This window comes from Mycolicibacterium phocaicum (genome assembly GCF_010731115.1).
Classification (GTDB): Bacteria; Actinomycetota; Actinomycetes; order Mycobacteriales; family Mycobacteriaceae; genus Mycobacterium; species Mycobacterium phocaicum.
The window spans coordinates 914,347-972,017 of the sequence record NZ_AP022616.1; the positions used below are offsets into that span (position 1 = coordinate 914,347).

General features: G+C 67.5%; 52 protein-coding genes (2 of these 52 only partly in view). 14 read left to right on the plus strand and 38 right to left on the minus strand.

Annotation, left to right across the window (positions count from 1 at the left end; all coding sequences use genetic code 11):
* The 5 genes from pks2 to mutA form a co-directional block, all read right to left on the minus strand.
* Positions 1-3,765: the 5' portion of a sulfolipid-1 biosynthesis phthioceranic/hydroxyphthioceranic acid synthase gene (gene pks2, locus G6N46_RS04415; RefSeq protein WP_234880646.1), read on the minus strand. It extends 2,484 nt beyond the left edge of the window; the window shows 3,765 of its 6,249 coding nt (coding positions 1-3,765); its start codon is at positions 3,763-3,765; its stop codon lies off the left edge, out of view.
* A 663-nt stretch (positions 3,766-4,428) separates the two neighbouring features.
* Entirely contained in the window at positions 4,429-5,721 is a 1,293-nt protein-coding gene (lipL, locus tag G6N46_RS04420; RefSeq protein WP_138249204.1) for an esterase/beta-lactamase LipL, read from the minus strand.
* A gap of 357 nt (positions 5,722-6,078) precedes the next feature.
* Complete coding sequence (gene meaB / locus G6N46_RS04425) at positions 6,079-7,053, minus strand: methylmalonyl Co-A mutase-associated GTPase MeaB (RefSeq protein WP_138249203.1); 975 nt, start codon at positions 7,051-7,053, stop codon at positions 6,079-6,081.
* Between the two features lie 10 nt (positions 7,054-7,063).
* A complete protein-coding gene (gene scpA, locus G6N46_RS04430; protein WP_138249231.1) occupies positions 7,064-9,313 on the minus strand; it encodes a methylmalonyl-CoA mutase in 2,250 nt (749 codons plus the stop codon).
* A gap of 2 nt (positions 9,314-9,315) precedes the next feature.
* Positions 9,316-11,154: a methylmalonyl-CoA mutase small subunit gene (gene mutA / locus G6N46_RS04435; RefSeq protein ID WP_138249202.1), complete on the minus strand. Its 1,839-nt coding sequence runs from the start codon at positions 11,152-11,154 to the stop codon at positions 9,316-9,318.
* 223 nt (positions 11,155-11,377) lie between these two features.
* On the opposite strand from mutA, the gene G6N46_RS04440 reads away from it, so the two are divergent.
* Together G6N46_RS04440 and G6N46_RS04445 are read left to right on the plus strand one after the other, a co-directional pair.
* Positions 11,378-12,097: a TVP38/TMEM64 family protein gene (locus G6N46_RS04440; RefSeq protein WP_138249201.1), complete on the plus strand. Its 720-nt coding sequence runs from the start codon at positions 11,378-11,380 to the stop codon at positions 12,095-12,097.
* Complete coding sequence (locus tag G6N46_RS04445; protein ID WP_138249200.1) at positions 12,094-12,564, plus strand: nitroreductase family deazaflavin-dependent oxidoreductase; 471 nt, start codon at positions 12,094-12,096, stop codon at positions 12,562-12,564. The genes G6N46_RS04440 and G6N46_RS04445 overlap by 4 nt, the downstream gene beginning before the upstream one ends.
* Here G6N46_RS04445 and G6N46_RS04450 read toward each other — a convergent pair.
* Genes G6N46_RS04450 through G6N46_RS04460 form a run of 3 tightly spaced genes read right to left on the minus strand, consistent with a single transcriptional unit; the run spans position 12,561 to position 14,563 of the window.
* Positions 12,561-12,923: a DoxX family protein gene (locus tag G6N46_RS04450; protein WP_133427686.1), complete on the minus strand. Its 363-nt coding sequence runs from the start codon at positions 12,921-12,923 to the stop codon at positions 12,561-12,563. The two genes, G6N46_RS04445 and G6N46_RS04450, sit on opposite strands and share 4 nt — an antisense overlap.
* 2 nt (positions 12,924-12,925) lie before the next feature.
* The gene (locus G6N46_RS04455) at positions 12,926-14,113 is read right to left on the minus strand and encodes an SPFH domain-containing protein (RefSeq protein ID WP_061000845.1); all 1,188 of its coding nucleotides are present in this window, start codon (positions 14,111-14,113) and stop codon (positions 12,926-12,928) included.
* Positions 14,114-14,131: 18 nt separating this feature from the next.
* Complete coding sequence (locus G6N46_RS04460) at positions 14,132-14,563, minus strand: NfeD family protein (protein WP_061000847.1); 432 nt, start codon at positions 14,561-14,563, stop codon at positions 14,132-14,134.
* 59 nt (positions 14,564-14,622) lie between these two features.
* Here G6N46_RS04460 and G6N46_RS04465 point away from each other — a divergent pair, with 59 nt between their 5' ends.
* The gene (locus G6N46_RS04465; RefSeq protein WP_138249199.1) at positions 14,623-15,459 is read left to right on the plus strand and encodes an Rv1486c family protein; all 837 of its coding nucleotides are present in this window, start codon (positions 14,623-14,625) and stop codon (positions 15,457-15,459) included.
* A 182-nt stretch (positions 15,460-15,641) separates the two neighbouring features.
* Here G6N46_RS04465 and G6N46_RS04470 read toward each other — a convergent pair whose 3' ends face one another.
* The 8 genes from G6N46_RS04470 to G6N46_RS04505 all read right to left on the minus strand — a co-directional run bounded on the left by G6N46_RS04470 (position 15,642) and on the right by G6N46_RS04505 (position 23,720).
* Complete coding sequence (locus G6N46_RS04470) at positions 15,642-16,643, minus strand: ferrochelatase (RefSeq protein ID WP_138249198.1); 1,002 nt, start codon at positions 16,641-16,643, stop codon at positions 15,642-15,644.
* A gap of 84 nt (positions 16,644-16,727) precedes the next feature.
* A complete protein-coding gene (gene inhA / locus G6N46_RS04475; RefSeq protein WP_138249197.1) occupies positions 16,728-17,537 on the minus strand; it encodes an NADH-dependent enoyl-ACP reductase InhA in 810 nt (269 codons plus the stop codon).
* 50 nt (positions 17,538-17,587) lie between these two features.
* Complete coding sequence (fabG1, locus tag G6N46_RS04480) at positions 17,588-18,340, minus strand: 3-oxoacyl-ACP reductase FabG1 (RefSeq protein ID WP_061000855.1); 753 nt, start codon at positions 18,338-18,340, stop codon at positions 17,588-17,590.
* 63 nt (positions 18,341-18,403) lie between these two features.
* Entirely contained in the window at positions 18,404-19,378 is a 975-nt protein-coding gene (locus G6N46_RS04485; RefSeq protein WP_064858070.1) for a DUF58 domain-containing protein, read from the minus strand.
* The gene (gene moxR1 / locus G6N46_RS04490) at positions 19,375-20,523 is read right to left on the minus strand and encodes a chaperone MoxR1 (RefSeq protein WP_064858071.1); all 1,149 of its coding nucleotides are present in this window, start codon (positions 20,521-20,523) and stop codon (positions 19,375-19,377) included. The genes G6N46_RS04485 and moxR1 overlap by 4 nt, the downstream gene beginning before the upstream one ends.
* A gap of 149 nt (positions 20,524-20,672) precedes the next feature.
* Complete coding sequence (gene ripB / locus G6N46_RS04495; RefSeq protein WP_407665077.1) at positions 20,673-21,407, minus strand: NlpC/P60 family peptidoglycan endopeptidase RipB; 735 nt, start codon at positions 21,405-21,407, stop codon at positions 20,673-20,675.
* The gene (gene ripA / locus G6N46_RS04500) at positions 21,408-22,850 is read right to left on the minus strand and encodes an NlpC/P60 family peptidoglycan endopeptidase RipA (RefSeq protein ID WP_064858072.1); all 1,443 of its coding nucleotides are present in this window, start codon (positions 22,848-22,850) and stop codon (positions 21,408-21,410) included. It lies immediately after the preceding gene.
* A 237-nt stretch (positions 22,851-23,087) separates the two neighbouring features.
* Entirely contained in the window at positions 23,088-23,720 is a 633-nt protein-coding gene (locus tag G6N46_RS04505) for an Rv1476 family membrane protein (protein ID WP_064858073.1), read from the minus strand.
* A 179-nt stretch (positions 23,721-23,899) separates the two neighbouring features.
* Here G6N46_RS04505 and acnA point away from each other — a divergent pair, with 179 nt between their 5' ends.
* Positions 23,900-26,722, plus strand: a complete 2,823-nt coding sequence (gene acnA / locus G6N46_RS04510; RefSeq protein ID WP_138249196.1) for an aconitate hydratase AcnA — start codon at positions 23,900-23,902, stop codon at positions 26,720-26,722.
* A gap of 62 nt (positions 26,723-26,784) precedes the next feature.
* Positions 26,785-27,351, plus strand: coding sequence for a TetR/AcrR family transcriptional regulator (locus G6N46_RS04515; protein WP_061000866.1), 567 nt, complete (start codon positions 26,785-26,787; stop codon positions 27,349-27,351).
* A gap of 13 nt (positions 27,352-27,364) precedes the next feature.
* On the opposite strand, the gene speB is transcribed toward G6N46_RS04515, so the two are convergent.
* Positions 27,365-28,345 (minus strand): agmatinase, encoded by a 981-nt coding sequence (gene speB / locus G6N46_RS04520; RefSeq protein WP_138249195.1) that lies wholly within the window; start codon positions 28,343-28,345, stop codon positions 27,365-27,367.
* 88 nt (positions 28,346-28,433) lie between these two features.
* Between speB and G6N46_RS04525 the strand changes: the two genes are divergently transcribed.
* Positions 28,434-29,033: a helix-turn-helix domain-containing protein gene (locus tag G6N46_RS04525; protein WP_064858075.1), complete on the plus strand. Its 600-nt coding sequence runs from the start codon at positions 28,434-28,436 to the stop codon at positions 29,031-29,033.
* Here the strand turns inward: G6N46_RS04525 and G6N46_RS04530 are convergent, their stop codons facing one another.
* Complete coding sequence (locus tag G6N46_RS04530) at positions 29,034-30,437, minus strand: purine-cytosine permease family protein (RefSeq protein ID WP_138249194.1); 1,404 nt, start codon at positions 30,435-30,437, stop codon at positions 29,034-29,036.
* Between the two features lie 217 nt (positions 30,438-30,654).
* On the opposite strand from G6N46_RS04530, the gene G6N46_RS04535 reads away from it, so the two are divergent.
* The 3 genes from G6N46_RS04535 to G6N46_RS04545 are packed head-to-tail and all read left to right on the plus strand — an operon-like array spanning position 30,655 to position 34,565.
* Positions 30,655-32,052 carry an amino acid permease gene (locus tag G6N46_RS04535; protein ID WP_234880641.1) on the plus strand — a complete coding sequence of 466 codons (1,398 nt, stop codon included), beginning with the start codon at positions 30,655-30,657 and terminating at the stop codon, positions 32,050-32,052.
* Positions 32,053-32,847, plus strand: a complete 795-nt coding sequence (locus G6N46_RS04540) for a carbon-nitrogen hydrolase family protein (RefSeq protein WP_064858076.1) — start codon at positions 32,053-32,055, stop codon at positions 32,845-32,847.
* Entirely contained in the window at positions 32,844-34,565 is a 1,722-nt protein-coding gene (locus tag G6N46_RS04545) for a flavin monoamine oxidase family protein (protein WP_110767044.1), read from the plus strand. The genes G6N46_RS04540 and G6N46_RS04545 overlap by 4 nt, the downstream gene beginning before the upstream one ends.
* A 65-nt stretch (positions 34,566-34,630) precedes the next feature.
* Here G6N46_RS04545 and G6N46_RS04550 read toward each other — a convergent pair whose 3' ends face one another.
* From G6N46_RS04550 to G6N46_RS04615, 14 genes are all read right to left on the minus strand, one after another.
* Positions 34,631-34,825 (minus strand): helix-turn-helix domain-containing protein, encoded by a 195-nt coding sequence (locus G6N46_RS04550; protein ID WP_029105025.1) that lies wholly within the window; start codon positions 34,823-34,825, stop codon positions 34,631-34,633.
* A 96-nt stretch (positions 34,826-34,921) separates the two neighbouring features.
* Positions 34,922-36,547 (minus strand): ABC-F family ATP-binding cassette domain-containing protein, encoded by a 1,626-nt coding sequence (locus tag G6N46_RS04555; RefSeq protein ID WP_061000875.1) that lies wholly within the window; start codon positions 36,545-36,547, stop codon positions 34,922-34,924.
* A 40-nt stretch (positions 36,548-36,587) separates the two neighbouring features.
* Positions 36,588-37,418, minus strand: coding sequence for an enoyl-CoA hydratase (locus G6N46_RS04560; protein ID WP_163692595.1), 831 nt, complete (start codon positions 37,416-37,418; stop codon positions 36,588-36,590).
* Positions 37,419-37,465: 47 nt separating this feature from the next.
* Positions 37,466-37,831 (minus strand): thioredoxin, encoded by a 366-nt coding sequence (gene trxA / locus G6N46_RS04565; RefSeq protein ID WP_138249191.1) that lies wholly within the window; start codon positions 37,829-37,831, stop codon positions 37,466-37,468.
* 45 nt (positions 37,832-37,876) lie between these two features.
* The gene (locus G6N46_RS04570) at positions 37,877-38,977 is read right to left on the minus strand and encodes an NADH:flavin oxidoreductase (RefSeq protein ID WP_138249190.1); all 1,101 of its coding nucleotides are present in this window, start codon (positions 38,975-38,977) and stop codon (positions 37,877-37,879) included.
* A 69-nt stretch (positions 38,978-39,046) separates the two neighbouring features.
* Positions 39,047-39,733 (minus strand): DUF8548 family protein, encoded by a 687-nt coding sequence (locus G6N46_RS04575; protein WP_138249189.1) that lies wholly within the window; start codon positions 39,731-39,733, stop codon positions 39,047-39,049.
* A gap of 141 nt (positions 39,734-39,874) precedes the next feature.
* Positions 39,875-42,031, minus strand: a complete 2,157-nt coding sequence (locus G6N46_RS04580; protein ID WP_234880640.1) for an acyltransferase family protein — start codon at positions 42,029-42,031, stop codon at positions 39,875-39,877.
* A gap of 367 nt (positions 42,032-42,398) precedes the next feature.
* A complete protein-coding gene (locus G6N46_RS04585; protein ID WP_138249188.1) occupies positions 42,399-42,773 on the minus strand; it encodes a metal-sulfur cluster assembly factor in 375 nt (124 codons plus the stop codon).
* Complete coding sequence (sufU, locus tag G6N46_RS04590) at positions 42,770-43,258, minus strand: Fe-S cluster assembly sulfur transfer protein SufU (protein WP_138249187.1); 489 nt, start codon at positions 43,256-43,258, stop codon at positions 42,770-42,772. Before sufU ends, G6N46_RS04585 begins: the two co-directional genes overlap by 4 nt.
* Positions 43,255-44,511 (minus strand): cysteine desulfurase, encoded by a 1,257-nt coding sequence (locus G6N46_RS04595; protein ID WP_138249186.1) that lies wholly within the window; start codon positions 44,509-44,511, stop codon positions 43,255-43,257. Before G6N46_RS04595 ends, sufU begins: the two co-directional genes overlap by 4 nt.
* 2 nt (positions 44,512-44,513) lie before the next feature.
* Entirely contained in the window at positions 44,514-45,281 is a 768-nt protein-coding gene (sufC, locus tag G6N46_RS04600; RefSeq protein ID WP_138249185.1) for a Fe-S cluster assembly ATPase SufC, read from the minus strand.
* Positions 45,278-46,483 (minus strand): Fe-S cluster assembly protein SufD, encoded by a 1,206-nt coding sequence (gene sufD / locus G6N46_RS04605; RefSeq protein WP_138249184.1) that lies wholly within the window; start codon positions 46,481-46,483, stop codon positions 45,278-45,280. The genes sufC and sufD overlap by 4 nt, the downstream gene beginning before the upstream one ends.
* Positions 46,483-47,910, minus strand: coding sequence for a Fe-S cluster assembly protein SufB (gene sufB / locus G6N46_RS04610; RefSeq protein ID WP_138249183.1), 1,428 nt, complete (start codon positions 47,908-47,910; stop codon positions 46,483-46,485). Before sufB ends, sufD begins: the two co-directional genes overlap by 1 nt.
* Entirely contained in the window at positions 47,907-48,728 is an 822-nt protein-coding gene (locus G6N46_RS04615; protein WP_174814109.1) for a helix-turn-helix transcriptional regulator, read from the minus strand. Before G6N46_RS04615 ends, sufB begins: the two co-directional genes overlap by 4 nt.
* A gap of 34 nt (positions 48,729-48,762) precedes the next feature.
* On the opposite strand from G6N46_RS04615, the gene mptB reads away from it, so the two are divergent.
* The 3 genes from mptB to G6N46_RS04630 are packed head-to-tail and all read left to right on the plus strand — an operon-like array spanning position 48,763 to position 52,147.
* On the plus strand, positions 48,763-50,442 hold the full coding sequence (mptB, locus tag G6N46_RS04620) for a polyprenol phosphomannose-dependent alpha 1,6 mannosyltransferase MptB (RefSeq protein WP_138249182.1): 1,680 nt from the start codon (positions 48,763-48,765) through the stop codon (positions 50,440-50,442).
* Positions 50,439-51,368: an ABC transporter ATP-binding protein gene (locus tag G6N46_RS04625; RefSeq protein WP_163692597.1), complete on the plus strand. Its 930-nt coding sequence runs from the start codon at positions 50,439-50,441 to the stop codon at positions 51,366-51,368. The genes mptB and G6N46_RS04625 overlap by 4 nt, the downstream gene beginning before the upstream one ends.
* Complete coding sequence (locus tag G6N46_RS04630; RefSeq protein WP_138249180.1) at positions 51,365-52,147, plus strand: ABC transporter permease; 783 nt, start codon at positions 51,365-51,367, stop codon at positions 52,145-52,147. Before G6N46_RS04625 ends, G6N46_RS04630 begins: the two co-directional genes overlap by 4 nt.
* Here the strand turns inward: G6N46_RS04630 and G6N46_RS04635 are convergent.
* Positions 52,140-52,748 (minus strand): hypothetical protein, encoded by a 609-nt coding sequence (locus G6N46_RS04635; RefSeq protein ID WP_138249179.1) that lies wholly within the window; start codon positions 52,746-52,748, stop codon positions 52,140-52,142. The two genes, G6N46_RS04630 and G6N46_RS04635, sit on opposite strands and share 8 nt — an antisense overlap.
* Positions 52,749-52,831: 83 nt before the next feature.
* Between G6N46_RS04635 and G6N46_RS04640 the strand changes: the two genes are divergently transcribed.
* Positions 52,832-53,413 carry a TetR/AcrR family transcriptional regulator gene (locus G6N46_RS04640; RefSeq protein WP_138249178.1) on the plus strand — a complete coding sequence of 194 codons (582 nt, stop codon included), beginning with the start codon at positions 52,832-52,834 and terminating at the stop codon, positions 53,411-53,413.
* A 20-nt stretch (positions 53,414-53,433) separates the two neighbouring features.
* Positions 53,434-54,363, plus strand: coding sequence for a COX15/CtaA family protein (locus G6N46_RS04645; RefSeq protein WP_174814017.1), 930 nt, complete (start codon positions 53,434-53,436; stop codon positions 54,361-54,363).
* Here the strand turns inward: G6N46_RS04645 and G6N46_RS04650 are convergent.
* The 5 genes from G6N46_RS04650 to G6N46_RS04670 form a co-directional block, all read right to left on the minus strand.
* Complete coding sequence (locus G6N46_RS04650) at positions 54,353-54,895, minus strand: Uma2 family endonuclease (protein ID WP_138249176.1); 543 nt, start codon at positions 54,893-54,895, stop codon at positions 54,353-54,355. The genes G6N46_RS04645 and G6N46_RS04650 overlap by 11 nt on opposite strands.
* 142 nt (positions 54,896-55,037) lie before the next feature.
* A complete protein-coding gene (locus G6N46_RS04655) occupies positions 55,038-55,673 on the minus strand; it encodes an HD domain-containing protein (protein ID WP_234880639.1) in 636 nt (211 codons plus the stop codon).
* A 328-nt stretch (positions 55,674-56,001) separates the two neighbouring features.
* Positions 56,002-56,547, minus strand: a complete 546-nt coding sequence (locus G6N46_RS04660; RefSeq protein ID WP_138249175.1) for a hypothetical protein — start codon at positions 56,545-56,547, stop codon at positions 56,002-56,004.
* On the minus strand, positions 56,544-57,029 hold the full coding sequence (locus G6N46_RS04665) for a hypothetical protein (RefSeq protein WP_234880638.1): 486 nt from the start codon (positions 57,027-57,029) through the stop codon (positions 56,544-56,546). The genes G6N46_RS04660 and G6N46_RS04665 overlap by 4 nt, the downstream gene beginning before the upstream one ends.
* 105 nt (positions 57,030-57,134) lie before the next feature.
* A protein-coding gene (locus G6N46_RS04670) for an ATP-grasp domain-containing protein (RefSeq protein ID WP_138249173.1) crosses the window boundary here: on the minus strand, positions 57,135-57,671 show its 3' portion. Its footprint extends 396 nt past the window's final position; 537 of the gene's 933 nt are visible here — the last part of the coding sequence; its start codon lies beyond the right edge, outside the window — the gene reads right to left on this strand; its stop codon occupies positions 57,135-57,137.

Consider the following 57,671-nt stretch of genomic DNA (forward strand, 5'->3'; position numbering starts at 1 on the left):
GACGACGCCCTTGAACGGCTTGGCCGTCAGCGTCTCCTGCAGCGACTCGAGGTTCGACGCATGGTCGGCGTCGGCCGGCCACGCCATGGTGGAGACGTCGGCCTCGTCGGACTGCAGCACCTCGGACAGCTTCTCGGTCAGGCTGTCGGCATCGGCGGCGGCCGAGATCAGCAGCCAGCGGCCCGGATCGACCACGTTGGCCACCGGGGCGTCCTGGCTGCGCCATTCGATGTTCAGCAGGCGCTCGCCCAGAAGCCGCTCGCGCTGGCCCGCCTCGGACACGCCGGTGCCGAGCCGCAGGCCGGTCACCGCGAGCAGCACCGCGCCGTTCTCGTCGAGCACGTCGATGTCGGCTTCGATCGCCGTCGGCGAGAGGCTGACGAGCTTGACGTAGCAGTAGTGCGCGTTGCGGGTCGACTCGTAGGCCCGCAGCTTGCCGACGCCCAGCGGCAGCATCAGCGCGCCGCTGGTGTCGCCGTGCAGATCGGGATGCGCGGCCACCGCCTGGAAGCAGGCGTCGAGCAGCGCCGGGTGCACGGTGTAGGCGCTCTGCTGCGACCGGATGGCACCGGGCAGCGCGACGGCGGCGAGCACCGTGGTGCCCGCGGTCGTGTGGGCCGCCGTCAGGCCGGAGAACGCCGGGCCGTACTGGATGCCGCGATCGGCGAACCAGGCCCGCAGGTCGCCACCATCGACATCTTCGGTGTGGGCGGCGACCAGCTTGGCCAGGTTGTAGGAAGGACGCAAGGCGTCGTCTGCACTGCCCGATTCCACGGCGTGCAGCGTCGCCGCGGCACGGCGCACCTGCTCGCCGTCCTGGTAGGTCTCGACGAGGAAGTCGATGTCGCCCGACGGCACCGCCGTGGCCACCGCCGACACGGCGGTCTCCTCTTCGAGCAGCAGCATCGCCTCGAAGGTCACGTTGCGGACCTCGGAGGCCTCGCCCAGCACCTCGCGGGCCGCGCCGAGCGCCATCTCGCAGTACGCCGCACCGGGCAGCGCCGCGACGTTGTGGACCTGGTGGTCACCCAGCCAGGGCTGCATGCCGGTGCCCACGTCGGACTGCCAGACGTGCCGCTCGGGCTCCTCCGGGAGCCGCACGTGCGCGCCCAGCAGCGGGTGCACCGCCAGCGACGCCCCGCCGGGGGCCTGCTCGTGCGGGTCCCGCGTCAGGATCAGGTGGTTGCGGGTCCAGGTCGGCAGCGGCACGTCGACCAGCACGCCGTCCGGGTAGATCACCGAGAAGTCGATGGCGGCACCTGCGGTGTGCAGATCGGCGACGACGTCGCGCAGACCGTTCGGCACGTCCTGTTCGCGACGCATCGCGGCCAGGGCGGCGATGCCGATGTCCTGGTGCGCGGCGTTCTGGTTGACGGCGTGCACCAGCAGCGGGTGCGGGGCCAGCTCGATGAACACGCGGAAGCCGTCGTCGAGTGCGGCCTGCACGGCGGCACCGAAGCGCACGGTGTGGCGCAGGTTGTCCACCCAGTAATCCGCGTCGTAGTCCGCGGGGTCACGCGGGTCGTACTGCGTGGCCGAGTAGTACGGCACCGCAGGCTCACCGGGCTCGAGGTCCTCGAGGGCGTCGGCCAGCTCGTCCAGGATCGGGTCGACCTGCGGGGTGTGCGACGCGACGTCGACGGCGACCTCGCGGGCCATGACGCCGCGCTCGTCCCATTCCTTGACCAGCGCGCGGATCGCGTCCTTGTCACCACCGACGACGGTGGACTGCGGCGAGGCGACGACCGCCAGCACCACGTCGCTGACACCGCGGGCGCCGAGCTCGGAGAGCACCTGCTGGGCGGGCAACTCCACCGACGCCATGGCACCCGAGCCGGACACCTTGAGCATCAGGTTCGACCGGCGGCAGATCACCTTCACACCGTCGGCCAGTGACAGCGCGCCGGAGACGACGGCGGCGGCCGACTCACCCATCGAGTGGCCGATGACCGCGCCGGGCTGCACACCGTACGACCGCAGCGTGGCGGCCAGCGCCACCTGGATCGCGAACACGGCGGGCTGAATGCGATCGATGCCGGTCACCGTCTCACCGGCGGTGATGGCGTCGGTGATCGAGAAGCCCGACTCCGCTTCGATGAGCGGTTCGATCTCGGCGATGGCCGCGGCGAATGCGGGCTCGGCGGCCAGCAGACCGGCGCCCATGGCCGCCCACTGTGAACCCTGGCCCGAGAACACCCAGACCGGGCCGCGGTCGCCCTTGCCGGCGGCGGGCTGGAACGGGGTCTCGCCGTCGGCGACGCCACGGAGGGCCTGGATCAGGCCGGCGGCGTCCTCGGCGAGGACGGCGGCGCGAACCGGTCGGTGTGCGCGGCGGCGTGCGAGCGTGTAGGCGGTGTCGGCCAGATCGAGGGCCTCGCCCTGGGCGGCGGCCCAGTCGGCCAGCTTGCCGGCGGTGCGGCGCAACTCGTCGGCCGAGGTGGATGACACGGGGAACAGCAGTTTGCCGCCGATCCCCTGCCCTTCGGACCCGACGACGCGCGGCGACGACTCGGCCGGGGCCTGTTCGACGACGGCGTGCACGTTGGTGCCGGACAGACCGTAGGCGGACACCGCGGCGCGGCGCGGATGGTCGGCGGTCGCGGGCCACGGCACGAGCTCCGTCGGCACGAACAGGCCGGTGCTGATGGCCGCCATCTCGGCGGGCATCTCGTTGAAGTAGAGGTTCTTCGGCACCTCGCCGTGCTGCAGGGCCAGGACGGCCTTCATCAGGCCGACGGCACCCGACGCCGACTGCGCATGTCCGACGTTGGTCTTGACCGAACCCAGCACGACCGGCCCTTGCTTGCCGTAAACCGTTGCCAGACTTGAGTATTCGATCGGGTCACCGACGGGCGTGCCGGTGCCGTGCGCCTCGATGTAGCCGACGGTGGCGGGATCGATGGCGGCGAGGTCCAGCGCGCGGCGGTAGACCGCGACCTGGGCGTCCGCGCCCGGGGTCGCGATGTTGACCGTGTGGCCGTCCTGGTTGCTCGCCGTGCCACGGATGACCGCGAGGATGCGATCGCCGTCGCGCTGGGCGTCGTCCAGGCGCTTCATCATGAACATGACCGACGCCTCGGCGGAGACGAAGCCGTCGGCGGCAACGTCGAAGGCGTGGCAGTGGCCGGTCGGCGACAGCATGCCCTGGGCCGAACCCGAGGACATCTTGCGCGGCTCCAGCATGATCGACACACCGCCGGCGAGGGCGGCGTCGCTCTCGCCGTCGTGCAGGCTGCGGCACGCGTTGTGGATGGCGAGCAGGCTCGACGAACAGGCCGAGTCGACCGTGTACGACGGGCCGTGCGCACCCAGGTGGTACGAGACGCGCCCAGAGGCCAGGCTGAAGTTGTTACCGGTGAAGCCGTACGGGCCCTCGATGGCGTGGGCGTCGGCGGCCAGCAACTGGTAGTCGCCGTGGGTCATACCCACGAAGACGCCGGTGAGCGAGCCGGCCAGGGTGGCGGGATCGATGCCTGCGTGTTCCACGGCCTCCCAAGAGGTTTCGAGGATCAGGCGGTGCTGCGGGTCGATCGCGGTGGCTTCACGGTCGCTGATGTTGAAGAAGTCGGCGTCGAAGCCGGCAACGTCATCGAGGAAACCGCCCCACTTGGACACCGACCGGCCGGGCACGCCGGGCTCCGGGTCGTAGTACTCCTCGGCGTCCCAGCGTTCCAGGGGAACCTTGGTAACCAGGTCGTCACCGCGCAGCAGGGCTTCCCACAGCTCGTCCGGCGAACTGATGCCGCCAGGAAGCCGGCATGCCATGCCGATGATCGCGACGGGTGTCGTCGGTGACCCACCCACTTAGTTACCGCCTCTCCGTGCAGTCCGGCCCGACCCCGACACGCAGTGCCGGGTGGCTTTGCAGACCGCGCTCAAAAATCTCTGCGAAATCGTCTTTGCCGCGTTAAACAAACTGGCTCGAAATCCTACCGGGTCAAATTAACTGATCCGCCGATTCGGGGCTACCCGTTTCGGTCGAATCGCTACCAGGTGACCGTCAGCAGCGGATATCCGCAGCACACTCGCCGCGGAAGACCCAACCCGCCCGGCGCGCCGTTGCGCAGGGGTTTGGTTCGGAGCCTTTTCGAACCAGCCACGGGCCGGAAGCATAGCGGTCCGTAGCGAACATCGTTCACCCCAGCACCGTGCGCACGCGGACGCCGCGACAGGGCAAATGTTTGCGTGGATATCGTTATTGAAATTCGAGCAACACAACGAAAATCACAGAACTACAGGCTGTGGCCATAAAATCGTATTGTCGGCAATGATCGATACGCATGGTATGAAATATCTGGTGTGACGAACTCCGCTCGATACGGGCAAAAAATCAACATGCCCGACATCTGCGCGTATTCGAAAGTCCGGTGCTGAGGGCGGTCCGCATCGCTTCCGATGCGGCCGCATATCTCGCGCGCGCAAACTCCGTCAGCCCGCAACCGGGGCCGGATCGGCGTACGGTGCACCGAACTCCGCGACCCGGCAGAAACCGTTGCTGCGCGCCTGCGCAGCACCGTGTCGCACCATTGCCCCAAGTGCGACGAAACCAGCCTGATCCGCAACCATCAGCGGCGTCAACAGGCGGTTGTGCACGAATCCGAAAGCCAGGCCCCGATCGGGGTCCGCCCAGCCCAGCGACCCGCCCAGTCCGACGTGTCCGAACCCCGGCATGACACCAGGGATCGGTGTGCCGTGATACCCGAGGTTGAAGTCCATCGGCAGGCCGAGGCCCAGATCCGGGAAGAGGCTGCCGGTCCCCCGCAGTTGCGCGACGGTACCGGCCGACAGGAACCGCAGGCCGTCCATCTGGCCGCCGTTGGCCAGCGCGCCGTACACGCGGCCCAGCGCACGCGCGGTGGCCACGCCGTTGGCGCCCGGCATCTCGGAATCCAGCAGTGGCGTGTCGCCCTGCGCCATCGATCGCATGCCGGTGAAGTACATCGAGCCGAATCCACCCGAGAACGGCAGCTTGGCCACGTGCGGCGCCACCGCGTCGAACAGTGGGTTGCGGATGCGGAACTGCGGCCCGATGATCTGCGCGGGCTGGGTGGGCGCATCCGCGGCCGGCCGGCCCAGGTGCAGGCCGTCGATGCCGAGGGGCTCGGCAAGTTCGGTACGGAACAGCTCGCGCATGCTCTGCCCGGTCACCGCGCGGGCCAGCCCGGACAACAGCCAGCCGTAGGTGATGGCGTGGTACGCCGGTCGCCCCTTCATCCAGCTCATCGGCGCCGCCGCCAGCCGCTGCTCCATGAGGCGGTGGTCCATCAGCTCGTCGCGGGTGGCGCCGTTCAGCTGCGACAGCCCGGCGCGGTGCCGCATGAGCTCGCGCACCGTCACGCCGGCCTTGCCGTTGGCCGCGAAGGCCGGCCAGTAGTCGGCGACCGGGACGTCGTAGCCGATCAGGCCCCGATCGGCCAGGCGGTGGATGACGGTCGAGGCCAACCCCTTGGTCGCCGAGAACACCATGGCGCCGGTGTCCGCGTCCCACCGCCGGGTGCCCCACCGGTCGGCCCATCCCGTCCACACGTCGACGACAGGAACGCCGTCGAGGTACACCGAGAGGGCGCCGCCGCCCAGGAAGCGGCTGGGGAACATGGCCGAAAAGGCGCGCACCACTGTTGCGAAGTTCGGGTCAGCGGCACCGTGAACACCCTGCGGAAGAGGTCCGCCGGCGGACCGGAGAGGCGCGACGTTGCGCTCCCGGCGAATTGCGTTGGTCATTACCAAATGATGACGTGCGCCTGCCGCAGATCATCTCCGACGTTATCAATCTGTTAGCTAAATAGTCTGGATACACAGGTTCGGCGTGTCCGCCATATCCACTTCAAGATCGCATTTACGCTGGCGTAACCCGTTGCGGAGTTACTGCCAAGATCGCGAGTTCAGAGGTCAGCCCGCCACCGTTGGCAATATTTCGATAGCCGAACGCCCGTGGTCGCATTTTGGTCCGCAAGTCGGGCCGGCGGCTGGTCCATCCCGAATTCGGTTTCGCCAGCGCCCGACCCGAATACCCGGCAGGCCGGTTCCGTCAGCGCGCCGGCAAACACACCGGCAATTTCAGAACGGGCGCGGCCGGAGTCAGTTCGCGAGGTCGATGATGCGCTGTGCCGCCAGCGCCGGCGTCAACTCACCCTCGCGCACCTGGCGTTCCACCTCGTCGCGATTCGCCTTGACCGCCGGATTCGACAGCACCCGGTCGAGCACCGTGTCGCGCACCATGGTCCACGTCCAGTCGACCTGCTGGGCTCGCCGCCGGGCCTCGAATTCGCCTGCAGCGGTGAGGGTTTCACGATGCTTGAGCACAGTGTCCCACATCGCGGCAAGACCGTCGCCGGTCAGTGCGCTCATGGTCAGCACCGGCGGCCGCCACAGGGTGTCGCGCGGATAGATCAACCGGATCGCCCCGGACAGTTCCCGTGCCGCGGCCTTGGCTTCGATGGCGTGCTCGCCGTCGGCCTTGTTGACCACGATGACATCGGCGAGCTCCAGCACGCCTTTCTTGATGCCCTGCAGCTGGTCACCGGTGCGGGCCAGCGTCAGGAAGACGAAGGTGTCGACCATGTTCGCCACCGTCACCTCCGACTGGCCGACGCCGACGGTCTCGACCAGCACCACGTCGTAACCGGCCGCCTCCAGCAGCACGATGGTCTCGCGGGTGGCCTTGGCCACCCCGCCGAGCGTGCCCGATGTCGGCGACGGCCGGATGTAGGCCTCCGGCTGCACGGCCAGCTGCGCCATCCGGGTCTTGTCGCCGAGGATCGAACCGCCGGTACGCGTCGACGACGGGTCGACGGCGAGCACCGCGACGCGGTGTCCGCGCTCGATCAGGTGCATGCCGAGCGCTTCGATGGTCGTCGACTTGCCGACGCCGGGGACGCCGGTGATGCCGACGTGCAGCGCGCTGCCGGCCTCCGGTGTGAGCTCGAGCAGCAGCTGCTGCGCGGCATCACGATGGTCGGACCGGGTGGACTCGACCAGCGTGATGGCACGCGAGAGCGCCGCCCGATCGCCGGCGCGGATCCTGGCCGCGAGTTCAGGCACCGGGGCCGTCATACCCGCCACCTCAGAGCTTGTAGCCCAGCCGCTCGGCGAGCTTGCCCAACAGGCCGATCGCGGCGTCGGCGATGACCGTCCCGGGCGGGAAGATCGCCGCGGCGCCCGCCTCGTACAGCTCGTCGAAGTCGCCCGGCGGGATCACGCCGCCGACCACGACCATGATGTCCGGACGCCCCACCTCGGCCAGTGCGTCGCGCAGCGCGGGCACCAGCGTCAGGTGACCGGCCGCCAGCGACGACACCCCGACCACGTGCACGTCGTTGTCCGCCGCCTGCCGCGCCACCTCGTCGGGCGTGGAGAACAGCGAGCCGACGTCCACGTCGAAGCCGATGTCGGCGAACGCGGTGGCGATGACCTTCTGGCCGCGGTCGTGGCCGTCCTGGCCCATCTTGGCGACCAGGATGCGGGGGCGACGGCCGTCGGCCTCGGCGAACTTCTCGACCAATTCGGTTGCGGTGCTCACGTTTCCGGTCTTCCCCACCTCGTCGCGATAGACGCCGGCGATGGTGCGGATCTCGGCCTGGTGCCGGCCGTACACCTTCTCCAGCGCGTCGGAGATCTCGCCGACGGTGGCCTTGGCGCGGGCCGCGTTGATGGCCAGCGCCATCAGGTTGTTGCCCAGACCGTCCTCGCCGGCAGTACCGGATTCGCCTGCCGCACGGGTCAATTCGGCCAGGGCCGCCTGCGTGGCGGCCTCGTCGCGGTCGGCGCGCAGCTGTTCGAGCTTGGCGAGCTGCTCGGCCCGCACCCGGCTGTTCTCGACCTTGAGGACCTCGATCTCCTGGTCCTCGTCCACCTGGTACTTGTTGACGCCGATCACCGTCTGGGCGCCGGAGTCGATCCGGGCCTGGGTGCGGGCCGCGGCCTCTTCGATGCGCAGTTTCGGGATGCCCTCGCCGATGGCCTGCGCCATGCCGCCGTGCTCGGCGACCTCCTTGATGTGGGCGCGGGCCTTCTCGGCGAGCTGATGGGTGAGCCACTCGACGTAGTACGAACCGCCCCACGGATCGATGGGCCGCGTGGTGCCCGACTCCTGCTGCAGCAGCAGCTGGGTGTTGCGCGCGATGCGGGCCGAGAAGTCGGTGGGCAGCGCCAGCGCCTCGTCGAGGGCGTTGGTGTGCAGCGACTGCGTGTGGCCCTGCGTGGCGGCCATGGCCTCGATACAGGTGCGAGCCACGTTGTTGAACGGGTCCTGCGCCGTCAGCGACCAGCCCGAGGTCTGCGAGTGGGTCCGCAGCGACAGCGACTTGTCGCTCTTGGGGCCGAACTCGGCCACCAGCTCGCTCCACAGCAGGCGGCCGGCGCGCAGCTTGGCCACCTCCATGAAGAAGTTCATGCCGATGCCCCAGAAGAAGGACAGGCGCGGCGCGAACTTGTCGATGTCCAGGCCCGCGTCCAGCCCGGCCTTGATGTACTCGACGCCGTCGGCCAGCGTGTAGGCCAGCTCCAAATCCGCTGTGGCACCGGCCTCTTGGATGTGGTAGCCCGAGATGGAGATCGAGTTGAACTTGGGCATCTTGGTGCTGGTGTAGCCGAAGATGTCGGAGATGATCCGCATCGACGACTTCGGCGGATAGATGTAGGTGTTGCGGACCATGAACTCTTTGAGGATGTCGTTCTGGATGGTCCCGGCCAGCTTCTCCGGCGGCACGCCCTGCTCCTCGGCGGCCACGACGTACAGCGCGAGGATCGGCAGCACCGCGCCGTTCATCGTCATCGAGACACTGACGCTGCCCAGGTCGATACCGTCGAACAGCTGGCGCATGTCGAGGATGGAATCGATTGCCACACCGGCCATTCCGACGTCACCCTGCACGCGCGGGTGGTCCGAGTCGTAGCCGCGGTGGGTCGCCAGGTCGAAGGCCACCGACAGGCCCTTCTGCCCGGCCGCCAGGTTGCGGCGGTAGAACGCGTTGGACTCGGCCGCGGTGGAGAACCCGGCGTACTGCCGGATGGTCCACGGCTGGTTCACGTACATGGTGGGGTACGGCCCGCGGATGAACGGCGGGGTGCCCGGGAAGCTGTCCAGCGGGTAGCCCGCCTGCGTCGCGGCATCCCGGTCCTCGGCGATGTACACCGGCTTGACGTCGATGCCCTCGGGCGTCGACCAGGTGAGCTGCTCGGCGGTGTAGCCGTGCGCCTGCGCCGCGTCGGCGACATGCGCGCTGACAGCACCGGCGGACGGCGCTGCGGGCTCTTCCCCGTGCAGCGGGACGTCGGCGAAGCTGCCGATGGTGGTCACGTCGGAAGCGGTCATGGTCATGCCCCCAATCGGGTGAGCAGGGTCGAAAGCGCTTCGACGGCATCGATTTTCATGGTCAGGTATTCGTCGGGCTTGTCGGCCGCGTCGGCGACCGACTTCTCCGGTCCGGCGAGGTACACGTGCGCGACGCCGGCCGCGCGGGCGGCCTTGATGATGTCGCTCGCCTCGTCGGCGTACCGGGCGTCGGTACCGCAGACCACCGCGGCCACCTGGCCTGCGGCGGCCGCCGCCACGCCCTGAGCGTCGACGGTGCCGGGGTTGACGGCCTCGATGCCACCGGAAGCCAACAGGTTCGAGGCGAACGTCGTGCGGATGTTGTGCTCGGCCAACGGGCCCACCGGCAGCAGCACGGCCTGCGGGCGCTTGCCGGTCTTGGCCAGGTAGGCGTCGGAGCGATTGCGCAGCGCCTCGAAGGCCGCGGCGTAGCGCACCACGCCCGGGAACGAATCCGTCTGCGCGAGCCGGGTTTCCGCCAGGTTCGGGAACTCGTTGACGCCGGTGAGCGCCGTGCGCCGGTGCGCGATGTCATCGGCGCGACGGTCGGCGATCTCGGCGATCTGGGTGCGCAGGTGCTCACGGGCCGCGACGAAACCGCCCAGCGACTCCAGCTCCTGGAACTTCGCCCAGGCCTGCTGCGCCAGCTGATCGGTGAGGTCCTCGACGAACCACGAGCCACCCGACGGGTCGACGACGCGGCCCAGGTGCGACTCCTCGAGCAGCAGCAGCTGCGTGTTGCGCGCCATGCGGCGGCTGAAAGTGACTGCGGTACCAGGCAATCCGCCGTCGATGGCGGCGTCGAACGTCTCGACCAGCACGGTGTCGGCACCTCCGACGCCGGCGGCGAAGGCGGCGAGGGTGGTGCGGAGCATGTTCACCCACGGGTCGCGCTGCGACATCATGGCCTTCGAGGTGACGGCGTGGATCGTGGCGGCGCCCGCGTCGGGCGCACCGACGACCTCGGCCACCCGGGCCCAAAGCCGGCGCGCCGCACGGAGTTTGGCGATGGTGGCGAACTGGTCGTCGTCCGCGGCGAAGCGGAAGCTGAGCTGCCGCAGCGCGTCGGCGGTCGACAGCCCGCTCTCGGTCAGCAGCCGCAGGTAGGCGACGCCGGCGGCGAGGGCACCGGCCAGCTCCAGCGAGGCGCTCGCACCGAGGTTGTGCAGCGCGGCGGCGTCGACCGTGACGGCGCGCACTCCCCCCTCGTACCCGGTCAGCTTCGCGGCGGTGGCGACGACGTCGGCCTCGGCCGCGGCGGCACGACCCGACAGCGGCGCGGTCAGCGGGTCGGCGCCCAGGTCGATCGACAGCCGGGCGCGCTGGTCGGCATCGAACGGCTCGACCAGTGTCAGCAGCTGATCGGCCGCACCCGCCAGGTCCGCACCGGCATCGAGGAGCACCGGCACCAGATCCAGGAAGACGCCCTCGAACACGCGGTCCAGCTGGTCGACAGGTACGCCGTCAGCACCCACCCGGACCTCGACGGCACTGGTGCCGTCGGTGAGGGCGAGCAGGATGGCGCCGTTCACCGTGGCGACGTCGGCATCGCTGGCGATCGGGAAGGACTCGGTGACCTTCCAGCCGGCGAGCACGTCCCGGTGGGCGTCACCACCGCGGGTGAACGGCCAGTGTCCGGGCAGCGCGGGCTCGGCGAGTCCGTCCAGGCTGGTGTAGAGCGGACGGACCGGGAAGCCGTCGTACGTGGGGGTATCGAGCAGACGCTCAGGGTCTGCCGGCAGATCCTCGACTGCCTTGCGGGTGCTCTTGGCGAGCACGCCGGCGACGTTCTCTTGCCACCGCGCGTAGCGGTCCCGAACGGTGGACGCGTCGACAGTCACCGGCGACTCCCAATCTTTCGGCCATCAGACATATGGCACTGCATGCAGAAATGCCTATCACACTTGATTTTCAGGCTAAATCACGCAGGTCGCTACTACCCAGTAGCTCCACCGCGCACCGGGCGCCCACGACTCTGACGGCAACCGGTCGGCGCAATCGACCGTCTCGTGGACCCGCTCCTGACAGCGATGATCGGGCGGTCGCCCCGTACCCTTGGAAAACGTGAACTCCGTTGTCAGCGCGCTGCGCACGGTCCTGTCTGCGGTGCAAGCCACTGCGGCGCAGATGCCGTTGCGACGGGCCGTGGGCATCGGAACGGCGATTGTGATTCTTGTCGCAATCGCCATCTGGGTGCCGTTGCCCAGCGCGGTACAGATGCGGGACTGGGCCGCCGCGGCCGGCCCGTGGTTCCCGCTGGCATTCCTGGTCGCACACACCGTCGTCACGGTGCTGCCGTTCCCCCGCACCGCCTTCACCCTCGCCGCGGGCCTGCTGTTCGGCTCCGCCCTCGGCGTCACGCTGGCCGTCATCGCCAGCACGCTGAGCGCGCTCATCGCGCTCTGGCTGGTCCGGGTGCTGGGCTGGCAGTTGAGCAAGCTCTCGCACAAGCACATCGACAGTCTCGACGCTCGGCTCAAGGAACGCGGGTGGGCGGCGATCCTGTCGATGCGCATGATCCCCGCGGTGCCGTTCTCGGTGCTCAACTACGCTGCCGGCGCCTCATCGGTCCGGGTGGTGCCGTATGCGTTCGCGACGTTCTTCGGGCTGCTGCCCGGCACCGCGGCCGTCGTCATCCTCGGCGACGCCCTCACCGGACAGATTCGGCCGTCGCTGCTGGTGGTGTCGGCCTGCACCGCGACCATCGGGATCTGCGGGCTGATCTACGAGATCCGGCTCCATCGCCGTGCGCACGCCGCCGCACTCGACAGCGTGGGCCCGTGACCGCAGTCGCCGGCCTCGGCGCCCGGATTCTGCGGAACCGCCACCTGGTGCGGGCGCCGATCTGGCTGTACCGCGCCCGGCTGGGGGCGCTGCTGGGCCCGCGCATGCTGATGCTCGAACACCTCGGCCGCAGCTCCGGTCGGCGGCGCTACGTCGTCCTCGAAATCGTGGACCGACCGTTCGACGACTGCTTCGTGGTCGCCTCGGGTTTCGGGACCACGGCGCAGTGGTTCCGCAACGTCCGCGCCGAACCACAGGTCCGGGTCTGGATCGGCAGCCACGGCCCCGCACGTGCCACGGCACGCGTGCTCGAACAGGCCGAAGTCGACCGGACGCTCAGCGACTACCGGACCCGCCACCCCAAATACTGGGCGCAGTTCCGCCCGGTGCTCGAACAGACGCTGGGCCGGTCGATCGGCGACCGCGACGTCCCGCTGCCGATGGTCGAACTGCGGTTGCAGTCCTAACCTTCGCGCTCGGGCAGCCCCTTGGCCGTCATCGCGGTGAACAGCGCCAGGAACAGCACGGCCGGCGCGGCGTTCGCCGGCTTGTCGTGTGCCCTGACGTGCGCGCCGACGGCCAGCGTGAAGTACAGCGCCAGCATCGCGGTGGTCAGCCGGGCCAGCGCCGAATTGCGTTGTCCGGCAATCAGACCCACAGCGGCCGCGGCCTTGGAGCCGACGAGAATCCAGCGGTACTCGAGCGGGAAGTGCACTCCGTTGAGCGCCTTCTCGATGGGTGCGACGGGCACGGCACACGCCGCGGCGTCACCGGCCATCAGCACCGCCAGGGCCGTGTAGGTCTTCGGGGAGGTCAGTGCGCTCATGGTCACCTCGAGTGTTGCCCGGCGGGCGGGTCGATTTCCGGGGTCTGCCGAGCCTCGAGCGGCTGCGTCTGCGGGGCGCCGTAACCCGGCTGCTGCACCGGCCGGCGGGCCTCGGCTTCGGCCTTCGCCACCGCTTGCGCGATGGCCGGGTCGGTCTGAGTGGAGAACCAGTCGGCGACCTCGTCGGCGTCGTCGTCGGCCCCCGCGGGCGTCGGCTCGACGGGCGACGGCGTGTAACGGAACACCCCGTCCTCGCCCGGTGCCCCGAGCAGTTTGGTGAAACCCTGTAGCGCGGAACCGAAGTCGCTGGGCACCACCCACACCTTGTTGGCCTCGCCCTTGGCCATCTGCGGCAGTGTCTGCAGGTACTGGTAGGCCAGCAGCTCGGGCGTGGGGCGGCCGGCCTTGATGGCCGCGAACGTCTTCTCGATGGCCTTGGCCTGCCCCTGGGCGTTCAGGTACTGGGCGGCGCGTTCACCCTGCGCCCGCAGGATGCGGGACTGCCGGTCCGCCTCGGCGGCCAGGATCGCCGCCTGCTTGGCGCCCTCGGCCGCCAGAATCTGCGACTGCTTCTGGCCCTCGGCCTGCTTGATCGACGCCTCCCGGGTGCCCTCGGCGGTCAGGATCATGGCGCGCTTCTCGCGGTCGGCGCGCATCTGCTTCTCCATCGAGTCCTGGATGGACGGCGGCGGATCGATGCTGCGCAGTTCGACGCGCGCGACGCGTAGGCCCCACCGGCCGGTGGCCTCGTCGAGCACGCCGCGCAGCTGGGCGTTGATCTGATCACGTGAGGTCAGCGTCTGCTCCAGCGTCATACCGCCGACGACGTTGCGCAGCGTCGTGGTGGTCAACTGCTCGACGCCGACGATGTAGTTGCTGATCTGGTACACCGCGGCCTGCGGGCTGGTCACCTGGAAGTAGACGACGGTGTCGATGTTTACCGTCAGGTTGTCCTCGGTGATCACCGGCTGCGGCGGGAACGACACCACCCGCTCACGCAGATCCACGCGGGCCCGGATCTTGTCGATGAACGGCAGCAGCAGCGTCAGCTGCCCCGAGACGGTCTTGCTGTAGCGGCCCAGCCGCTCGATGACGGCCGCTTCCGCCTGCGGGATCAGCGCCACCGATTTGACCACCACCACGATGGCAAACGCCACCAGGATCAGCAGAAGGACAAGTGCACCAGTCAATTTCAGCTCCCCTTGCGTTCAGATGGCCCGGAAGACCACCGCGGTCGCGCCGTCGATCCGCATCACGGTGACGTGATCGCCGGGCTCGAAGACATCGTCGTCGGCCATCGGGCGCGCCGTCCAGATTTCGCCGTCGAGTTTTACCTGCCCTTCATGGCGGGTCACCCGTTCCAGCACCAGCGCCGACTTGCCTTCCAGGGCCTTCACCGGTTCGGGCAGGCCCGCAGCACCCAGCCGTTTGCGCAGCGCCGGCCGCACCAGGACCAGCAGCAGCACCGACACGATGAGGAAGGAGACGCCGTCGGCCCAGATGGGCCAGTCGGTGGCCCAGCTCAGACCTGCTGTCGCCAGGGCACCGCCGGACAGCATGAGCAGGAACATGTCACCGGTCAGCGCTTCGGCACCGGCAAGCCCGATCGCCACGATGAGCCACAGCAACGGCACCGGCATGCGACCAGAGTAGCGCCTTGCAGGCTTAATCGGCCGGAGCGTTTTACACTGCGTGCATCATGTGGTGTCCAAGTGTTTCGCTGACGGTGTGGGCCAATGCCTGGCATGCCGGCCTGGCCGCACCCGACGATGTCCTCGATGCGCTATCGCCGTGGGCGCCAAGGCATTCCATCGCCGCGTACGACGCCGTGGCGGCCAGCCGCACGGGCCTGCCGTGGCCCGACCTGACCAACTACGGCGGCGTCACGTTGCTGCAGACGCTGCGGCACGCGGCCGGCGCCGCGCGCTCGGAGCCGGCACTGAACCTGGTACTGCCCGTACCCGGGGACGTCCGGGGCCTGACCCCGGGTACCCAGTTCCAGCAGGACGCCGTCGACGTGGGCGAAGCCGTCGTCGTCACCTCCAACTACGGCGAGGCCGTCGGGCTGGTCCCCGATTTCGAATACGAGGACGACACCGACGACGCCGAGGTCAAGGCCCTGTCGTGGACGGTGTATTCACTGCCCAGTGCGCCCGTGGCCGGGCACTTCGACCTCGGCGAAGAGGAGTACCGGCTGCGTGACGCGGTCCGGTCCGCGGCCGACGCCCTCGGCCGCCTGCGTGCCGAACCCGGTTCGGACATCGAGGATCCGCGCGAGATGGTCGAGCAGCTGCTCGAGGCCGGGCATCTGCACAAACTGCCCGACCACGCCCCCACTCGTGCGGTGCGGGTACTCGAGACCGCGGCCCACATCGACGCGATCATCACGGTCAGCGCCGGGTTGGCGCCCATCGGCCTGCAGAGTGCCTCGGAGATGCAGATCGCCACCGAGGCCATGCGGCCGCTGACCGACATCGTGCGGTCCGCCCGCCTGGCCGCCGTGACGGCGATCCTGCACTCCGCCTGGGAGCGCTAGGCGTCCCCTACTGGCACCGGCCGTGGCCGCGGCGTGTCGCCGGAAATCATGTGCATCGACTGTGCGCCGTCGCTGAATTTGTTCGAGAACCGAACAGCCACTGCGCACAATCAATTCGGCTCAAGTTGACCTACGCCGAGCGTGGGCCCTCGCACAGTTTCATGTCAGTTCGCGAGAGAAACTCACGAGCCGGGACACTGCGGCGAGCAGGGTGCGCCGTTGATGCTGCAGCCGTAACCGGGCACGGGATCGTCACCGTCTACCCGAGCCGGCTCGGCGCTCGTGCGCAACTCCTCGATCAGCGCTGCCGCCAGCTTCGCGTAACGCCGGTCGGCATTGGGAGTTGCGGTGCGCACCAACGTGATTCCGGCCTCGGCGGCCTGTTGGGCGAGCTCGTTGTCCAGGTCCCACACCACCTCGATGTGGTCGGCGACGAATCCGATGGGACATACCACGACAGCGCTGGCGCCCGCGTCCCCGAGCGCGGCGAGATGGTCGCCGACGTCCGGTTCCAGCCACGGCACCTGTGGCGGGCCGGACCGAGACTGCCACACCAGGTCGTAGTCGCCCACTCCGACGGCCTGAGCGACCAGACGCGCCGCATACGCCACCTGCCGGCTGTACAGCCGCGGTCCGTACCGTTCGTCGGCGGCCAGCGGTATGGAGTGCGCCGTGAACACCAGGCGCGCGCCCGAAGGCGCGGCATGCAAGGCCTGCGAGACGAATTCGGCGTACATCTCGACGAAAAGCGGATGGTCGAAGTACTGCCTCACCTTCACCAGCTCCGGCGCCTGCGGTCCCGCCGCAGCCCTGCCGCGGGCGATGTCCTCGACATATTGCCGACAGCTCGAGTAGCCGCCCCACGCCGACGTGGTAAACACCGCTGCGCGGCGAACTCCGTTGTCCCGCATGGCGATGACGGTGTCCTCGACGTACGGCTCCCAGTTGCGGTTGCCGAAATACACCGGCAGATCCGGCATCGCCGCCTCGAGCTCCGAGATCAACGCGCGGTTGATGCCGTTGATCGGCGACACGCCACCGAAATGCAGGTAGTGCTCGGCCACTTCGTCGAGCCGCGCCGGCGGGATGTTGCGTCCACGGGTGACGTTCTCGAGGAACGGGCGGACGTCCTCCGGACCCTCGGGTCCGCCGAACGACAACAGCAGCAGTGCGTCGAAATCCACGGGTTTGTCCCCTCCTCAGACGCGAAACGGCGTCCCGGCAGTCGAAACCTGCTGGAACGCCGTTTCGGCGGAAAACAAATCGAATCAGAGCAGCTGGGTGCTGGCGCCACCGTCGGCGTAGATGATCGAGCCGGTGGTCGCGGGCAGCCATTCGGACAGCAGCGCACACACGGTCTTGGCGACCGGCGTCGGGTCCTTCATGTTCCAGCCGATCGGCGCGCGCTGATCCCAGCCCTCTTCGAGCAGCTGCATCTGCTGGCCGGCCTCGTCGCCCAGCGCGCCGCCGACGATGGCGCTCATGGCCAGGGTCCGGATGGGGCCTGCCGCAACGAGATTGGAGCGCACGCCGTACTTGCCGGCCTCGCGCGCGACGAACCGGTTGACCGACTCGAGCGCGCTCTTGGCGACCGTCATCCAGTTGTAGGCGGGCATGGCGCGGGTCGGGTCGAAGTCCATGCCGACGATGCCGCCGCCTTCGTTCATGATCGGCAGCAGCGCCTTGGCCAGCGCGGCGTACGAGTAGGCCGAGATGTGGATGCCCTTGGCGACGTCCTCGTAGGGCGCGTCGAAGAACGGGTTGATGCCCATGCCGCTCTGCGGCATGAAGCCGATGGAGTGCACGACGCCGTCGAGCTTGTTGCCCGCGCCGATCACCTCGGTGACACGCTCACCGAGCGAGGCCAGGTGCTCCTCGTTCTGCACGTCGAGCTCCAGCAGCGGTGCCGGGTTGGGCAGCCGGTCGGCGATGCGCTGGATGAGCTTCATCCGGTCGAAGCCGGTGAGCACCAGCTCGGCGCCCTGCTCCTGGGCGACCTTCGCGATGTGGAACGCGATGGACGAGTCGGTGATGATCCCGGTGACCAGGATCCGCTTGCCTTCGAGCAAACCTGCCATTGTGGTGACTCCTTTTAAACGAAAGTTCGGGTAAGCCAAAGAGTTTCGGGTCAGTGACCCATGCCCATGCCGCCATCGACCGGGATGACCGCACCGGCGATGTAGCCGGCGTCCTCGGAGGCCAGGAAGCTCACCGCACCGGCGACGTCTTCGGCGGTGCCGACGCGCTTGGCCGGGATGAACTCCAGCGCGCCTTCCTGGATGCGCTCGTCGAGGGCCCGCGTCATCTCGGTGTCGATGTAACCGGGGGCGACGACGTTGGCGGTGACGCCGGCCTTGGAGAGCTCGCGCGAGATGGAGCGCGCCATGCCGATCAGGCCGGCCTTTGCGGCGGCGTAGTTGGCCTGGTTGCCGATGCCCCACATGCCCGAGACCGAGCCGATGTAGATGATGCGGCCGAAGCGCTTGCGCTGCATGCTGCGCGACGCGCGCTGCGTCACGCGGAACGCACCGGTGAGGTTGGCGTTGATGACCTCGGTGAACCGCTCCTCGGTCATGCGCATGAGGAACGCGTCCTTGGAGATGCCGGCGTTGGACACCAGCACCTCGACGGGGCCCTGGTGCTCCTCGACCTCTTTGAACGCGCGGTCGACGGCCTCGGTGTCGGTGACGTCACACACGACGCCGAACAGGCCCTCGGGCGCACCCGAACCACGGTGGGTCACCGCGACCTTGTGGCCGTCCGCGGCCAGGCGCTGCGCGATGGCCAGGCCGATGCCCCGGTTACCACCGGTGACCAGCACGGAACGGGAAACGAAGGCCGGACGGCCGGGAGCAGCCTCAGTGGCAGCACTGTCACTCATGCTGGTCAACTTATCGCCTCGGCCGGTGCACGCCTAAATCGGCACGCCCGGAACGGTTGACAGCTACCGGGCCGCCATGGCGCCGCGGCGACGGTTCGCCACGAACCGGACGACGTCGGCGATCCAGTCGCGGTCGGTGCGCAGCGTCAGCAGCGGGGCATCACATCGACGCAGCGTGCGGGCCACTTCGTCGCGGTGCGCCTGGGCGGCGCGGGCGAAGTCGTCCCGAAGTTGCTCGTCGATGGTGAATTCCTTGGTGATGCCGGACTCGGCGTCCTGCAACACCACGTCCCCGACCGCCGGCAGCTCCACGTCACGCGGGTCGATGATCTCGATGCCCAGCACCTCGTGCCGGCCCGCGATGGCCCGCAGCGGGCGCATCCAGTTGATCGGGCCGAGGAAGTCACTGATGATCACCGCCATGCCGCGGCGCCGCTCCGGGCGGCGCAGGGCGTCGATGGCCGCGGCCAGGTCACCGCGGACCCCCGCCGGGGCCTTGGGTGTGGTGGCGATGGCGCGCAGCAGCTCCTGCTCGTGCAGCCGGCCGGAGAGTGCGGGTACCCGGCGGACGGTGTCGCCGTTCGAGATGACGGCGCCCAGCCGGTTACCGCCGCCGCTGTTGAGGAACGCGATGGAGGCCGCCGCGGCGACCGCCAGATCACGCTTCTCACAGCCCGCGGTGCCGAAATCCAGGCTCGCCGACATGTCGACGACGAGCCAGGTCTCCAGCTCCCGGTCCGCGATCATCTGCCGCACGTGCGGGTGCGTCGTGCGGGCCGTGACGGACCAGTCCATCCGGCGGACGTCGTCGCCGGGCTGGTACAGCCGCGACTCCCCCGGCTCCGAGCCGGGCCCGGGGATCAGGCCCTGGTGGTCGCCGTGGAGGACACCGTCCAGCTTGCGCCGGACGGTGAGCTCCAGCTTGCGCAGTGCGGCCGACAGTTCGGGATCCCGAATCTGGCCGCGCTGCAGTGACGGCAGATCGACGGACCGGCCGGTCTGTGGCGAAGCCGAACGATCAGACCCGGAGGCGGTCACCGACCAGAGACCCCAGCTGCGCCGGCCATCACGGGCGGAACCGAATGTCCTTGCTGCGGAATGGCATTCACCTGCGGCAGCGCGACAGTCTGCAGGATGCGGTTGACGACGGTCTCGGCGGAGATCTCGTCGGCGAGCGCGTCGTAGGTGAGCACGAGGCGGTGCCGCAGCACATCCGGGATGACCTCGACGACGTCCTGCGGGATGACGTAGTCGCGGCCGCGCACCAGCGCCAGCGCACGCGAGGCGCTGATGATGCCGAGCGAGGCACGCGGCGAGGCACCGTAGGCGATCCATGCCTTGGCGTCGGGCATGCCGAACTTCTCCGGCTCACGGGTGGCGGTCACGATGCGGACCACGTAGTCGACGAGGGCGTGGTGCACGAAGGTGTTGGCGGCCACGTCCTGCAGGCGCAGTAGGTCCTCGGTGGTGAGGATCTGCTTGGGCTCCGGCGGCTTGACGCCCATCCGGTAGATGATCTCGCGCTCTTCCTCGGGCGACGGGTAGCCGACGTTGAGCTTGAACAGGAAGCGGTCGCGCTGCGCCTCGGGCAGCTGGTACACGCCTTCCTGCTCGATCGGGTTCTGGGTCGCCATGACCAGGAAGGGGCTGGGCAGCGGGAAGGTCTTGCCGCCGATGGAGATCTTGCGCTCGGCCATGACCTCCAGCAGCGCCGACTGCACCTTGGCGGGCGCGCGGTTGATCTCGTCGGCGAGCAGGAAGTTCACCATGACCGGGCCGAGCTCGATGTCGAACTCTTCCTTGCCGACGCGGTAGATGCGGGTACCGACGATGTCGGTGGGCACCAGGTCAGGGGTGAACTGGATACGGGCGAACGAGCCGCCGACGACCTTGGCGAAGGTCTCGACGGCGAGGGTCTTGGCGACACCCGGCACACCTTCGAGCAGGACGTGGCCCTTGGCCAGCAGGCCGACCAGCATCCGCTCGACCAGCTGGTCCTGGCCGACGATGATCCGCTTGACCTCGAAGATGGCGCGCTCGAGGGTGTGCACCTCGGACTGCAACGACGCGCTGACGGGCTGCTGCGCGGCGGGGGCGGCGTGCGCCCCGGGCGGGTAACCCTGCGTGGGTGCCGGGCCTGGGTAGCCTCCGGCGCCGTCGGGCGGCCCACTCGGTGACGTCATCTAGCTTCCTCCCACAATTGTTTCGGCCGGGTGTCCGGCACAAAATCGCTGGTCTAGCGGGTAGCCGCCAATATAGCGGCGCGCCCGGACTCAACTATTCCAGGCGGCTGCGTATCCGTCGACGTTGCCACGACGGACTTAGGTGATTATCAGGTCTCGATGATGCGCGACAGGTGCGGCGACATGCCGGCCGTCCGGACCGGACTGACCGTCACCTTGCCGGCACTGCCGGACGCCTCGAGCATCTTTCCGTTGCCGAGGTAGATCGTGACGTGCTGGCTGCCGCCCGGGCCGTAGAAGATCAGGTCGCCACGCTTGGCCTGTGACGGCGGGATCGCGCGGCCGGTGTTGTACTGGTCGCCCGAGTACTTGGGAATCTGGACGCCGACGCCGGCGTAGGCGTAGCGCGTGAAACCCGAACAGTCGTAGCCGATCTTGCCGGCGTCGTAGTCGACGCCGGGACCCGGACCGGTCAGGGTGCCGCCACCCCACGAGTACGGGACACCCATCTGGGAGCCGCCGCGCCGGATGACGTATTCGATGGCCTGCTTCCCGCCGACCCGGCCGCCGGGCATCATCGTGGCGCTGCCGCCGCCACCGCCGCTGGGCTTGCCGCCCAGGCCGAGGCTGGACAGGAAGCTCTGGCCGAGGTTCTGGGTGGTCTGCAGGGCGAGCTGGCTGGCCTGGAAGGTCGCGTTGGCGATGGCCACCGGGTCACCCGGAGCACCCGAGCTGGCCCGCATGGGCAGCGTCGGGTCCCACCCGCCGTCGGGGTCGGCAACCGCACTCGGCGCAGGCCCGAACGCGAACGCCAGCGCCAGCGCGCCTACGCCCGCGAGGAGGTCTCTCCGGTGAAATTCCTTGCCCTGCAATGCAATACCCAATCAGTATTCGATGTAACGGATCACGTACGGCGTCATGCCGCTGGTTCGTACCGGCGAGACCTTGACGGTCGAACCGGTGTAGGGCGCTTCGAGCATCTGCCCGTTGCCGAGGTACAGGGTCACGTGCTGGCTGCCACCGGGGCCGTAGAAGATGACGTCACCGCGGCGGGCCTGCGCAGTCGGGATCTTGCGGCCCATCTCGTACTGGTTGCCCGAGTAGTGCGGCAGCTTGATGCCCACACCCGCGAAGGCATAGAGGATCAGGCCCGAGCAGTCGAAGCCGACGGTGCCGGCACCCGAGTCGATGCCCGTGCCCGGGCCGGCGGCCGTGCCACCGCCCCAGGAGTACGGGACGCCGATCTGCGACATGGCGCGCTTGATGACGTATTCCGAGGCCTGCTTGCCGTAGACGCGCGGGATGGCGCCGTTGGTGAAGCCGCTCTTGGTGACGTCGGCGGGCACCAGGCCGAGCTTCTGCAGGAAGCTGTGGCCCATCTGCTGGGTGACCTGTGCCGACGTGGCGGTCATGCCGAGCACGTTGTTGATGACGGCGATCGGGTCGCCGGGGATGTTGGCGCTGGGAATCTTGGGCAGCGTCGGGTCCCAGCCGCCGTCGTCCCACTTGCGGGGACCGGCGGCGGCGGGGGCGCCGTCCCAGTTGGCGGCGTACCGGCCGGGATCGGCCGCCGGCGTTCCGGATGCGCCGGCCGACCCCGGATTCGCCGCCCATTGCGTGCGTGCCGCGTTGAGCTTGGCCTGCGCCGCATCGCGCTGACTGACCAGCTGATCGAGCTGGGTCTGCTGGTCGGCGAACGTGGTGCGGGCATCGGTCAGGGCCTTGACGGCGTCGTCCTGGCTGGCCTGTGCGTCTTTGACGGCCTGGTCGGCCTTCTGCTTCGCGAGCCGGGCCGCGGATTCGCGGTTGGCCAGTTCGGTCCGGGTGCGCTGCAGGTCGGCGATGGCCTCCTGCGAGCTGATGGTCAGCGCCTGGCCGGTGGCGGCGGTGTTGATCATCTCGCCGGGATCGGTCGCGGTCAGGTAATTGACCGAGGGCCCGTTGATGTAGGCGGCCTCGGCGTACTTGTCGAAATGCGCCTGGGCGGCCGCGATGGCCGCATTCGCGTCCTTGAGTCCGCTCTGGCTGGTGTCGATCTCCTGCTGTGCCGTCGCGGCGTTGTCGCGGGCGGTCTGCACGTCGGCGATGGCCTTGTTGACCGATTCCTGCCGGGTCTGGATGGCGGCGCCGAGGTCCTGCAGCTTCTGGTTGGCGTTGGCGAGATCCGTTACCAGGGACGCGATCTCACTGCCGCCGGGTTGGGCCGACGCGATACCGGATGCGAACACGGACGCGGTCATGACACCGAATACCAGTGACCCGGTACCGACGCGACTGCCCAGCCGGGTGGCCAGCCCACCGGTGAAGGGGCGAATGCTGCGTCCCATTGACTCAGGTCTCCTAAGGCTCCAGCGCGCTGGTGCCCGCGTAAGGCAGAAGCGGGCTCGATCCGTTGGTCCCGTAAGTCGCAGAAATCACAATTAATCACAACTGCAACATGCGGTACCAACTGCACCGTACGTCACAGGTTGCACAAATGAAACGTTGATAACAAACCACACCGTTGTAATTGAAAAAGGTGTGACCGAATAGTGATATTCGAATTCGCGGCGGCCCGCGCCCAGCTACTGAGATGCGGGCGCGACGGCGTCCTGCGGCGCGGCCGCGGCGGCCGACTTTCGGGCGCGGACCTGCAGGAACCGGGTACCCACAGCAGCTGCTACCACCCCGAGGATGACCACCAGGGTGAACGACGTCCAGGGAAATATCGGCGTTTCCAGCTGACTCACAAAATTCTTCGAGTTCTGCACAACGCTCGGCGTCTTCGCGAGGTCCTGACCGGCTTCCAACAGCGACCGGTCATAAGTCGGGCTGACCGAGCCGGCGAAACCCGGACTGAGGGTCAGCACCGTCGACTCGGGATACACATGGCCGACGTCCGCGGCGATGTCACGCAACGGGGTGTCGATACCCGGACTCGTGGGCAACACCACGATCTTGAGGTCGATGCCCTTGGCGTGCGCGTCGGCGACAACCTGACGCAACGCGGCGGCCTCCTGCGCGGCCTCGGCGGCCTGCTTCGCCTCCTGCGGCGTGGCCGGCGCCTTCGCCGGCGGCGCGATGCCCGGCGCACTGACCCCACCGTCACGCACCTGTGTGATCACCGTCGCCATGCACACGTCGACGGGCGTCTTGGCCGGATCCTGCCCGACCGTCGCGCACACGTCCGGCGGAATGAACGCCGGCAGAAACGGCATCGCCGCAAAAGTTGTCACGCGGCAAACGGTACTGGAATTTCGCCGAACTCCCTGACGGCACACCCACAACCCGACAAGACTGTAGCCACCCCCTGGGCGCTCATAGGACAAGCGTACTGTTAGGGTAGCAACGCGCCGCTGACACAGCCCGTCGCGGCGAGATCTAGCCGGGAGTTGATGTGAGCAGCAATTCATTTGGAGCCCGTGACACGCTCGTTGTCGGGGAGAACAGCTACGAGATTTTCCGCCTCGACGCGGTTCCGGGTACCGAGAAGCTTCCCTACAGCCTCAAGGTGCTTGCGGAGAACCTGCTGCGCACCGAAGACGGCGCCAACATCACCAAGGACCACATCCTGGCCCTGGCCAACTGGGATCCGTCGGCCGAGCCGAGCATCGAAATCCAGTTCACCCCCGCCCGCGTGATCATGCAGGACTTCACCGGCGTGCCCTGCGTCGTCGACCTGGCCACCATGCGTGAGGCCGTCACCGCGCTCGGCGGCGACCCCAACAAGGTCAACCCGCTGTCGCCCGCCGAGATGGTCATCGACCACTCCGTCATCCTCGACGTGTTCGGCACCGCCGACGCCTACGAGAAGAACGTCGCCCTCGAGTACGAGCGCAACGCCGAGCGCTACCAGTTCCTGCGCTGGGGCCAGGGCGCCTTCGACGACTTCAAGGTCGTCCCGCCGGGCACCGGCATCGTCCACCAGGTCAACATCGAGTACCTGGCCCGCACCGTGATGGTCCGTAACGGCCAGGCCTACCCCGACACCTGTGTGGGCACCGACAGCCACACCACCATGGAGAACGGCCTGGGCGTGCTGGGCTGGGGCGTCGGCGGTATCGAGGCCGAGGCCGCCATGCTGGGCCAGCCCGTCTCGATGCTGATCCCCCGCGTCGTCGGCTTCAAACTGACCGGCGAAATCCAGCCGGGCGTGACCGCCACCGACGTGGTGCTGACCGTCACCGACATGCTGCGCAAGCACGGCGTCGTCGGCAAGTTCGTCGAGTTCTACGGCAAGGGCGTCGCCGAGGTGCCGCTGGCCAACCGCGCCACCCTGGGCAACATGAGCCCCGAGTTCGGCTCGACCTGTGCGATCTTCCCGATCGACAAAGAGACCATCAACTACCTGCGCCTGACCGGCCGCACCGACGAGCAGCTGGCGCTGGTCGAGGCCTACGCCAAGACCCAGGGCATGTGGCACGACGCCGACCGCGAGCCGGCCTTCTCGGAGTACCTCGAGCTGGACCTGTCGACGGTCGTGCCGTCGATCGCCGGCCCGAAGCGCCCGCAGGACCGAATCCTGTTGTCGGAGAGCAAGATCGCCTTCCGCAAGGACATCCACAACTACGTGGAGGAGCAGCACCCGGCCGACCACACCAAGCTCGACGAGGCCGTCGAGGAGTCGTTCCCGGCTTCCGACCCCGCCGCCCTGTCCTTCGCGGACGACGGCGCCGTCGACGTCCAGTCCGCCGCCAACGGCTCCGAGGGCCGCCCGAGCAAGCCCATCCGCGTCAAGGGCGAGCGCGGCGAGTTCATCCTCGACCACGGCGCCGTCGCGGTCGCGGGTATCACCTCCTGCACCAACACCTCCAACCCGTCGGTCATGATCGGTGCTGCCCTGCTGGCCCGCAACGCCGTCGAGAAGGGCCTGTCCAGCAAGCCGTGGGTCAAGACCAACATGGCCCCGGGCTCGCAGGTCGTCACCGACTACTACGAGAAGGCCGGCCTGTGGCCCTACCTGGAGAAGCTGGGCTTCTACCTGGGTGGCTACGGCTGCACCACGTGCATCGGCAACACCGGCCCGCTGCCGGAGGAGATCTCCAAGGCCGTCAACGAAGAGGACCTGACCGTCACCGCGGTGCTGTCGGGTAACCGCAACTTCGAGGGCCGCATCTCCCCCGACGTCAAGATGAACTACCTGGCCTCGCCGCCGCTGGTCATCGCCTACGCCCTCGCCGGCACCATGGACTTCGACTTCGAGACGGACTCCCTGGGCAAGGACACCGACGGCAACGACGTCTTCCTGAAGGACATCTGGCCGTCGGCCCAGGAGATCGACGACACCATCAAGAGCGCCATCAGCCAGGACATGTTCCGCAAGTCCTACGCCGACGTGTTCAAGGGCGACGACAACTGGCGCAACCTGCCGACCCCGGACGGCGACACCTTCGCCTGGGACGACGCCTCGACCTACGTCCGCAAGGCGCCGTACTTCGACGGCATGGAGATGGAGCCCGCGCCCGTCACGGACATCAAGGGCGCCCGCGTCATGGCGCTGCTGGGTGACTCGGTGACCACCGACCACATCAGCCCGGCCGGCCCGATCAAGCCGGGTACCCCGGCCGCGGACTACCTGGACGCGCACGGTGTGGCCCGCAAGGACTACAACTCGCTGGGCAGCCGTCGTGGCAACCACGAGGTCATGGTCCGCGGCACCTTCGCCAACATCCGCCTGCAGAACCGCATCCTGGACACCATCGGCCTCGAGGGCACGCAGGGTGGCTACACCCGCGACTTCACCCAGGAGGGTGGCCCGCAGGAGTTCATCTACAACGCGTGCATGAACTACCAGAAGGCCGGCATCCCGCTGGTCGTGCTGGGCGGCAAGGAATACGGTTCGGGCTCCTCGCGTGACTGGGCCGCCAAGGGCACCACGCTGCTGGGCGTCAAGGCCGTCATCACCGAGTCGTTCGAGCGCATCCACCGGTCGAACCTGATCGGCATGGGCGTCATCCCGCTGCAGTTCCCGGCCGGCGAGAGCGCCAAGTCGCTGGGCCTGGACGGCACCGAGACCTTCGACATCACCGGCATCGAGGAGCTCAACGCCGGCAAGACGCCGAAGACGGTGCACGTCTCCGCCACCAAGGAGGACGGCACCAAGGTCGAGTTCGAGGCCGTGGTCCGGATCGACACGCCCGGTGAGGCCGACTACTACCGCAACGGCGGCATCCTGCAGTACGTGCTGCGCAACATGCTGCGGTCGGGTAGCGAGGCCTGACAACTGGCTGATTCGGTTGGGCAGCCTCCGGGCTGCCCAACCGAACGCCGGTAGGAGTCCTGGTGCCCAAAGTCAGCGACGATCATCTCGCCGCCCGTCGAGCGCAGATCCTCGACGGCGCCCGACGCTGTTTTTCCGAGTTCGGGTACGAAGGTGCGACGGTGCGGCTTCTCGAAGAAGCCACCGCGATGTCGCGCGGCGCGATCTTCCACCATTTCCGCGACAAGGACGCGCTGTTCTTCGCGCTCGCCGAGGAAGACGGCGAGCGGATGGCCGAGACCGTCGAGAAGGACGGCCTCGTGCAGGTCATGCGGAACATGCTGGCCAAGCCGGAGAACTACCAGTGGCTGGGCACCCGGCTGGAGATCGCCCGCCGGCTGCGCACCGACGCCGAGTTCCGCGCCGAGTGGCAGCAGCGCTACGAGGAACTCAACCAGGCCACCATCGCGCGCCTGGAGCGCAAGAAGGCCGCCGGCACGCTGCGTGACGACGTGCCCACCGAAGTGCTGCACATCTATCTCGACCTGGTGCTCGACGGCCTCATCGCGCGGCTGGCCTCAGGGCAGACCGGCGAGGATCTGGCGGCCGTCCTCGACATCGTCGAGGCATCGGTCCGCCGAAAGCCCTAGCGGCTCAACCCTTTCAGCGGTTCGCGCTCATCACCGACAGCAGCTCGTAGCCGACGTGCGCGGCGGCGATTCCCGTCAGCTCGGCGTGGTCGTACGCCGGGGACACCTCGACGATGTCGGCGCCCACCACGTTCAGACCGGTCAGCGAACGCAGCGAATGCAGCAGTTCGCGCGACGTCAGTCCCCCGGCTTCCGGCGTCCCGGTACCGGGCGCGTGCGCCGGGTCCAGCACGTCGATGTCGACCGACACGTAGACCGGACCGCCCGCCAGCCGCTTGACCATGCGCTCCCGCACGCTCGCGAGGCCGTCGACCTGGTAGTCGTCGGAGCGGATCACCTGGAAGCCCAGGATCGCGTCGTCCTCGAGGTCCTTCTTGCTGTACAGCGGCCCACGGATACCCATGTGCAGCGACCGCTCCATGTCGACGAGGCCCTCTTCGCTGGCCCGGCGGAACGGTGTGCCGTGCGTGTAGGCGGCGCCGAAGTAGGTGTCCCAGGTGTCGAGGTGGGCGTCGAAATGCAGCACGGCGATGGGGCCGTGGTCGCGGTGCAGTGACCGCAGGATCGGCAGCGCGATGGTGTGGTCACCGCCGAGGGTGAGCACGGCGCTGCCGTCCTTGCGCAGCGCGGTCACCTCGGTGTCGATGGTCTCGATGGCCTCGTTGATGTTGAACGGGTTGACGCCGATGTCGCCGGCGTCGGCGACCTGCTGATTGGCGAACGGTGACACGTCGAGCGCCTGGTTGTAGGGCCGCAGCAGCTTGGACGCGGCGCGGATGTGGCCCGGGCCGAAGCGCGCGCCCGGGCGGTAGGACACGCCGGTGTCGAACGGGACGCCGAGGATCGTGACGTCGGGCGCGGACACCTGGTCCAGACGCGGCACCCGGGCGAACGTGGCCGGCTCGGCGTAGCGCGGGAACCGGCTCGCATCGACCTGGCCGATGATCTCGCGGCCGTCGGGCGCGGTGGTCGTGATGTACCGGTCGAAGCTCATCAGTTCTCCAAAGTCGTGGCGTGTGGCTTGGGTCTCATTGTTTCCGGCAGTAGAATTATTGTCAACCTTTGTTTCCTAGGAGGAAATCGTGGGCGGTTCGCCGGCAACGCAACTAACGATCGCCGCCCGGTTGAAGGCCGCCCGCAGCGCCAAGCGCATGACCCTCGACGAGCTCGCCGCCGCCAGCGGCGTGACCAAGGGCTACCTGTCGAAGGTCGAACGCGGCCAGTCGAACGCGTCGGTCGCCGCCCTCATCCGTATCTGCGACGCGCTCGAACTCCAGGTCGGTTCCCTGTTCGACGAGACCCCCGTCGGCGAGGTGGTCCGCGCCGGCGAATACCCGCCCATCGAGTTCGGCGGCACCCGGATGACCGAATTCCAGCTGACACCGACGGGCGAGCGCCGATTCCAGGTCCTGCTGAGCGACATCGCGCCCGGCGGCGGCAGCGGGAGCGACACCTACTCGCTGCCGGCCGAGGTGGAGTTCGCCATGGTCACCGAAGGCCGGCTGCACATCGACTTCGTCGAGGGCAACGGCAGCCGCATCACGCTCGATGCGGGCGACGCGCTGACCTTCGAGGCGGACCGTCCGCACGCCTTCCACGCCGACGCACAGTCCGGCGCGAAGGTGTTGTGGGTGCTGACCCCGGCGCTGACGCAGCGGCGGCTGGCCGAGGCCGCCGAATAGCTAGGCGGCAGTCAGCTCCTGGCGGCTGCGCTCGACGGCGGCATGCTCGGGCGCCAGGTCCACGCCACGGGTCAGGACGTAGTACACCAGCCCGGACACCGCGAGGCCGACGATGAACGAGATGTCCACTCCCCCAAGCAGCTTGGCGATCGGACCTTCGTGGAAGTGCAGTGAGACAAAGGGCACCATCGACACCATGCCGATGAGGTACGCCGCCAGTCCGCGCCACGACCACCGGCCGTAGATCCCGTCCGGCCGGAAGATGTCGACTATCGAATAGTGGCCGCGCCGAACGAAATAGAAGTCGACCAGATTGACGGCCGTCCACGGGATCAGGAAGTACAGCATCAGCAGCACGAACGTGTTGAACGACTCGAGGTAACCCTCGGGCAGCGACAGCGCGACGACGAACGCGACCAACGACGTCAGCGCGATGCCGAGCACCCGCAGGCGCACGGTCGGCGTGATCGGCCGGAAGGCGTCCAGTGCGCTCATGCTCGTCAGGCTCGCGCCGTAGGCGTTGACGGACATGATGGTCACCAGCGCGATCGACGCCACCACGACGGTGAAAGTACCGAAGCCAGGCAGTAATTGGTTGCCGACGGTCTGGATCGAGACGATCGCGTCCGGCGTCGGCAGCGCCGACGCCAGCACCGCACCCAGAGACATCAGCCATACCGACGAACCCGCGGCACCCAGATACGTCCACCAGATGACGTGCTTGGCCGAGGTGTTCTCCGGCAGGTAGCGCGAGTAGTCGGACACGTACACCGCATACGAGATCTGGTATCCGGCCGCCGCCGCGAACTGCATCAAAAACACCGTCAGCGAGAACTTGCCGCCGTCGGGGACCGCCGCATTCAGGTGCAGGGTCGACAGCGCATAGACGGTGAGCACGCCGAACACGACGATCAGCAGGTATGTCAGCCACCGCTGCACGACCATCATCAGGTCGAAGCCGGCGACGGCGATGACGATGGCCGCCACCATCAGGCCGAGATACCAGAGCCAGTTCGGGCCGGCGAAAACCGTCTTGAAGCCCGACGTGGCGAGGATGGTGTTGAAGACGTTGAAGCCGATGTACACGAAGATCACGGCGATGAACGGGACCAGCGCGCCACGCGAGCCGAACTGCGCGCGCGACTGGATCATCTGCGGCAGACCCATCGTGGGCCCCTGGTTGGCGTGGAAACACATGAAGAGCGTCCCGAAGCAAGCACCGGCGACCGCGGCCAGCACCGACCATCCGGCGGACAGTCCGTTGGCCGGACCGAGGAAGCCCGTGACCATGGTGGTCAGCACGAAGTTCCCGGTGAACCAGAACGGCGCCTGATGGTGCACCTTGCCCCTGCGTTCCCCTGTCGGAATCCAGTCGATGGAGCGGGTCTCGATTGCGCCTGCCATGGCATCCCCTTTGATGTGGCTCAGATCACTGGCCTCAGAGTAGGCATTCATCGTCGCCAAAGGCAACAATTGTTTCCTAGCTCACTCCACATGTTGACAGATGGGAGTGACGTACCGCACTCTGTTACGCGAGTCACAAATCTCGTGGCGCGCCCTCCTCTCCACGGAGCTTCCCTTGGCCATCACCGAGGCCCCCCGGCCGGGCATTCTGCGCGCCATGAGCGCACAAAAATCGGTCGACGACATCGTCGCCGCCAACGAAACCCCGGACGGCCCCCACCTCAAGCGGTCGATGGGTTTCATCCATCTGACCGCCCTGTCCATCGGCGCGACGCTCGGCACCGGAATCTTCGTCATCCTCGGCGCCGCGGTCCCGAAAGCCGGTCCGGCAGTCCTGCTCTCGTTCATCCTCGCGGCCGTCACCGCGCTCTTCTCGGCGCTGTCCTACGCCGAACTGGCCGGCACCATCCCCGTCTCCGGCAGCTCCTACTCCTACGCGTACGCCACCCTGGGTGAGTTCTGGGCCTGGGTGTGCGGCTGGTGCCTCATGCTCGAATACGGAGTCTCGGTCGCCGCCGTCGCCGTCGGCTGGGGCGGCTACATCAACACGCTGCTCCACCAGCTGTTCGGCAACGAGCTGCCCGCCGCTGTCACGGGCGCACCCGGTGAGGGCGGCGTCATCAACCTGCCGGCCATCACGATCGTGGTCCTCGCCTCGATCCTGCTGCTGCGGGGCGCGTCCGAGTCGGCCGTCGTCAACACCGCGATGGTGATCCTCAAGTGCGTCGTGCTGGTGTTCTTCTGCGCCGTCGCGTTCACCGCGTTCAAGGCCGGCAACCTGACCCCGTTCATGCCGCTGGGCTTCCTCGGCGTCTCCGCCGCCGCCTCCCAGGTCTTCTTCTCGTACATCGGCTTCGACGCGGCATCCACCGCGGGCAACGAGGCCAAGGACCCGAAGCGGGACCTGCCGCGCGCCATCATGGCCTCGTTGCTGATCGTCACGGTGCTGTACCTCGCCGTCGCGCTGGCCGCCCTCGGCGCCATGAGCTGGACCAAGTTCAGCGCCGACGAAGGCGCCACCCTGGCCGTCGCCCTCAGCGGCATCACCAGCAGCAATGTGCCGGCCATCATCCTGTCGATCGGCGCCGTCATCGCCATCGCCAGCGTCGTCCTCGCCGTCCAGTACGGGCAGACCCGCATCCTGTACACCATGGCCGTCGACGGCCTGGTGCCCGCGCTGTTCGCCAAGATCAACCCGCGGACATTCGTGCCGACCTGGAACATCGTCATCTGCGGCGTCGTCGTGTCACTGCTCGCCGGTTTCGTGTCGCTGGGTGAGCTGGCCAACGCCACCTCGATCGGCTGCCTCTTCGCCTTCGCGCTGGTCAACATCGCCGTCATCATCCTGCGGCGCACGCGCCCCGATCTGCATCGCACGTTCCGCCTGCGGCTGTTCCCCGTCGCACCGGTGCTGGGTTTCCTGTTCTGCTGTTACCTGATGTGGGCCCTGCCCGTCGCGACGTGGATCGCGTTCGGCATCTGGGGTGCCCTCGGCCTGGCGGTGTACTTCGGCTACAGCATCCGCAAGTCGAAGCTGCGCGTGGACGCCGCGTAGATGATCACCGTCGGCATGTTCCAAGGCCCGCAGGAATCCGGGACCGTCGCCGAGAATCTCAAGGCCATCGCCGCGGCGGCCCGGCGGGCCGCCGACGCCGGCTGCCGGATCCTCGTCACGCCCGAGATGTCGGCCACGGGTTACAACATCGGCACCGAGATCGCCGCCCGCGCCGAGTCCGCCGACGGCCCGATCTTCCAGGCGGTCCGGAACATCGCGCGCGACAACGGGATCGCCGTCGTCTACGGGTATCCCGAGGTCACGGAAGGCATGCCATACAACAGCGTCCAGGTCGTCGACCGGGACGGCGCAGCCCTGGCCAACTACCGCAAGACCCACCTGTATGGCTTCGACCGCGAGTTCTTCACCCCGGGCGCCGACTGGGTCGCGCAGTTCGAACTCGACGGCGTCACCTGCGGACTGCTGATCTGCTATGACATCGAATTCCCGGAGAACGCCCGCGCGCACGCCGACGCCGGCACCCAGTGGCTCGTCGTCCCCACCGGGCTCATGGAGCCGTGGAGTTTCGTTGCGACGCATATCGTTCCGGCGCGCGCCTACGAGAGCCAGCTGTTCCTGTCGTACGTCAACCGCACGGGCTTCGAGAACGGCCTCGAGTACTGCGGACTGAGCTGCACCATCGCGCCCGACACGACCGAACTGTGTCGCGCCGGCCGGACCGAGGACCTCCTCGTCACCCACATCGATCCCGCCGTGGTGGCCGTGTCCCGCGCCGTCAACACCCATCTCGGCGATCGCCGCCGAGATCTCTACCAGGAGAACCAGACCCGATGACCGTCCCCCAGCCCATCGAAGAGACGCAGCTGTCGGAGACCGGACCGCGGTCGTCCGACAAGCCGATCACCATGTTCGGTCCCGACTTCCCGTTCGCGTACGACGACTACGTGTCCTCCGCCGACGGCCTCGGCGAGATCCCGGCCGACCGCCACGGCACCGAGGTCGCGATCGTCGGCGCCGGTTGCGCGGGCCTCACCGCCGCCTACGAACTCATGAAGATGGGCCTGAAACCCGTTGTGTACGAGGCGGATCAGATCGGCGGCCGGATGCGGTCCATCCCGTTTGAGCACGCCCCGGACGCGGTCGCCGAGATGGGCGCCATGCGCTTCCCACCCACGTCGACGACGCTGTACCAGTACTTCGACAAGGTCGGCATCGAGACCATCGAATTCCCGAACCCGCTGGGCCCCGCGACGCCCAGCACCGTTGTCGACCTCAAGGGCCAGACGTACTACGCCGAGAAGCTCGCCGACCTGCCGCAGGCCTTCACCGACGTCGCCGACGCCTGGCGCAAGACGCTCGAGGACGGCGCCGACCTGCACGCGATCCAGAACGCCATCCGCGAACGCGACACCCAGGCCCTGAAGTCCGCGTGGGGCAAGCTCGTTCGCGAACTCGACGACGAGACGTTCTGGGGCTTTCTGACCAAGTCGCACCACTTCAAGTCGTTCGAGCTGCGCGAGATCTTCGGCAAGGTCGGCTTCGGCACGGGCGGCTGGGACACCGACTACCCGAGCTCGATGCTCGAAATCCTGCGCGTGGTGCTCACCGAGGCCGACGACAACCACCGCGGCGTGGTCGGCGGTTCGCAGCAACTGCCGCTGCGGTTGTGGAAGCGTTCCCCGCAGCGCCTCGCCCACTGGCCCGCCGGTACCTCGCTCGAATCGCTGCACGGCGGCCGGACCCGCGGCGCCGTCACCGACATCCGGCGCATGCACCCGAACCGCTACACCATCACCGACGCCGACGGCGAGACGCGCACCTACGACGCCGTCATCGTCACCGCCCAATCGTGGATGCTGCTCAACAACATTCGCTGCGACGACGACCTGTTCCCGTCCAACGTGTGGTCGGCCATCGAGCAGACGCACTACATGGGTTCGTCCAAGGTGTTCATACTGGTCGACCGCCCGTTCTGGAAGGACAAGGACGCTCAGGGCCGCGACGTCATGTCGATGACTCTGACCGACCGGATGAGCCGCGGCACCTATCTGCTCGACCAGGGGCTCGACGCCGACGGCAACGAGAAGCCCGGCGTCATCTGCCTGTCGTACACCTGGGAGGACGACTCCCGGAAGATCGTGCCGCTGGGCGCCACCGAGCGCATGGATCTGATGCTCAAGTCGCTGCAGGCGATCTACCCGAACGTGGACATCCGCAGCCACATCATCGAGACGCCCAAGACGGTCTCATGGGAGACCGAGCGCAACTTCATGGGTGCATTCAAGGCGAACCTGCCGGGCCACTACCGCTACCAGGAGCTGCTGTACACGCACTTCATGCAGCGTGACCTCGACGCGCGCCATCGCGGCATCTACCTGGCGGGCGACGACATCTCGTGGACGGCGGGCTGGGCAGAGGGCGCGATCACCACGGCGCTCAACGCGGTGTGGGCCGTGATGGACCAGTTCGGCGGGTCGACCTCGCCCACCAACCCCGGTCCGGGCGACGTCTTCGACATGATCGCCCCGGTCCGGCTGACCGACGAAATCTAAGGAGCACCAACGGGTTACGCCGCGACTGTCCGGTCACGGCGAAAGGGGCTGGGCCGCAGGGTCGTTCAGGCGATCTTGCGGCTGCGGTGGTTCGGGCCGCCGCGGCTGCGCATCACCGCGCCGGACTGCACCAGCATGCTGTGCACCGACCCATAGGATTTTCCGGACGTGGCCACCAATGACCTGATACTGGCGCCGCTCTCGTAGGCGTTACGCAGCTGGGTCATCATCTGGTCGCGAGATGCCTTGGATTGCCTCATCGCCGGTCCCCTGACTCTCCCCCGGCGGTATACCGGGCTGACGGGAATCAGCGTAAGAACAGCGCTCGCTCGGCGCGGGCGATTCGGTGAATCAGGTCAGGCCAATTCGATGAGATCGCGGTAGGTGTCCGACCAGAAGTCCTCGGTGGCGTCGGGCAGCAGCAGCACGCGCTGCGGATTGAGCGCTTCGGCCGCGCCCGGATCGTGCGTCACGAGCACCACCGAACCGGCGTAACTGCGCAGCGCGTCGAGCACCTGCTCGCGCGACGCCGGATCGAGGTTGTTGGTCGGCTCGTCGAGCAGCAGCACGTTGGCAGTCGAGGCGACCAGGCCGGCCAGCGCCAACCGGGTCTTCTCACCACCGGACAGCGTGCCGGCGGGCTGATCCAGCTGCGGGCCCGTGAACATGAACGCGCCCAGCAGGCCACGCAGATCCTGTTCCCCGGTGTCTGGGGCGGCGTGCCGGATGTTCTCCCACACCGTCGCGGCGTTGTCGAGGGTGTCGTGCTCCTGCGCGAAGTACCCGATCTTGAGGCCGTAGCCCGGTTCGATGCCGCCGGCGTCGGCGGTCTCCACCCCGGCCAGCAGGCGCAACAGCGTCGTCTTACCGGCGCCGTTGAGGCCGAGGACCACGACCCGCGAACCCCGGTCGATCGCGAGGTCCACGCCGGTGAAGATCTCCAGCGAGCCGTAGGTCTTGGTCAGGCCCTTGACGATCAGCGGGGTCTTGCCGCACGGCGCCGGCGTCGGGAACTTGATCTTGGCGACCTTGTCGGCCACCCGCTCGGCGTCGAGCTCGGCGATCATGCGCTCGGCGCGGCGCAGCATGTTCTGTGCGGCAACGGCTTTGGTGGCCTTGGCGCCCATCTTGGCGGCCTGCGCCCGCAGCGCACCCGCCTTCTTCTCGGCGTTGGCGCGCTCACGGCGCCGGCGCTGCTCGTCGGTGGCGCGGGCGTCGAGGTACTTCTGCCAGCCCATGTTGTAGACGTCGGCCTCGCCGCGCACGGCGTCGAGGAACCACACCCGGTTCACCACGTCGGCGAGCAGTTCGACGTCGTGGCTGATGACCACGAGACCGCCGGTGTGGCTCTGCAGGAACGTGCGCAGCCAACCGATGGAGTCGGCGTCGAGGTGGTTGGTCGGCTCATCCAGCAGCAGCGTGGTGTTGGAACCGGAGCCCTCCGAGGCCGCGAACAGGATGCGGGCCAGTTCGATACGGCGACGCTGACCACCGGACAGGGTCCGCAGCGGCTGCGTCAGCACCCGGTCCGGCAGGCCCAGGCTGGCGCAGATGCGGCCGGCGTCGCTCTCGGCGGCGTATCCACCGAGGGCCGAAAACCGTTCCTCCAGAACGCCGTACCGGCGCACCGCCTTGTCGCGGGCGGCCTCGTCGACCACCTCGGCCATGATGGCCTGCTGCTTCTCCAGGTCGGCCAGCAGCGTGTCCAGGCCGCGGGCCGAGAGCACCCGGTCGCGGGCCAGGACGTCCAGATCGCCTTCCTTCGGATCCTGCGGCAGGTAACCGACCTCGCCGATGCGCTCGACCGTCCCGGCATACGGCTGGCCTTCACCGGCCAGGATGCGCAGCGTCGTGGTCTTGCCGGCACCGTTGCGGCCGACCAGACCGATCCGGTCGCCCGGCTGGATCCGCAGCGCGGAACCCTCGAAGGCCAGCAGCGTGCGCGCTCCGGCGCGGACCTCCAGGTCCGTTGCGGTGATCACGCTGCTGCCTCCTTAGCTGTGCCGGGCGGTCCGTGCCGGCTTACTTGTCGTCCGTGAAGACCGCGGGTCGTTTCTCGGCGCGCGCAGCAACCGCCTCTTCGAAGTTGGCGGTGAGCAGTCGGATGAAGAGCTGACCCAGGCCTTCGGCCTGCATATGGCTCTCCAGACTACCGGCGTCCAGTCCACTCCAGAGAGTCCGCTTGGTCAATTCAATTCCCGGGCGGGAGAACGAGCCGATGCGCTCGGCCATGTCGAAGCAGGTTTGCAGGAGCTGATCGTCGGCGACGGTCCGCGACACCAGACCGATCCGCTCGGCCTCCGCCGAGTCGATGTCCCGTCCGGTGAGCATCACCTCGAACGCCCGCGACGTGCCGATGGCCCGCGGCAGCAGATAGGACAGGCCCAATTCGCTCGCCGTCAGACCGTTGTTGATGCCCGCGGCCCGGAAGTAGGCGCCCTCGCCGGCGACGCGGATGTCGCACGCCAGCGCGAGGCACAGGCCACCGCCGATCGCCGCCCCGTTGACCGCCGCGATAACCGGTTGATGCAGCTTGCGTAGGGCGAGGATGACGTCGTCGAGCACTTCCATGGACCGCAGCGCGAACGTCGGCCGGGTGAGCCCCGCGACGTGCGGCACCGAGCCGGCCGACTTGTGGTCGGCGCCGGAGGAGAACCCGCGCCCCGCGCCGGTCAGGACGACCGCGCGCACATCGTTGTCGTTGGTGACGTCATCGAGCGCCGCCTTGAGCGGGACCATGACGTCGAACGCCATCGAGTTCATCCGCTCGGGGCGGTTCAGGGTGACCAGCGCCACGCCGGGGCGCGGGCGGTCGACGAGTACCAGTGGGTTCTGTTCGGTCACGCCCTGCACGCTAGCGGGTGCGCAATGTCACACCCGCCGGCAGTGCTCGGCCGGGCTCAGGCGTCGGTGCCGTCGCCCTTTTCGGCCATCGCGGCGTCGATGTCGAATTCCTTGATCTGGCTGATGACCTCGTCGAGCTGATTGGCCGCCAGCATGCCCGAGTGCCGGAACACCAGCTGGCCCTTCTTGAACGCCATCAGGGTCGGGATGGCCTGGATTTCGGCCGCGGAGGCCAGCGCCTGCTCGGCCTCGGTGTCGACCTTGGCGTGGAAGACGTCGGGGTGCTTCTCGGACGATGCGGTGAACGTCGGAGCGAACGCCCGGCACGGCCCGCACCATGACGCCCAGAAGTCCACCAGCACGATGTCGTTGTCGCTGATGATGCCGTTGAATTCGGCGGCGGTGATGTCCTTGGTGCTCACGCTTCTCCCAACATTGCGGTGTACCTGCTTGTTCCCAGTATCTGGTCAGCTCAATCGTGCCAGCGCACTGGCCGCGTCGTAGCCATTGAACCCGTCCAGGGTGCCGCTGCGCAGGCGGTTCACCCAACCGGGGTCGGCGAGCAGCGCCCGCCCGATCGCGACCATGTCGAACTCGCCGGCGTCGAACTGCTCCACCAGCTGATCCACCGGCCCCGGTTCGATGACCTGGCCGGGCTTCTCGGAGCGGAATGCGGTCTGCAGACCGACCGAACCGACCGTGATGACGGGCGTCCCGGTGACCTTCTTGGTCCAGCCGGCCAGGGTCAGAGCGGGGTCGGCGTCGGGGAACGCCGGCACATAGTGCCGACGCGTCGAGGGATGCAGCGCATCGACACCGGCGTCGACCAGCGGCGCCAGCAGTTCCTGCAGCTGCATCGGGTCGTCGACCAGCGTCGCGTTGTAGTCGGTGCCCTTCCACTGCGAGAAGCGGTAGATGATCGGGTAGTCCGGGCCGACCGCCGCGCGCACCGCCGCGACGACCTCGGCCGGGAAGCGGGTGCGATTCTGCACCGAGCCCCCGTATTCGTCGGTACGCAGATTCGTTCGGGTCCACAGGAATTGGTCGAGCAGGTAGCCGTGGGCGCCGTGCAGTTCGACCGCGTCGAAGCCGACCTCCTTGGCGTTGCGTGCCGCCTCGGCGTACCACTGCGCGACGGCGGGAAGCTCGTCGGCCGCCAGGGCACGGCCGATCCGCTCACCCAGTCCGTTGACTCCCGACGGACTGACCGGCGCCACCCCGTCGCGGTCACCACGCTCGGCGCCCTGGTGCCACAGCTGGGCGGCGATGGTCGCCCCGTGGCGGTGCACCGCGCTGGTGACGTTGCGCCAGCCGTCGAGCGCCTCCACGCCCACGAGCGTCGGGATGTCCGGCGAGCCGGCGGCCGACGGGTCGCCCACCCGCACGCCTTCGGTGATGATCAGGCCGACGCCGCCGGCAGCCCGACGCGCGTAGTACTCCGCCACGTCGGGCCCCGGCACACCTCCGGGCGACGCCTGCCTGGTCATGGGCGCCATCGCGAACCGGTTGGGTACGGTCAGGTTCCGCAGGGCCAGTGGGGCGAAGAGTCCAGATGCATCGACGGTCATGAGCCTATGCAACACCGTGGCGGCTCAACCGATTCCGCCGGTGCCCGGCTGCCGGTCAGTTGTCTGCTGTCATGCCGATGACGGCAGCTCGTGTGCGCGGCGTGCTTCGAACCGCCAGATCGCCTGGTGCAGCGCATCGGCGTGCCAGCCGGCCGCATCCGCGACGGCGGCGAGCAGGCCCGCGGTGTCGATCGGGCCGTCGCGACCGATTTCGCGCGCGACGTATGCCGCGACGCTCGGATCCGTGCCGGGCAGTTCCGCCAGCATCAGCAGGAAGCGCCAGGTGAAGCCCGAGCGCTGACCGGGTATCGCGCACCACGCCCGCTTGGCCTCCTTCGCCAGCTCGGGGTCCGCGGCGACCACCCGCAGGTCTTCGGTGGTGCTGATCCCCAGTGCGACAAAGGCTTGCGCGACCTCCGTCAGCGCCACCGAGCGCAGCGGTGCGTCTTTCCTGGTGGATGTCGGCCGCCGATTACCGATCTGGGCGGCCCACGGTTCTGGGCCACCCAGTGCCTCGACATTCGCGAGCAGTTCGGGTGCACCGTCAGTGTCGGCGTCACCGCCCTGGCCCGCTCGATAGCTGCGGTACCGCTCGATGATCGTGTCGACAGTCTCATGGCGAGCGCCGGTCGCGTAGATCGCGTCAATGATGCACAGCGCCAACGAGTTTGGATAGCCGACCGGCATGGGCCAGCTGGCGGGATCGCCGAGATCGCGTTCGCACGCGGCCCGCAATTGTTCGATGTCAGCGTTCATCGTGGTGCCTTCCTGTCGCATCGGACCGCCTTGGTCCTGATGCGCTGGAAGCTAGAGAAGGCGACCGACAAAAACGCTGCGACAGCGCCTCAGAATCGAGAGTTATCCACAGGCCTGAGCGCTTCGGAGTTCACCTTCCGCTCAGTGGTTGGCGAGCGCCCGGTCGATCAAGGCACCCATGGCCGGCCCCATGGCTGCTGAGTACTCGCGCGTCAGATGGCTCCCGTCGTAGAACACCATCGTGTTGCCCACTACCGCCGGACAGTTGTCGCTCGAGCAGAACAAATCGCCGGTGTTCATGTACTGCCCACCGTTGTCGCGAACGACAGCAGTTTCGGCCGCGATACCGGCGTTGTAGTTGGCAGGCCACGTACCCGCGCACGCCTTTGCGTCATCCAGATGCCCCGCCAGGCAGCTTGTTGCCACCGAGGGGAGGCTCGGTTCCGGCCCTAGGACCAACACCTGCGAACCAAAGCTGCGGAGCTCCTTCACCAGGTGCCCCAATCCGTCGATCCACCCGGAATTGAACGGGTTGAACCCCGGTTTGCCCCACACGCCGATGCCGTCCGGGCCGTAGCCCCGTACCGCGGTCACCACCACCAGTTGCGGGGGCTCGGCGCGCAGTCGGGCCATGATGCCGTCACGCCACTGGGCACAGCGCTGCAACTCCTCCGACATCGCATTCAGATGGGACGTGAGCGGTAGGTCGACAACCGGGCATGAAGCTTTCCCCATCAGCACCATGCGCCAATCCCGCTCATCGACAGCCCGCTGGAATGCGGGGTTCCACATGCCGGCGTGGGAGTCGCCGAACACGGCGATCGTCGTCGCCGATGACCGGTTACCCGTCACGCACTCCGGGTGACTGCCGTCGAACGGCAGCGAACGCACGCAGCCGTTCGCGACAATCGAATTGATCTCGGCAGCGGTGCCGGTGAGCGACGGCGTCAGATTCGACGGCACGGCCGTCATTCCCACCGACGCCTTGACAACTGTGTTCACCTGGGCGAACGCATCCCGCACAGCAGTGTCGTACGCCGCCATCGGAAGACCCTGCGGCGTCGGCTTGGCGGCGAAAGCCAGTGGCGGCGCCGCCGGTCCGTGTCCGACCGGCGCGGGTGTTCCCACCAGCAAGATCGCTCCCGCACCCACCGCGATTGCAGTGACGACGGCGCCCAGGCCCAGGCTGTTGCGAGGCGATGTACGAATGCGGTCAGCGAATCGCAGCGGGTTTTCGATGTACCGCAGGGTCAGCACGGCCAACCCTGCCGACAATGCCGCCGCGGCCAGTCGCACGGGCAGGCTCACCGCGTGACCCAGGAATGCCGGGATCAACACCAGCACCGGCCAGTGCCACAAATACCACGAATACGAAATCCGGCCGATCGACCGCATCGGCGCCAACCCCAGGAAGCGACCGCACCCCGTCTCTGCATGCGCGCACCCGGCCGCGATGATCAGCGCCGCGCCCAGCGTGGGAAGCAGCGCGACAACACCGGGGTAATCGGATGCGCCGTCGATCCAGTAGCAGGAGAACAGCACCATCGCCAGACCGGCCCACCCCAGCACAGCGGCGCCGATACGCGGCAGCCGCTGCCAGTAGACCGCGGTGAGCGCCACCAGTCCACCGATGGCCAACTGCCAAGCGCGGGTGGGCAATGACAGGTAGGCGGCCGGCGGCATGATGTAGGTCAGCACCAGCGACGTCGCGAACGACACCACCACAACCAGTCCAAGCATTGCGATGAACGGAACCGGCGACGACGTCCCCTCGTTCCGGTCACGACCTCGTCGTACCACCCGACGTACGAACCAGGCCGTCACGATCAGGAGAACCGGCCACAGCAGGTAGAACTGTTCCTCTACGCCCAGCGACCAGTAGTGCTGAAACGGCGACGGTGTGGTGAGGGCATCTCTACCGAAATAGTTGATTCCCGAAGCAATGAACCAGTAGTTGCTCACATAGAGCGCGCTGGTGATCGCGTCCAGGCCGACGGTCTTGACCTGTAGGGGCGACACGATGAAGGCCGCCGCAATGACGGTGACAACACCCACAGTGGCCGACGCCGGCAGCAACCGCCGTGCGCGGGCACCCCAGAAGCGGCGCAGGCTGATGCTCCCCGAGGTACCGACTTCGCGCCACAGCACGCCGGAAATCAGGAATCCGGAGATGACGAAGAAGACGTCAACACCGACGAAACCGCCCTTGACCCCGGGTATTTCGGCGTGGAACAAGACGACTGCCAGAACCGCAATGGCGCGTAGTCCCTCGATGTCGGGACGAAAACCCTTGGGCACTTTCGTATCCGTTTTGGGTGCGGCCGGATTCCCTCCCGATCCGTAACCGGGTGAGGCTGCCGTCCGCCCAGAGCCCTTCTGGCGTCCGGAATCCATCTGTTCAGTGACCACCCGGTGTTCCCGTCCTTCCACCACACCATCAAGCAAGGCAAACAAGTTGGTTCGCCGGTGGAACGACGGACATTCGACGTCGCCGACGGCACAACACATCGACTCCACGCCGACTCCGCAACCGGTCATCAGACCGGAGATTCGGATAGTAGTGTCGTTGAGCGGCGTTATTTACGCAAGTGTGGACAGAACGTCTCAGCAAACATTGTCAAGCCTGGACGCGCCCACTCGAACGCCGTTTCAGCGAAATTTAGGACTAGACCGTGAAGCCGAGCGCCCGAAGCTGCTCGCGGCCGTCGTCGGTGATCTTGTCCGGCCCCCACGGCGGGTTCCACACCCAGTTCAGCTTCAGATCGCTGACCAGGCCCGCACCCACCAAGGCAGTCCGCGACTGGTCTTCGATGACGTCGGTCAACGGGCAGGCCGCCGACGTCAGCGTCATATCGAGCTTCGCGACGGTGCCTTCATCGCCTTCTTCAAGGCTCATGCCGTAGACCAGGCCGAGGTCGACGACATTGATGCCCAGCTCGGGGTCGACGACGTCGCGCATCGCCTCCTCGACCGCATCGAGCAGTTCGGGGTCATCGACGGCGTTGACCGCAGTCGTTTCCTCGGGTGTGGCTTCACTCATCGCTTACCCTCCGCATTGGTGCCGACAGCTGCCAGCACGGTGTCTTTGGCACTCGCCTCGGCGAGCGCGGCTTTGAACGCAGTCCAACCCAGCAGCGCGCATTTCACCCGCGCCGGATATTTGGCGACGCCGGCGAATGCGATGCCGTCACCCAACACATCTTCGTCTCCCTCCACGCTTCCGCGGGAGGAAATCATCTCGGTGAATGCGCCGACGGTCTTGAGTGCTTCGTCGACGCTCTGACCGATCACCTGATCAGTGAGCACCGACGTCGATGCCTGGCTGATTGAACAACCCTGGCCGTCGTACGAGATGTCGGCGATGGTCTCGCCGTCGTCGGACAGCGTCACCCGCAGCGTCACCTCGTCACCGCATGTCGGGTTGACGTGGTGCACCTGCGCGCCGAACGGCTCGCGCAGCCCGCGATGATGCGGGTGCTTGTAGTGGTCCAGGATCACTTCCTGGTACATCTGTTCCATTCTCATGTGGAATCACGCCCAAAAAATTCGATAGCGCGTTTGACGCCCGCGACCAAGCGGTCAACCTCGTCGAGCGTGTTGTAGACGGCGAACGACGCCCGCGCGGTCGCCGCGATGCCGAACCGCCGGTGCAGCGGGGCCGCGCAGTGGTGGCCAACGCGGACGGCGATGCCCTCGTCGTCGAGAATCTGGCCGACGTCGTGGGCGTGGACTCCGTCGAGCACGAAGCTCACCGGCGATCCGCGATGCTCGGTGGTGGTCGGCCCGATGATCCGCACCTGCGGAATCTGGGACAGACCCTCCAGTGTCGCAGCCACCAACTCGGCTTCGTGCGCCTCGATGGCAGCCATGCCGATGGCACTCAAATACCGTGCGGCAGCAGCCAACCCGACGACCTGCGAGGTCATCGGGGTGCCGGCCTCGAACCGCTGCGGCGCGGGCGCGTAAATCACCGATTCCATGGTGACGGTCTCGATCATGGACCCGCCCGTGAGGAACGGCGGCAACGCATTCAGCAGCTCACGACGGCCGTACAGCACACCAATTCCAGTGGGGCCCAACATCTTGTGGCCAGAGAACGCCGCGAAATCGACGTCGAGGGCGTGGAAGTCGATGGGCTGGTGCGGCACCGACTGGCAGGCGTCGAGCACCGTCAGCGCGCCGACGGCTTTGGCCCGTGCCACCAGTTCGGCGACCGGTGCAATGGCTCCCGTGACATTCGAATGATGAGTGAAGGCAACCACTTTCACCCGGTCATCGAGCTGCAGCGAATCCAGGTCGATACGACCGTCATCAGTGGCGCGGTACCAACGCAGCTCGGCACCGGTGCGACGAGCCAGCTCCTGCCATGGGATCAGGTTCGCGTGGTGCTCCAGCTCGGTGGTTGCGATGACGTCTCCCGGCCCGACCATGCGGTCAAACCGGTTGTCCCCCACCGCATACGACACCAGGTTCAGCGCCTCGGTGGCGTTCTTGGTGAACACCAGCTCGTCGTCATCGGCACCGACGAACGCCGCAATGTCCGCGCGGCCCTGTTCGTAGGCGTCCGTGGACTCCTCCATCAGCTGGTGTGCACCACGGTGCACCGCGCCGTTGGAGGTGGTCAGAAACTGCCGCTCGGCATCGAGGACCTGTAGCGGCTTCTGCGACGTAGCCCCGGAATCGAGGTACGCCAACGTGTTTCCGCCGCGCATCACCCGACTCAGGATCGGGAAGTCGGCCCTGATCCGCGTCAGGTCGAGATCAACTGACGCGGTCACTGTCAGGCCTCAGCAGCCGCGGTGGTGTAGCGCTCGTAGCCGTTCTCTTCGAGTTCGTCGGCCAGCTCCGGTCCACCGGAGGTGATGATGCGGCCATCGAAGAAGACGTGCACGAACTGCGGACGGATGTAGCGCAGGATGCGGGTGTAGTGCGTGATGAGCAGGACGCCGCCGTGCTCGGCCTCGGCGTAGCGGTTGACGCCCTCGGAGACGACGCGCAGGGCGTCGACGTCGAGGCCGGAGTCGGTCTCGTCGAGGATGGCGATCTTCGGCTTCAGCAGGCCCAGCTGCAGGATTTCGTGGCGCTTCTTCTCACCACCGGAGAAGCCTTCGTTGACGCTGCGCTCGCCGAACGCCGGGTCGATGTCCAGCTCGGACATGGCGGTCTTGACCTCTTTGACCCAGTGCCGCAGCTTGGGCGCCTCGCCTCGAACAGCAGTGGCCGCGGTGCGCAGGAAGTTCGACATCGAGACGCCGGGCACCTCGACCGGGTACTGCATGGCCAGGAACAGGCCGGCGCGCGCACGCTCGTCGACGCTCATCTCCAGCACGTCCTCGCCGTCCAGGGTGATGGACCCGGAGGTGACGGTGTACTTGGGGTGGCCGGCGATGGCGTACGACAGCGTCGACTTGCCAGAACCGTTGGGGCCCATGACCGCGTGGGTTTCGCCCGACTTCACCGTCAGGTTGACGCCCTTGAGGATCGGCACGTCGGCGCCGTCGGGTGCGGTGACCGAGACGTGCAGGTCCTTGATTTCCAGTGTGGTCATGAGTTGTTGCGTCCTTCAGTCAGTTCAAGTTCGTGTTCGATGGCGGCGGTGAGGCGTTCGCGGACTTCCGGCACGGCGATCTTTTGGATGATCTCGCCGAAGAAGCCCCGGACCACCAGGCGGCGGGCCTGGTCTTCGGGGATACCGCGGGCCTGCAGATAGAAGAGCTGCTCGTCGTCGAAACGTCCGGTGGCACTGGCGTGTCCGGCGCCGACGATCTCGCCGGTCTCGATCTCGAGATTCGGCACCGAGTCGGCGCGCGCGCCGTCGGTGAGCACCAGGTTGCGGTTCACCTCGAAGGTGTCGGTGCCCAGCGCCTCTGCGCGGATCAGCACGTCGCCGATCCACACGGTGTGAGCATCGGGCTTCTTCGAGTCCGGATCCCCTTGCAGCGCACCCTTGTACAACACGTTGGAGCGGCAGTTCGGCACCGCGTGGTCGACAAGCAGCCGCGACTCGAAGTGCTGACCGTCGTCGGCGAAGTACAGGCCCAGCATCTCGGCGTCGCCGCCGGCCGCGAGGTAGCGGGTGCGCGAGGTCAACCGTACGACGTCGCCGCCGAGGGTGACGGCGACGTGCCGCAGCACTGCGTCCTTGCCCAGGGTGGCGTGGTGGGTGCTGACGTTCACCGCGTCGTCGGCCCAGTCGGCGATCGACACGACTGTCAGCCGCGCGGCGTCGCCGACGACGAATTCGATGTTGTCAGCGTAAGTTCCGCTGCCGCTCTGGTCGATGACGACGACGGCCTCGCCCAGTTCGGCGACCCGCAGCTGCAGGTGGCCATAGGCGGTCTTGCCCTCACCGGGACCGGCGATGGCGATCTCGATGGGCTCGGCGACCTGAACATCGCGCCCGACGGACACGATGGTGGCCTCGGTGAACGACGAATATGCCTGTGCGGCAACGCGGTCGGCCGGAACACCGCCCTGGCCCAGCCGCGAATCGTCGCGCCCGACGGTCTCGACGGTGACACCGTCACGCGCCGAAACCTCAATGCGCGCAGCGCCGGTGGCTTCGGCGGAGCCGTCGTGCAGGCCGTGCAGTCGCTTCAGCGGAGTGAACCGCCAGAGCTCGTCGCGGCCGTGCGGCACTTCGAAAGCGTTGACGTCAAAGGACGTAAACAGCTCGCCCTTGTTGGCGGGAGCCAACGGTGTACCTTGCGTGGCGACGATTCCCTCCGCCGCCTCGGTCAAGTTGGTCATTAACCGACAGCACCTTCCATCTGCAGCTCGATCAGCCGGTTCAGCTCGAGCGCGTATTCCATTGGCAGTTCCTTGGCGATGGGCTCGACGAAGCCGCGCACCACCATCGCCATGGCCTCGTCCTCGGTCAGGCCGCGGCTCATCAGATAGAACATCTGATCCTCGCTGACCTTCGACACCGTGGCCTCGTGACCCATCGTGACGTCGTCCTCACGGATGTCGACGTACGGGTACGTATCCGAGCGGCTGATGTTATCCACCAGCAGCGCATCGCATTTCACGCTCGACTTGGAGCCGTGTGCACCCTTGTTGACCTGGATCAGGCCGCGGTACGACGACCGGCCGCCACCGCGGGCGACGGACTTCGAGACGATATTCGAGGACGTGTTCGGAGCCAGGTGCACCATCTTGGCGCCGGTGTCCTGGTGCTGGCCTTCACCCGCGAACGCCACCGAGAGCACCTCGCCCTTGGCGTGCTCGCCGGTCATCCAGACCGCCGGGTACTTCATGGTGACCTTCGAACCGATGTTGCCGTCGATCCACTCCATGGTCGCGCCGGCCTCGGCGCGGGCTCGCTTGGTGACCAGGTTGTAGACGTTGTTCGACCAGTTCTGGATGGTCGTGTACCGAACGCGCGCACCGGGTTTCACCACGATCTCGACGACGGCCGAGTGCAGCGAGTCCGACTTGTAGATCGGCGCAGTACATCCCTCGACGTAGTGCACGTAGGAGCCCTCGTCGGCGATGATCAGCGTCCGCTCGAACTGGCCCATGTTCTCGGTGTTGATCCGGAAGTAGGCCTGCAGCGGGATGTCGACGTGCACGCCCGGCGGCACGTAGATGAACGAGCCACCCGACCACACGGCGGAGTTCAGCGCGGAGAACTTGTTGTCACCGGACGGGATCACGGTGCCGAAGTATTTCTTGAACAGCTCCGGGTGCTCACGCAGGCCCGAGTCGGTGTCCAGGAAGATGACGCCCAGCGCCTCGAGGTCTTCGCGGATCTGGTGGTACACCACTTCGGACTCGTACTGCGCGGCGACGCCGGCGACCAGGCGCTGCTTCTCGGCCTCCGGGATGCCCAGGCGGTCGTAGGTGTTCTTGATGTCCTCGGGCAGTTCCTCCCAGGACGTGGCCTGCTTCTCGGTGGACCGCACGAAGTACTTGATGTTGTCGAAGTCGATGCCGTCGAGGTCGCTGCCCCAGCGCGGCATGGGCTTCTTGTCGAAGATGTGCAGCGACTTGAGCCGGAAGTCGAGCATCCACTCGGGCTCGTTCTTCTTGGCGGAGATGTCGCGGACAACAGCCTCGTTCAGCCCGCGGGTCGCGGCGGCGCCTGCGGCATCACTGTCAGCCCAGCCATAGCCGTAGGTGCCCAGGGAGGCAATGGTTTCCTCCTGGGTCAACTGTTCCGGGGTGGTCGTCATTGCGACACTCCTTCTTCTTGGGTCGCGGTGTGGATGGAGTGGACTGCGTTCTCGGGGATCACGGGGACGTGCGTAGTGCACGCACAATCGCCGTTGACGATGGTGGCCAGGCGCTGCACGTGCGTACCGAGTACCTCGGCGAACGCTTCGCGCTCGGCGTCGCACAGCTCGGGGAATTCCTCGGCGACGTGCGACACCGGACAGTGGTGCTGGCAGATCTGCACGCCGCCGATGGGTCCGGTCACCGGCGTCGTCGTGGTGGCGTAGCCGGCCTTGGTCAGCGCCGTGGCCACCTGATCCGCGGTGTCGGTGATGTCGTCGGTCGCGGTGACGCCGGACAGGATCGAGTCGATACGGCGACGGGCGAAGGTGCGGATGGCGTCGTCGCCACCGATCTCACGCAGCTGGCGCATGGCGGCCGCGGCGAGGTCGTCGTAGGTATGGCCGAGCTTGGCGCGCCCGGCGGCGGTGAGGCGGTAGCGCTTGGCGGGACGGCCACGGCCGTTGTGCTGCCACGCGGCGGCGGCGCTGGATTCGGCGTCGCCGGCCTCGATGAGCGCGTCGAGATGACGCCGCACGCCGGCCGCGGAGATGCCGAGTTGCTCGCCGATCTGGCTCGCGGTCACGGCGCCTTCCAGCAGCAACTGCACGATCGCCGAGCGGGTGTGACCGTCGGAAACAGCCGTGGCCGACGCCACCGCGGTCGCGGTGCCGACAGCTTCGGGAGCTCCGGACGGCAATTTCACAACACCATTGTGACGGAATTCAGAAACCGAATCTAGGAAGGTAACCCTTATCACCGCGGTCCCGCGGTTCAGCGGCCCGAAAACGGCCTACGGCTAATCTGCTCTGATGCCCGACCGCCTTCAGCACCTGAGCACGGCCGTCGCGCACTGGCATGCCGACGAGCCGTCCGTCGGCTCCCCCCTCAATGCGTCCGAGATCGCCTCCCTGCGCCGGACCCGCCGGTTCGGGGCGACCGGAACGGTACTGATGGCCATCGGCGCGCTCGGCGCCGGCGCCCGGCCCGTCGTGCAGGACCCGACGTTCGGGGTGCGCCTGCTGAACCTGCCGTCCCGCATCCAGACCGTCTCGCTAACCATGACCACGACCGGCGCCGTCATGATGGCGTTGGCCTGGCTGATGCTGGGCCGCTACACGCTGGGCAAACGCCGGATGTCCCGCAGCCAGCTGGACCAGACGCTGCTGCTGTGGGCGCTGCCCCTGCTGATCGCGCCGCCGATGTACAGCAAGGACGTCTACTCCTATCTGGCGCAGAGCCAGATCGCGAGCATCGGGCTGGACCCCTACCGCGTCGGCCCGGCGACCGGTCTCGGGCTCGGCCACGTCTTCACCCTGACGGTGCCCAGCCTGTGGCGGGAAACGCCGGCGCCCTACGGACCGCTGTTCCTGTGGATCGGGCGCGGCATCTCCGAGATAACCGGCGACAACATCGTCGCCGGCGTGCTCTCGCACCGGCTGGTCGTGCTGCTCGGGGTCGCGGCCACGGTGTGGGCAACGCCACGGCTGGCGCGCCGCTGCGGTGTCGCCGAAGTCAGCGCACTGTGGCTGGGACCGTGTAATCCCCTGCTCTTCATGCACCTCATCGCGGGCATCCACAACGAAGCGCCGATGCTCGGACTGATGCTCGCCGGCACCGAATTCGCCATGCGCGGCATCGATTCCGCCCGCCCGTTCCTCCCACGGCCCCTGCGCCGGCCACGGCACCGCGATGACTGGGCCGCCTGGTACCCACTGGCGATGCTGCTCACCGGCACGGTGCTGATCGCCATGTCGTCGCAGATCAAGCTGCCGTCCCTGCTCGCACTGGGTTTCGTGGCGATGGCCCTCGCGCGCCGGCTCGGCGGGACGGTCAAGGCCTTCTTCCAGGCCTGCGTGCCGCTGGGCACCGTCGCACTCGCGGTCATGGCGCTCATCGGCTGGGCCAGCGGCCTGGGCTTCGGCTGGCTGTTCACCCTCGGCACCGCCAACGTGGTGCGGTCCTGGATGTCGCCGCCGACGCTGGTCGCGCTCGGTACCGGACAGGTCGGCATCCTGCTGGGACTGGGCGATCACACCACCGCGGTCCTCGGGCTGACGCGTGGGATCGGCGTCTTCGTCATCGGTGTGCTGGTGAGCTGGCTGCTGCTGTCGGTGCTGAGGGGGCGGCTGCACCCACTGGGCGGCCTCGGCGTCGCCATGGGCGCGACGGTGCTGCTGTTCCCCGTCGTGCAGCCCTGGTACCTGCTGTGGGCGATCATCCCGCTGGCCTGCTGGGCCACCCGGCCGGGCTTCCGCGGCACGACCATCGTGGTGACGTTCGTCGTCGGCGTCTTCGGCCCGACGGCCAACGGCGACCGGTTCGCGCTGTTCCAGATTCTCGACGCCACCTTGGCCAGCACCGTCATCGTGCTGCTGTTGATCGCGCTGACCCGTAACCGCCTGCCGTGGCGCGGATTGCCGGAATCAGACAACGGTGACGCCCCTGGTAGCTCCCCTGCCAGGCCCGACGCTTACGCTGAATCACCGTGAGTTCCAGTGAGACGCCCGTTCTGCTGCGCGGCGTCAGCAAGCGCTACGGCGATATCCAGGCCGTAAACAACCTGGACCTCGAAGTGCACCGCGCCCAGGTGCTGGCCCTGCTCGGCCCCAATGGCGCCGGCAAGACCACCACCGTCGAGATGTGCGAAGGCTTCAACAAACCCGACTCCGGGAGCATCTCGATCCTGGGTCTGGACCCGACGGCTGACAACGCCAAGCTGCGCGCCCGCATCGGTGTGATGCTGCAGGGCGGCGGCGGCTACCCCGCTGCCAAGGCCGGCGAAATGCTGAATCTGGTGGCGGCGTACTCGGCCAATCCACTCGATCCGCAGTGGCTGCTGGACACCCTGGGACTGACTGAGGCCGCCCGCACCACCTACCGTCGGCTCTCCGGTGGCCAGCAGCAGCGCCTGGCGCTGGCCTGCGCCATCGTCGGACGTCCGGAGCTGGTATTCCTCGACGAACCCACCGCCGGCATGGACGCCCACGCCCGAATTGTGGTGTGGGAGTTGATCGAAGGCCTGCGCCGTGACGGCGTGACGGTCGTGCTCACCACCCACCAGCTGACCGAGGCCGAGGAACTGGCCGACCACATCGTGATCATCGACCACGGCGCAGCGGTGGCCGCGGGCACGCCCGCCGACCTGATGCGCGGTGGCGCCGAGAACCAGTTGCGCTTCTCCGCGCCCCCCAAGCTGGACCTGTCGCTGCTGATCTCCGCGCTGCCCGAGGGCTACCGCGCCACCGAAGCCGCCAGCGGCGAATACCTGGTGGAAGGCCATATCGACCCGCAGGTGCTGGCCACCGTCACCGCGTGGGCCGCCCGCCTGAATGTGTTGGCCACCGACATGCGCGTCGAGCAGCGCAGCCTCGAGGACGTGTTCCTCGACCTGACCGGACGGGAGCTGCGGTCGTGAGTACCGAGACCAATCGGTTCGCACCGGGGACGTTCACCCCGGACCCGCGGCCCGCCGCCATCCCCGCGATGCTCGCGGCGCAGTACAGCCTGGAGCTCAAGCTGCTGCTGCGCAACGGCGAGCAACTGCTGCTGACCATGTTCATCCCGATCACGCTGCTGATCGGGCTCACGCTGCTGCCGCTGGGCTCGCTGGGCGACCACCGTCCGGGCACGTTCACCCCGCCAATCATGGCGCTGGCGGTGATCTCGACGGCGTTCACCGGGCAGGCCATCGCCGTCGCCTTCGATCGGCGCTACGGCGCGCTCAAACGCCTCGGCGCCACCGCGCTGCCGGTGTGGGGCATCATCGCCGGCAAGTCGCTCGCCGTGGTCACCACGGTGTTCCTGCAGTCAATCCTGTTGGGCGGCATCGGCATTGCGCTGGGCTGGCGGCCGAGCCCGCTGAGCCTGCTCCTCGGTGCGGTGGTCATTGCGATCGGTACCGCGTCGTTCGCCGCGCTGGGCCTGCTCCTCGGCGGGACACTGAAGGCCGAGATCGTGCTGGCCCTGGCGAACCTGTTGTGGTTCATCCTGGCCGGTCTCGGCGCCCTGACCATCGAGCACCGGGTGGTCCCCGATGCGTTGCGCTGGGTGGCGCGGCTGACGCCGTCGGGCGCACTGACCGAGTCGCTCACCCAGGCGATGACGCTGTCGGTGGACTGGTTCGGCATCGCTGTGCTGGCCGTGTGGGGCGCACTGGCCGGACTGGCCGCGATGCGCTGGTTCCGGTTCAGCTGACGGGCACCAACTGCGGCAGCAGGAATTCCAGCTGCCCGACCTCTTCGATGTTGTGCTTCACCCATGCCCGCACCATGTCGTCGGGAAACCGCCGGGCCAGCACGCGGTTGACCGGCGTCATGATCGCCGACCGCGCGCCGACATCGAGCACGCTGACGTAGTGCGCCCCTTCGGCGCCCGCTGACCAGGTGTGCTCAAGGCAGAACACGATCACCCCAGCCACGCGCTGCACCAGCCGGATGCCGGTCGCGTCGAGCTTCTCGACCCGGTCCACCACGTCGACGTGGTACTCCGGCCGGCCACCGAACGCCTCGACGATGCGGAACCGCGCGCCTTCGGCCGCACCTCCAGTCGAGGCGGGCCGGACCAGTTCCCAGCGGATGTGGTCGACGGGATGCCAGGCCAAGTACCGGTCGATCACCTCATCGCCGTAGCGCATGGTGCCGCCGAGGTGCGTGAACCAGTCCAGCAGCATCGCCGGCGTCACCCCACGTAGTGGCCGGTGCTCGATGGTCACCCGGCGACGGCCGTGGGGCGCCCGGGTGTAACGGACGGTCGCGGTGTCGAGGGCTCGCAGCGGGTACAGGATCGGGCGGCTCATGGCTTCCTCCAAGATACGATTCCGTTTCTTAACAAGACACTAGGCTCATCGGTTAAGATACGCAAGCGTTTCTTCAAGGAGGTCTGATGCGACGACGCGGCGACGAACTCGATGCGGCGATCCGCGCCGCGGTCATGACGCTGCTCACCGAGCAGGGACCGGCCGGGGTGACCATGGAGGCCGTCGCCGCCGCGGCCCGCACCAGCAAACCGGTGCTCTACCGACGCTGGCCCGACGGTGCCGCATTGCTGCGAGACACCTTGCTGCGCAACCCGAAAGCGGCGATACCGCACACCGACACCGGCAGCTACCGCGGCGACATGCTGGCGGTGCTGCGCGGCTGGGCCGCGGTGTTCACCGGGCCGCAAGCCGCCACCATGCGAGCGGTGGTCGCCGCGATGACCGGGGACGACGAACTCGCCGCCGCGTTCCGGGCCGACGTGATCGGCTGGCGCAAGCAGGAGATGGCCGACCTCCTGGCGCGCGGGGTGACCCGCGGCGACGTCCGCGCCGACGTGCCCGTGGAGATCGCCCGCGAGCTCGGCCAGAGCGTGCTGTGGCACCGACTCCTCATCACCGGCGACGCCATCACCGACGAGCTGGTGGTCGACCTCGTCGATCAGGTGCTGGTGCCGTTCGTCGCCCCTACTACGCCACGTAGTTAGCGCTGATCTACCATCAGCCTGTGCTCGACAAGCTGCCCATCCCCTCGCTTCGGGTCCAGCGGCTCATCGCATTCCTGGTCATCCTGACCCAGGGCGGCATCGCCGTCACCGGGGCCATCGTCCGCGTGACCGCGTCCGGACTGGGCTGCCCGACCTGGCCGCAGTGCTTCCCCGGCAGCTTCGTGCCGGTGCCGCACGCCGAGGTACCCGTGGTGCATCAGGCCGTCGAATTCACCAACCGGATGTTCACGTTCGGCGTGGTGCTGACGGCTGCCCTGGCGGTCCTCGCCGTCATCCGCGCCGGCCGCCGCCGCGAAGTCAAGGTATACGCCTGGCTGATGCCGGCGTCGACTGTCGTGCAGGCGGTCATCGGCGGCATCACGGTCCGCACCGGACTGCTGTGGTGGACCGTCGCCGTCCACCTGCTGGTGTCCATGGTGATGGTCTGGCTGGCGGTGCTGCTCTACGTCAAGATCGGCGAACCCGATTCAGGCACCGACCAACTCGTCGTACCGCAGCCGCTGCGCTGGTTCACCGCACTCACCGCCGTCACGTTGTCCGCAGTGCTGGTGACCGGCACGCTGGTGACCGGTGCCGGACCGCATGCCGGCGACAAGAGCGCCCTGCAACCCGTCAAGCGCCTGCAGGTCGAGATCACCGATCTGGCGCACCTGCACTCGTCGTTGCTGGTGGCCTACCTCAGCTTCGTCATCGGGCTGGCTTTCGGCCTGCTCGCGGTACGCGCCCCCAAGCCGGTGCTGCTGCGGCTGGCCGTCCTCGCCGCGCTGGTCCTTGCCCAGGGTGCGGTCGGCGCCGTCCAGTTCTACACCGGCGTACCCGCGGTTCTGGTCGCCATCCATGTCGCGGGCGCAGGTGCCTGCACCGCAGCGACAGCGGCGCTATGGGCGTCGATGCGGTCGCGTTGTGCCCCAAGCTCCGCTAATCAGTGAGATTCGCGGGGTCGAATTCCACACTGAAGGGCTCGGCAAGGTGTGCCGGTTCCCCGGGCGCAATCGTGCCCTTCATGACGTACTGACCGTCGGTGAGCGCGCGAACTTCGACCGTTCCGTCGCGCTCAATCCGCCAGTAGTTTGGGATTCCCGCTTCGGCGTACTTGATGACCTTCAGACTCCGGTCGACGAGTTCAGTTGAGCGCGAAGCAATCTCGACAACCAGCGCAACGTCGGACGACTCATGCCATTCGACTCCGCGGACGGCATCAGGCTTCAGCACAACCAGATCAGGAATGAAATTGCCACCCGGGACGCGAACACCGACTTCGTACAGCACCCGCCAGCCAGCCGGAGCCGCGGTCGCGAGAAGAATCAACAGCTTTGCACCTATCCCCTGGTGGATGTCCAACGGCGGCGGCGTCACGAGCAGGCTCCCATCGACGATCTCGTAGCGGTGCCCGTCCGCGGGCAGATCGTTGAGATCGGCTTCGGACCAGTAGTCGGGAAACTTCGGAATTGGCTGCGCCATGGCACCCCCTTTCAATCGCGACGGTAAACCTGACCACTGACAACTTTAGGCGTAGCCCCGACTTGCAGGCGCTAGCACTGGCAACTCCGGACGATAGGCAACGACAGTGCATCACCGGTGTGCCCCGAGTCAGAACAGTGGGCTAAGCCGATACTGCTTCCAGCGCCTGTCGGTACTTGCGTTCAAGGCGTTCACGAGTCGCCGAATCCAAGCCGGCTAGACGGACAGGGTCAGAGTTGTCGGCGATGTCGGCGAGCTTTACACGGCGTGCCAGGTCATTACCGCGGACCCGTCGGTAGTAGTCGGCTGGGGCTTCGCCTACGCGGCGGGTGATCGCATCGACAGCTGCGACGACGTGCGGCGCGAATTCGTCGCCTAAATCGGACAGTTCGATGCTGGTGTCCTCGACGACGTCGTGCAGCCATGCCACTGTCTCAGCGTCGTGGTCGTCGGACACTCGTGCGGCGACACGGGACACGTGCCCGATGTACGGCTGCCCAGCCTTGTCCGATTGGTGGGAGTGTTCGCGGTGAGCGATCGCTTTCGCCGCTTCGAGTGCGGTCATGCGGATGCGGTTCGTAGCTACGCGTCGCCTCAGCGCGTCGCACACCTGCATTGCCTCAGCCTCGGAAACAGGCTGTGCATCACCGGCCTGCCGAGGAAGGTCCGCGGCGATCCAGCCTCTGATCGGGTTGAACGTCTCGATCCACGGAGCGACAGGGCCATCACCCAATCGCCACACCGCGCAATCACCGTCAGCCAAGTACTTGTAGGCCATCGTGCCTCCGTTCTCCAAGGGGTGGGGAGGAACATCGCAGGCAGTCCTCGTGGGTGCAGTCCGGCCGGATGCTGCGGCCCTCCAGTCTCGCTCGCTTCACACAGTCGCGGGTGTACCGGGCATACTCATCAAACCACGCTGCGAGTTCTTCGGACGCGTAGTTACGGACCTGCAGCTCCGTCATTCGCAGAACTCTTCCGAGGAATCGAATGCCCGGGGTGACAGTTCCGTCCACGGGTTCGGCGTCGCAGATCGCGGCGGTGCTGGCGGCGGTCGTCATCTCGGTGTAGGTGTCGAACCCGCGACGGGTGGGTCGACGTTCCGGCAATCAGTGCTCGCGGTTGGCCAAAGCCTTCTCCCGAATGACATCCCCCAGCGCGTCCCACGCGCACTCCTGTGCACCGAGGGCGATCAGCGGTCCGAGCCGAATCGTCTTCTGTGCCAATGCTTTTTGATTGAGGATGCTCGTCGCCAGGACATGGAACGTCCATTGTGTGACATCGAGCGGATTGATGTCGGCGCGCTTCGTGCCGTTGAGCAAGCAGAAGACATACACGTCGGCGCTTCGCTCCGTATTAGCGGCATAGGTGTTGGTACGGGCGTCCCACCACTTCGCGGGGCCGATGTTGAACGAGATCATCGAAGACAGGTCTTGATCTTGATGCCACGATTGGACATAGGCAGCCGATTTCACCTCCACGCCAATACCGTCGACTTCGAGGTCGTGCTTATCCCATTCGACACGCGTGATTTTCTTGGTGTCGATGCCGAGTGCTCTCGCAACGATGTACTCGGCCAGTACGCCGCGGGTGGTGTTCGACAGCAGGTCGTCGTACGCCCAGGCGTGGAATTCCTGTTTGTCCAGGTGAGTCATCGTCGTCCCTTCAGCGCATGATCCGTTCCCTTGCCCAGCACCGTCACGACCTTGTGCCGGTCGACGTCATCCAGTGTCAGCACCGCCTCGGGTCGGGTGATCCGCTTCAAATCGTCGGTCGACGGCTCCGGCACCAGCAGCGCTAGTTCGCGTGCCTCATAAATGTCGATGTTTGTGTGTACCCACCGAACCTGATCGGTGAGCTGGTGGTCGACGCTGACGAACCAGTTGGCGATGAAAACCTGCAGACGCGGGATCAAAGTCCAGACCTTGCGACGGGCCAACGCCGAGCCATTTGGCCGAGTGAACGCAAGCCACGCGAGCACACCACTGTTGGCGTCGGTGAGCTTCCAGAACGCGCGGCCGTTCGGAGCGATGATGTTCGGCCCATTGGCAGCAAGGATGTGCCCGATTTGGGAGGCCAGTCTCCGGTAGTCGGGAATGCCGCGGTCGTAGTCGTCACGCGGCTGCTCGGTCGCCACAAGCCGGATCATATGCACCCTCGGTAGCGGTCGAGTAATGACGCGCCAAGCGTGTAACCCAAAACCAACATTCCAGCCGGCGGTGCCCCAGTCGCCGACACATGGCTACCGCTGCGGCAGCGGCCCGAGGTCGAGTCGCTCCAGAGCCGACTCGACACCAAGAGCGAATTGCCGTTGCGCCAGCGCACGTTCAGGCTCGGCCAGCTGCCGCCAGCCGAGCCCCGGTTCGACCAACTCCAGCTCGAGCAGCCGGGGATCCCGCCGGTCTCCGATGACGTCGACCCGCGCGTAGAGGAATTCCGTCGGGTCGATGCCGAGATGTGCCGCCGCAGCGGCGAGCGTCGCGTAGCCGACGTCCCACAACTCGAAGTCCGGGTCGGCCGGCTGCAGTTGTTCCTCGGCATACGTGCCGGACTCGTGCATCTCCACACTGCCGCCCGGTGGCGGCAGCATCGGCCCCTTGATGAAGGCGTGCGACTGCTTGCCGGCCAGGAACACCAGCGCGGTCTCCCCCGCCTCGATGCGCACGTCGTAGGGCTGTATGAGCGCGGTGCGGCCGTCGGCCTGCAGCGTGGCCGCGTGCGCAGCGGCCGCGCCGGCATCGGCGAATCGTTGCGCGCCAACCGAACCCGCGCCCACCGC

Excerpts from the sequence above, each read along its gene's own strand:
- moxR1 (WP_064858071.1), bottom strand. The coding sequence starts at position 20,523 with ATGACGTCACCGAGTGGGCCGCCCGACGGCGCCGGAGGCTACCCAGGC.
- sufC (WP_138249185.1), bottom strand. The coding sequence starts at position 45,281 with ATGACCACACTGGAAATCAAGGACCTGCACGTCTCGGTCACCGCACCC.
- ripA (WP_064858072.1), bottom strand. The coding sequence starts at position 22,850 with ATGGGACGCAGCATTCGCCCCTTCACCGGTGGGCTGGCCACCCGGCTG.
- G6N46_RS04460 (WP_061000847.1), bottom strand. The coding sequence starts at position 14,563 with ATGCCGGTGCCGTTGCTGTGGCTCATCGTGGCGATCGGGCTTGCCGGT.
- inhA (WP_138249197.1), bottom strand. The coding sequence starts at position 17,537 with ATGGCAGGTTTGCTCGAAGGCAAGCGGATCCTGGTCACCGGGATCATC.
- G6N46_RS04550 (WP_029105025.1), bottom strand. The coding sequence starts at position 34,825 with ATGAGGCAATCCAAGGCATCTCGCGACCAGATGATGACCCAGCTGCGT.
- G6N46_RS04655 (WP_234880639.1), bottom strand. The coding sequence starts at position 55,673 with ATGGCCTACAAGTACTTGGCTGACGGTGATTGCGCGGTGTGGCGATTG.
- G6N46_RS04450 (WP_133427686.1), bottom strand. The coding sequence starts at position 12,923 with ATGAGCGCACTGACCTCCCCGAAGACCTACACGGCCCTGGCGGTGCTG.
- G6N46_RS04535 (WP_234880641.1), top strand. The coding sequence starts at position 30,655 with ATGAGCGCACAAAAATCGGTCGACGACATCGTCGCCGCCAACGAAACC.
- fabG1 (WP_061000855.1), bottom strand. The coding sequence starts at position 18,340 with ATGAGTGACAGTGCTGCCACTGAGGCTGCTCCCGGCCGTCCGGCCTTC.
- G6N46_RS04650 (WP_138249176.1), bottom strand. The coding sequence starts at position 54,895 with ATGGCGCAGCCAATTCCGAAGTTTCCCGACTACTGGTCCGAAGCCGAT.
- G6N46_RS04635 (WP_138249179.1), bottom strand. The coding sequence starts at position 52,748 with ATGAGCCGCCCGATCCTGTACCCGCTGCGAGCCCTCGACACCGCGACC.
- mptB (WP_138249182.1), top strand. The coding sequence starts at position 48,763 with ATGCCCGACCGCCTTCAGCACCTGAGCACGGCCGTCGCGCACTGGCAT.
- sufD (WP_138249184.1), bottom strand. The coding sequence starts at position 46,483 with ATGACCAACTTGACCGAGGCGGCGGAGGGAATCGTCGCCACGCAAGGT.
- G6N46_RS04575 (WP_138249189.1), bottom strand. The coding sequence starts at position 39,733 with ATGAACGCTGACATCGAACAATTGCGGGCCGCGTGCGAACGCGATCTC.
- scpA (WP_138249231.1), bottom strand. The coding sequence starts at position 9,313 with ATGACCGCTTCCGACGTGACCACCATCGGCAGCTTCGCCGACGTCCCG.
- lipL (WP_138249204.1), bottom strand. The coding sequence starts at position 5,721 with ATGACCAACGCAATTCGCCGGGAGCGCAACGTCGCGCCTCTCCGGTCC.
- G6N46_RS04585 (WP_138249188.1), bottom strand. The coding sequence starts at position 42,773 with ATGAGTGAAGCCACACCCGAGGAAACGACTGCGGTCAACGCCGTCGAT.
- G6N46_RS04505 (WP_064858073.1), bottom strand. The coding sequence starts at position 23,720 with ATGCCGTTTCTGCCGGCGTTCATTCCGCCGGACGTGTGCGCGACGGTC.
- G6N46_RS04540 (WP_064858076.1), top strand. The coding sequence starts at position 32,053 with ATGATCACCGTCGGCATGTTCCAAGGCCCGCAGGAATCCGGGACCGTC.
- G6N46_RS04530 (WP_138249194.1), bottom strand. The coding sequence starts at position 30,437 with ATGGCAGGCGCAATCGAGACCCGCTCCATCGACTGGATTCCGACAGGG.
- meaB (WP_138249203.1), bottom strand. The coding sequence starts at position 7,053 with ATGACGGCCCCGGTGCCTGAACTCGCGGCCAGGATCCGCGCCGGCGAT.
- G6N46_RS04660 (WP_138249175.1), bottom strand. The coding sequence starts at position 56,547 with ATGACTCACCTGGACAAACAGGAATTCCACGCCTGGGCGTACGACGAC.
- sufU (WP_138249187.1), bottom strand. The coding sequence starts at position 43,258 with ATGAGAATGGAACAGATGTACCAGGAAGTGATCCTGGACCACTACAAG.
- sufB (WP_138249183.1), bottom strand. The coding sequence starts at position 47,910 with ATGACGACCACCCCGGAACAGTTGACCCAGGAGGAAACCATTGCCTCC.
- G6N46_RS04570 (WP_138249190.1), bottom strand. The coding sequence starts at position 38,977 with ATGACCGTCGATGCATCTGGACTCTTCGCCCCACTGGCCCTGCGGAAC.
- G6N46_RS04545 (WP_110767044.1), top strand. The coding sequence starts at position 32,844 with ATGACCGTCCCCCAGCCCATCGAAGAGACGCAGCTGTCGGAGACCGGA.
- G6N46_RS04465 (WP_138249199.1), top strand. The coding sequence starts at position 14,623 with ATGTGGTGTCCAAGTGTTTCGCTGACGGTGTGGGCCAATGCCTGGCAT.
- speB (WP_138249195.1), bottom strand. The coding sequence starts at position 28,345 with ATGAGCTTCGACCGGTACATCACGACCACCGCGCCCGACGGCCGCGAG.